This window comes from Bacillus sp. GBSW19 (assembly GCF_002998655.1).
GTDB lineage: Bacteria > Bacillota > Bacilli > Bacillales > Bacillaceae > Bacillus.
In genome coordinates, this window is the sequence record NZ_PVRF01000003.1 from 230687 (window position 1) to 288357 (window position 57671).

At 43.2% G+C, this 57671-nt stretch carries 55 protein-coding genes (1 of these 55 cut by a window edge); 31 read left to right on the forward strand and 24 right to left on the reverse strand.

What is annotated here, in order from left to right:
• Together C6344_RS15525 and C6344_RS15530 are read left to right on the forward strand one after the other, a co-directional pair.
• Positions 1 to 3205, forward strand: the final stretch of a protein-coding gene (locus C6344_RS15525) for a non-ribosomal peptide synthetase (protein ID WP_106073074.1). 4991 nt of this gene lie to the left of the window's left edge; only the last 3205 of its 8196 coding nucleotides appear in the window; its start codon lies beyond the left edge, outside the window; its stop codon occupies positions 3203 to 3205.
• Between the two features lie 6 nt (positions 3206 to 3211).
• Positions 3212 to 3952, forward strand: a complete 741-nt coding sequence (locus tag C6344_RS15530; protein WP_066031336.1) for a thioesterase II family protein — start codon at positions 3212 to 3214, stop codon at positions 3950 to 3952.
• A gap of 28 nt (positions 3953 to 3980) precedes the next feature.
• Here the strand turns inward: C6344_RS15530 and C6344_RS15535 are convergent, their stop codons facing one another.
• From C6344_RS15535 to C6344_RS15560, 6 genes are all read right to left on the reverse strand, one after another.
• On the reverse strand, positions 3981 to 4520 hold the full coding sequence (locus C6344_RS15535; protein ID WP_060595521.1) for a hypothetical protein: 540 nt from the start codon (positions 4518 to 4520) through the stop codon (positions 3981 to 3983).
• 20 nt (positions 4521 to 4540) lie between these two features.
• Entirely contained in the window at positions 4541 to 5074 is a 534-nt protein-coding gene (locus tag C6344_RS15540) for a stage II sporulation protein M (RefSeq protein WP_060595522.1), read from the reverse strand.
• A complete protein-coding gene (locus C6344_RS15545; RefSeq protein ID WP_034664125.1) occupies positions 5031 to 5720 on the reverse strand; it encodes an ABC transporter ATP-binding protein in 690 nt (229 codons plus the stop codon). Before C6344_RS15545 ends, C6344_RS15540 begins: the two co-directional genes overlap by 44 nt.
• Positions 5721 to 5728: 8 nt before the next feature.
• Complete coding sequence (locus C6344_RS15550; protein ID WP_106037087.1) at positions 5729 to 7150, reverse strand: hypothetical protein; 1422 nt, start codon at positions 7148 to 7150, stop codon at positions 5729 to 5731.
• A gap of 67 nt (positions 7151 to 7217) precedes the next feature.
• Positions 7218 to 7517, reverse strand: coding sequence for a hypothetical protein (locus C6344_RS15555; RefSeq protein WP_034664121.1), 300 nt, complete (start codon positions 7515 to 7517; stop codon positions 7218 to 7220).
• A gap of 371 nt (positions 7518 to 7888) precedes the next feature.
• Positions 7889 to 8803, reverse strand: coding sequence for a DMT family transporter (locus C6344_RS15560; RefSeq protein WP_106073075.1), 915 nt, complete (start codon positions 8801 to 8803; stop codon positions 7889 to 7891).
• A gap of 130 nt (positions 8804 to 8933) precedes the next feature.
• Here C6344_RS15560 and C6344_RS15565 point away from each other — a divergent pair, with 130 nt between their 5' ends.
• Positions 8934 to 10271, forward strand: coding sequence for an aminotransferase-like domain-containing protein (locus C6344_RS15565; protein WP_066031334.1), 1338 nt, complete (start codon positions 8934 to 8936; stop codon positions 10269 to 10271).
• On the opposite strand, the gene C6344_RS15570 is transcribed toward C6344_RS15565, so the two are convergent.
• The 5 genes from C6344_RS15570 to tcyA form a co-directional block, all read right to left on the reverse strand.
• Positions 10268 to 10960 carry a 4'-phosphopantetheinyl transferase family protein gene (locus C6344_RS15570; RefSeq protein ID WP_106073076.1) on the reverse strand — a complete coding sequence of 231 codons (693 nt, stop codon included), beginning with the start codon at positions 10958 to 10960 and terminating at the stop codon, positions 10268 to 10270. The two genes, C6344_RS15565 and C6344_RS15570, sit on opposite strands and share 4 nt — an antisense overlap.
• Positions 10961 to 11145: 185 nt before the next feature.
• Positions 11146 to 11790 carry a YczE/YyaS/YitT family protein gene (locus C6344_RS15575; RefSeq protein ID WP_034664112.1) on the reverse strand — a complete coding sequence of 215 codons (645 nt, stop codon included), beginning with the start codon at positions 11788 to 11790 and terminating at the stop codon, positions 11146 to 11148.
• 144 nt (positions 11791 to 11934) lie between these two features.
• Complete coding sequence (locus tag C6344_RS15580) at positions 11935 to 12678, reverse strand: amino acid ABC transporter ATP-binding protein (protein WP_003214030.1); 744 nt, start codon at positions 12676 to 12678, stop codon at positions 11935 to 11937.
• A 12-nt stretch (positions 12679 to 12690) separates the two neighbouring features.
• Complete coding sequence (locus C6344_RS15585; RefSeq protein WP_106073077.1) at positions 12691 to 13383, reverse strand: amino acid ABC transporter permease; 693 nt, start codon at positions 13381 to 13383, stop codon at positions 12691 to 12693.
• A complete protein-coding gene (gene tcyA, locus C6344_RS15590) occupies positions 13370 to 14185 on the reverse strand; it encodes a cystine ABC transporter substrate-binding lipoprotein TcyA (protein WP_106073078.1) in 816 nt (271 codons plus the stop codon). The genes C6344_RS15585 and tcyA overlap by 14 nt, the downstream gene beginning before the upstream one ends.
• A 325-nt stretch (positions 14186 to 14510) precedes the next feature.
• Between tcyA and C6344_RS15595 the strand changes: the two genes are divergently transcribed.
• Positions 14511 to 15944: an amino acid permease gene (locus tag C6344_RS15595; RefSeq protein WP_081311447.1), complete on the forward strand. Its 1434-nt coding sequence runs from the start codon at positions 14511 to 14513 to the stop codon at positions 15942 to 15944.
• Between the two features lie 44 nt (positions 15945 to 15988).
• On the opposite strand, the gene C6344_RS15600 is transcribed toward C6344_RS15595, so the two are convergent.
• Entirely contained in the window at positions 15989 to 17482 is a 1494-nt protein-coding gene (locus C6344_RS15600) for a peptide MFS transporter (protein ID WP_060595527.1), read from the reverse strand.
• Positions 17483 to 17745: 263 nt separating this feature from the next.
• Between C6344_RS15600 and C6344_RS15605 the strand changes: the two genes are divergently transcribed.
• From C6344_RS15605 to C6344_RS15640, 8 genes are all read left to right on the forward strand, one after another.
• The gene (locus C6344_RS15605; RefSeq protein WP_066031332.1) at positions 17746 to 19530 is read left to right on the forward strand and encodes a right-handed parallel beta-helix repeat-containing protein; all 1785 of its coding nucleotides are present in this window, start codon (positions 17746 to 17748) and stop codon (positions 19528 to 19530) included.
• A gap of 200 nt (positions 19531 to 19730) precedes the next feature.
• Positions 19731 to 21056 (forward strand): LLM class flavin-dependent oxidoreductase, encoded by a 1326-nt coding sequence (locus C6344_RS15610; RefSeq protein ID WP_060595529.1) that lies wholly within the window; start codon positions 19731 to 19733, stop codon positions 21054 to 21056.
• A 17-nt stretch (positions 21057 to 21073) separates the two neighbouring features.
• Complete coding sequence (locus C6344_RS15615) at positions 21074 to 21577, forward strand: GNAT family N-acetyltransferase (RefSeq protein ID WP_106073079.1); 504 nt, start codon at positions 21074 to 21076, stop codon at positions 21575 to 21577.
• Between the two features lie 22 nt (positions 21578 to 21599).
• Entirely contained in the window at positions 21600 to 22394 is a 795-nt protein-coding gene (locus tag C6344_RS15620; RefSeq protein WP_060595531.1) for an amino acid ABC transporter substrate-binding protein, read from the forward strand.
• A gap of 24 nt (positions 22395 to 22418) precedes the next feature.
• The gene (locus C6344_RS15625; RefSeq protein WP_060595532.1) at positions 22419 to 23093 is read left to right on the forward strand and encodes an amino acid ABC transporter permease; all 675 of its coding nucleotides are present in this window, start codon (positions 22419 to 22421) and stop codon (positions 23091 to 23093) included.
• 12 nt (positions 23094 to 23105) lie between these two features.
• Entirely contained in the window at positions 23106 to 23852 is a 747-nt protein-coding gene (locus C6344_RS15630) for an amino acid ABC transporter ATP-binding protein (RefSeq protein WP_060595533.1), read from the forward strand.
• A gap of 42 nt (positions 23853 to 23894) precedes the next feature.
• Entirely contained in the window at positions 23895 to 25043 is a 1149-nt protein-coding gene (locus tag C6344_RS15635; protein ID WP_189313040.1) for an amidohydrolase, read from the forward strand.
• Positions 25034 to 26368 (forward strand): MmgE/PrpD family protein, encoded by a 1335-nt coding sequence (locus C6344_RS15640; RefSeq protein WP_106073080.1) that lies wholly within the window; start codon positions 25034 to 25036, stop codon positions 26366 to 26368. Before C6344_RS15635 ends, C6344_RS15640 begins: the two co-directional genes overlap by 10 nt.
• 54 nt (positions 26369 to 26422) lie before the next feature.
• On the opposite strand, the gene C6344_RS15645 is transcribed toward C6344_RS15640, so the two are convergent.
• The 4 genes from C6344_RS15645 to C6344_RS15660 all read right to left on the reverse strand — a co-directional run bounded on the left by C6344_RS15645 (position 26423) and on the right by C6344_RS15660 (position 31300).
• The gene (locus tag C6344_RS15645) at positions 26423 to 27268 is read right to left on the reverse strand and encodes a GAF domain-containing protein (RefSeq protein ID WP_044140502.1); all 846 of its coding nucleotides are present in this window, start codon (positions 27266 to 27268) and stop codon (positions 26423 to 26425) included.
• A 164-nt stretch (positions 27269 to 27432) separates the two neighbouring features.
• A complete protein-coding gene (locus C6344_RS15650; protein ID WP_066031327.1) occupies positions 27433 to 28809 on the reverse strand; it encodes an aspartate kinase in 1377 nt (458 codons plus the stop codon).
• Positions 28810 to 28983: 174 nt separating this feature from the next.
• On the reverse strand, positions 28984 to 30417 hold the full coding sequence (locus C6344_RS15655; protein ID WP_060595544.1) for an MDR family MFS transporter: 1434 nt from the start codon (positions 30415 to 30417) through the stop codon (positions 28984 to 28986).
• Positions 30418 to 30433: 16 nt separating this feature from the next.
• Positions 30434 to 31300, reverse strand: a complete 867-nt coding sequence (locus C6344_RS15660) for a TetR/AcrR family transcriptional regulator (RefSeq protein WP_066031326.1) — start codon at positions 31298 to 31300, stop codon at positions 30434 to 30436.
• A 476-nt stretch (positions 31301 to 31776) separates the two neighbouring features.
• On the opposite strand from C6344_RS15660, the gene C6344_RS15670 reads away from it, so the two are divergent.
• On the forward strand, positions 31777 to 32088 hold the full coding sequence (locus tag C6344_RS15670) for an ArsR/SmtB family transcription factor (RefSeq protein ID WP_034664461.1): 312 nt from the start codon (positions 31777 to 31779) through the stop codon (positions 32086 to 32088).
• A 30-nt stretch (positions 32089 to 32118) separates the two neighbouring features.
• Here the strand turns inward: C6344_RS15670 and gabR are convergent, their stop codons facing one another.
• Positions 32119 to 33543: a MocR-like transcriptional regulator GabR gene (gene gabR / locus C6344_RS15675; RefSeq protein WP_066031325.1), complete on the reverse strand. Its 1425-nt coding sequence runs from the start codon at positions 33541 to 33543 to the stop codon at positions 32119 to 32121.
• A 108-nt stretch (positions 33544 to 33651) separates the two neighbouring features.
• Here gabR and gabT point away from each other — a divergent pair, with 108 nt between their 5' ends.
• From gabT to C6344_RS15690, 3 genes are read left to right on the forward strand one after another with little or no spacing between them, the layout of a single operon-like run.
• On the forward strand, positions 33652 to 34968 hold the full coding sequence (gabT, locus tag C6344_RS15680) for a 4-aminobutyrate--2-oxoglutarate transaminase (RefSeq protein WP_066031324.1): 1317 nt from the start codon (positions 33652 to 33654) through the stop codon (positions 34966 to 34968).
• 21 nt (positions 34969 to 34989) lie between these two features.
• Positions 34990 to 36378: an APC family permease gene (locus tag C6344_RS15685; protein WP_060595547.1), complete on the forward strand. Its 1389-nt coding sequence runs from the start codon at positions 34990 to 34992 to the stop codon at positions 36376 to 36378.
• Positions 36353 to 37747, forward strand: a complete 1395-nt coding sequence (locus tag C6344_RS15690; protein ID WP_106073081.1) for an NAD-dependent succinate-semialdehyde dehydrogenase — start codon at positions 36353 to 36355, stop codon at positions 37745 to 37747. Before C6344_RS15685 ends, C6344_RS15690 begins: the two co-directional genes overlap by 26 nt.
• 44 nt (positions 37748 to 37791) lie before the next feature.
• Here the strand turns inward: C6344_RS15690 and C6344_RS15695 are convergent, their stop codons facing one another.
• From C6344_RS15695 to C6344_RS15705, 3 genes are all read right to left on the reverse strand, one after another.
• A complete protein-coding gene (locus tag C6344_RS15695) occupies positions 37792 to 38388 on the reverse strand; it encodes an NAD(P)H-dependent oxidoreductase (RefSeq protein WP_060595549.1) in 597 nt (198 codons plus the stop codon).
• Between the two features lie 198 nt (positions 38389 to 38586).
• Entirely contained in the window at positions 38587 to 39201 is a 615-nt protein-coding gene (locus tag C6344_RS15700; protein WP_034664065.1) for a YcnI family copper-binding membrane protein, read from the reverse strand.
• 16 nt (positions 39202 to 39217) lie between these two features.
• Entirely contained in the window at positions 39218 to 40852 is a 1635-nt protein-coding gene (locus C6344_RS15705; RefSeq protein WP_106037097.1) for a copper resistance CopC/CopD family protein, read from the reverse strand.
• Positions 40853 to 41359: 507 nt separating this feature from the next.
• On the opposite strand from C6344_RS15705, the gene C6344_RS15710 reads away from it, so the two are divergent.
• From C6344_RS15710 to C6344_RS15730, 5 genes are all read left to right on the forward strand, one after another.
• Positions 41360 to 42802 (forward strand): PTS mannitol transporter subunit IIBC, encoded by a 1443-nt coding sequence (locus C6344_RS15710; RefSeq protein ID WP_106031597.1) that lies wholly within the window; start codon positions 41360 to 41362, stop codon positions 42800 to 42802.
• A 96-nt stretch (positions 42803 to 42898) separates the two neighbouring features.
• Positions 42899 to 43333, forward strand: a complete 435-nt coding sequence (locus tag C6344_RS15715) for a PTS mannitol transporter subunit IIA (protein WP_034664060.1) — start codon at positions 42899 to 42901, stop codon at positions 43331 to 43333.
• Between the two features lies 1 nt (position 43334).
• The gene (locus C6344_RS15720; RefSeq protein WP_106073082.1) at positions 43335 to 44456 is read left to right on the forward strand and encodes a mannitol-1-phosphate 5-dehydrogenase; all 1122 of its coding nucleotides are present in this window, start codon (positions 43335 to 43337) and stop codon (positions 44454 to 44456) included.
• Between the two features lie 98 nt (positions 44457 to 44554).
• Positions 44555 to 46303: a methyl-accepting chemotaxis protein gene (locus C6344_RS15725; RefSeq protein ID WP_060595554.1), complete on the forward strand. Its 1749-nt coding sequence runs from the start codon at positions 44555 to 44557 to the stop codon at positions 46301 to 46303.
• Positions 46304 to 46531: 228 nt separating this feature from the next.
• Positions 46532 to 46924, forward strand: coding sequence for a RidA family protein (locus C6344_RS15730; RefSeq protein ID WP_106073083.1), 393 nt, complete (start codon positions 46532 to 46534; stop codon positions 46922 to 46924).
• Between the two features lie 32 nt (positions 46925 to 46956).
• On the opposite strand, the gene C6344_RS15735 is transcribed toward C6344_RS15730, so the two are convergent.
• From C6344_RS15735 to C6344_RS15745, 3 genes are read right to left on the reverse strand one after another with little or no spacing between them, the layout of a single operon-like run.
• On the reverse strand, positions 46957 to 47196 hold the full coding sequence (locus tag C6344_RS15735) for a DUF2651 family protein (protein ID WP_060595556.1): 240 nt from the start codon (positions 47194 to 47196) through the stop codon (positions 46957 to 46959).
• A gap of 24 nt (positions 47197 to 47220) precedes the next feature.
• Complete coding sequence (locus C6344_RS15740; RefSeq protein WP_060595557.1) at positions 47221 to 47514, reverse strand: DUF5316 domain-containing protein; 294 nt, start codon at positions 47512 to 47514, stop codon at positions 47221 to 47223.
• Between the two features lie 25 nt (positions 47515 to 47539).
• Positions 47540 to 47917 carry a VOC family protein gene (locus C6344_RS15745; protein WP_060595558.1) on the reverse strand — a complete coding sequence of 126 codons (378 nt, stop codon included), beginning with the start codon at positions 47915 to 47917 and terminating at the stop codon, positions 47540 to 47542.
• A 184-nt stretch (positions 47918 to 48101) separates the two neighbouring features.
• Between C6344_RS15745 and C6344_RS15750 the strand changes: the two genes are divergently transcribed.
• The 8 genes from C6344_RS15750 to C6344_RS15785 all read left to right on the forward strand — a co-directional run bounded on the left by C6344_RS15750 (position 48102) and on the right by C6344_RS15785 (position 54780).
• Complete coding sequence (locus C6344_RS15750) at positions 48102 to 48371, forward strand: excalibur calcium-binding domain-containing protein (protein WP_080769491.1); 270 nt, start codon at positions 48102 to 48104, stop codon at positions 48369 to 48371.
• Positions 48372 to 48474: 103 nt separating this feature from the next.
• On the forward strand, positions 48475 to 49254 hold the full coding sequence (locus C6344_RS15755) for a Cof-type HAD-IIB family hydrolase (protein ID WP_370876201.1): 780 nt from the start codon (positions 48475 to 48477) through the stop codon (positions 49252 to 49254).
• A gap of 175 nt (positions 49255 to 49429) precedes the next feature.
• A complete protein-coding gene (locus tag C6344_RS15760; RefSeq protein ID WP_106073084.1) occupies positions 49430 to 50188 on the forward strand; it encodes a LamB/YcsF family protein in 759 nt (252 codons plus the stop codon).
• Positions 50189 to 50214: 26 nt separating this feature from the next.
• Positions 50215 to 51432: an NRAMP family divalent metal transporter gene (locus C6344_RS15765; RefSeq protein WP_060595560.1), complete on the forward strand. Its 1218-nt coding sequence runs from the start codon at positions 50215 to 50217 to the stop codon at positions 51430 to 51432.
• 5 nt (positions 51433 to 51437) lie between these two features.
• A complete protein-coding gene (locus C6344_RS15770) occupies positions 51438 to 52229 on the forward strand; it encodes a putative hydro-lyase (RefSeq protein ID WP_106073085.1) in 792 nt (263 codons plus the stop codon).
• An 18-nt stretch (positions 52230 to 52247) separates the two neighbouring features.
• On the forward strand, positions 52248 to 52994 hold the full coding sequence (gene pxpB / locus C6344_RS15775; RefSeq protein ID WP_106073086.1) for a 5-oxoprolinase subunit PxpB: 747 nt from the start codon (positions 52248 to 52250) through the stop codon (positions 52992 to 52994).
• Complete coding sequence (locus C6344_RS15780; protein ID WP_060595563.1) at positions 52991 to 54004, forward strand: 5-oxoprolinase subunit C family protein; 1014 nt, start codon at positions 52991 to 52993, stop codon at positions 54002 to 54004. Before pxpB ends, C6344_RS15780 begins: the two co-directional genes overlap by 4 nt.
• A 14-nt stretch (positions 54005 to 54018) precedes the next feature.
• On the forward strand, positions 54019 to 54780 hold the full coding sequence (locus C6344_RS15785) for an IclR family transcriptional regulator (RefSeq protein WP_106061860.1): 762 nt from the start codon (positions 54019 to 54021) through the stop codon (positions 54778 to 54780).
• A gap of 45 nt (positions 54781 to 54825) precedes the next feature.
• Here the strand turns inward: C6344_RS15785 and C6344_RS15790 are convergent, their stop codons facing one another.
• Positions 54826 to 55461, reverse strand: coding sequence for an FMN-dependent NADH-azoreductase (locus tag C6344_RS15790; RefSeq protein WP_034283819.1), 636 nt, complete (start codon positions 55459 to 55461; stop codon positions 54826 to 54828).
• A gap of 403 nt (positions 55462 to 55864) precedes the next feature.
• On the opposite strand from C6344_RS15790, the gene C6344_RS15795 reads away from it, so the two are divergent.
• Entirely contained in the window at positions 55865 to 56497 is a 633-nt protein-coding gene (locus C6344_RS15795; RefSeq protein ID WP_066031309.1) for a GDSL-type esterase/lipase family protein, read from the forward strand.
• Between the two features lie 89 nt (positions 56498 to 56586).
• Positions 56587 to 57669: a C45 family autoproteolytic acyltransferase/hydrolase gene (locus C6344_RS15800; RefSeq protein WP_106073087.1), complete on the forward strand. Its 1083-nt coding sequence runs from the start codon at positions 56587 to 56589 to the stop codon at positions 57667 to 57669.
• Positions 57670 to 57671 lie beyond the last annotated feature (2 nt).

Consider the following 57671-nt stretch of genomic DNA (forward strand, 5'->3'; position numbering starts at 1 on the left):
GTCAGCTTATTACGTCTTGCTTCACAAGCTGTCCGGACAGACAGATATCATCATTGGCTCGCCGATCGCAGGGCGAGATGCCAAACAATCAGAGAAGCTTGTTGGAATGTTTGTGAATACACTTGCGCTGAGGCAGGATATTTCCACAGCAGATACGTTTGCTGATGTCATGGAAAACGTGAAAGAGCTGACGTTAAAAGCATTTGAGCATCAGCGTTATCCATTTGACAAGCTTGTCGATGATCTTTCGTTGGATAGAGATTTAAGTCGATCGCCTATTTTCCAAGTGGCCATGGGGTATGTAACAGATTCGCTCAATGTAAACCTCAAAGGGCTGACAAGTGAACATGTGATGGTCCATCATACAGTGTCTAAATTTGATCTCACCCTGCATGTATTTGAACAGGGAGATCAGCTGTCGATCCATGTGGAATACAATACAGATTTATTTGATCAAGAGACCATCCATCGTTATATGAATTATTATCTTCATCTGCTAGATGGTATGACGGCTCAGCCTGAACGTACATTTTCTGACTATTGCTTAATGGACAAAGCGGAACAGGCCGCCATGATCATAGGAAAAAACCAAACGGCTACATCATATCCAAAACGGACCCTTCAAGAGCTGTTTGAAGAACAGGTGCAGCGTGATCCGCACCGTATTGCCTTGTCCTATTTGGAAGAGCACATGACGTATCAAGAGTTGGATGAGAAGGCGACACAGCTTGCTGCTTACTTGCAGTCTAAAGGAGTTGGACCAGGTTCACTGGTACCGATGCTTTTTGATCGTTCCTTTGACATGATTGTCTCGGTGCTAGGTATCGTCAAGTCTGGTGCTGCGTATGTTCCGATGTCGCCTGAATATCCAGATGCACGCATCCGCCTCATCGTTCGCGATACGCAAAGTGATGTGATCATCACTCAGTCTCATTTTGCGAGTCGTCTAGTAGGCTTTACAGGTACAAAGATTAACATGGACAAGCCGTTATCAGAAACAGATGCAGTGTATCAAAGAGAACAATCGATCATAGGGGAAGCCCAGCTGGCCTATGTCAACTACACATCAGGCTCAACAGGTACACCAAAAGGCGTGATGCTCCCTCATGCAGGAGTTGTCCGCCTGGTTAGAGAAACAAACTATATTGAACTAGGTCCAGATGACAAGATGCTTCAGCTCTCAAACTATGCTTTTGATGCCTTTACATTTGAATTATGGGGAATGCTGCTGAATGGCGGTCAGCTGATTCTGATCCCAAAATATGCCGCACTGAATATGGATGAATTATCACGGTTGATCAAAACGCATCAAGTGACAGCCAACTGTCTGCCAACCGCATTATTCAATCGGCTGGTGGAGCACGATCCAAAAAGTGTAGCAGGCTACCGCACATTACTTGTTGGCGGAGAAGCGATGTCTAGTGAGCATGCACGAAAGGTACTCCCACATATGGAGGGTGTGCTCATCAATGCTTACGGTCCAACAGAAAACACGACCTTAGCAGCAACACATCAAGTCACGCACATGCCAGAGGGTGCAAGATCAGTTCCAATTGGTGTCCCGGTATCGAACTCAACTGTCGTCATACTAGATGAAGCGCTCAACCCAGTGCCAGCAGGCGTCAAAGGAGAAATCTATATCGGCGGCACAGGGCTGGCAAAAGGATACCTTCATGATCCAGAGCGAACGCAGGAGCGTTTTATTGACAATCCATTTCCTGAACTAGAGGGAGACAAGCTGTATCGTTCAGGTGATCTTGGTACATGGCGTTCAGATGGCACCATTGAATATCTCGGCCGAAAAGACAACCTCGTAAAAATTAGAGGCTACCGGATTGAATGTGGGGAAATTGAAACAGCTCTCCTCAAGCATCCGCAAGTAAAGGAATGTACAGTCATCGCCAAAACGTATGGCAGCTCTAAACGGCTGGCAGCCTACCTTGTCACAGACGGGGAGAATCCTGTTCCGGGCTGGAAAGCATTTTTGCAGGAAAGCCTGCCAGGCTACATGATTCCAAGTTACTTTATTGTAATGGACGAAATGCCAGTCACAACGAACGGAAAGGTTGATCAAAAAGCACTGCCAGAGCCGACAGAAACGATCTCTCTTTCCCAGGGTGATGACAAACCAATCACCGAAACGCAGCAGCGGATTGTCACAGCTTTCAAGGAAGTGCTTGGTGTCAAACAAGTAGGCATGCATGACTCCTTCTTTGATTTAGGCGGCGATTCGATTATGAGTATCCAGGCTGTTGCCAAATTAAAAGAAAAGGGGATTCGTGTTGATCCAAAATGGATTTTCATGCATCCAGCACCGGCTCAGCTAGCCGCACATGTAGACGCAATGCCAGAGGCCGGGGAGCATGTCGAAAGGTCTCCGAAGGACTATGTGATTGAGCTGAAAAAAGGCGATCCAGCTGAACCGAGAATATTCTTTGCACCGCCTGCCGGTGGAACGGTCATGGGCTATATCGATGTTGCTAAGCTGATGACACATCAAGGCGCTGTTTATGCCATGCAGTCTCCTGGCTTATATGAGGATGAAGAACCGCAATTCCTTCATTACACAGAGCTTGTCACCATTTTTATTGAAGCCATTGAGACCTTCTATCGACCAGGCATTGACTATCTAGCAGGGCATTCAATGGGCGGGCATCTTGCCTACGGAATGAATCAGCGGCTCTGCCATGCAGGAAAAGCGCCGAAAGGATTGATCATTTTAGATACGGTGCCCGTGCTAAGAGATGAGGCAGATCAGGCGCTCCATGCCGATATGAACGAAGAAGAAGTGAAAATGCTTGCGCTTGTCCTTGGAATGGGAAATCTCGTCGGCATCCAGCCAGAAGCATTACAAGGGCTGAGCTTCCAAGAAGTGAAACAGACAATACTCAAAGAGGCAGAAAAGGATGAAGTGGTTCATCAATTTATGAATGATCAATATTTAGATAAATATTTGCAAATGCAAACGCATAATACGATCATGTCACAAGCCATTGAATTAGAAAAAGAACCATTCCCTGTGCCGTTTTATATTGTACAAAGCAGTGATCACGCCATCGATTTCCAGAAGAAGTTCTCAGACTGGGAGGCTTATACGAAAGGAACGTGCTCGTATTATCACATCAAAGGAGACCATGTCACCATGATGAAAAGGCCGCAGGCAGATGAACTGGCACGGATTCTTCAAACGATTATAAAGGGGTAAGGACGTATGAATCAGTTATTTAAAACCTTTGAAAAAAAATCAGACCTTATTCAGCTTATTTGTTTTCCTTTTGCAGGCGGTTATTCCGCCTCGTACCGTCCACTTTTTGAACAGCTAAAAGGCTCTGCCGAAGTAACAGCAGCAGAGCCCCCAGGACATGGAACCAATCTCATGCCGCTCGAAACGAGCATTGACCAATTGGCTGAGCTGTACAAAGAAGGGCTTACAGGCAACCTGAACCGCCCATTTATCCTGTTCGGACATTCCATGGGAGGACTTGTCGTGTATAGACTGACGCAGCTGCTAGAAAAGGAAGGGGTCTATCCGGCAGCAGTTGTGATCTCGGCCATTCAGCCGCCGCAAACAAAACGGCAGATCCTGACCCATTTATCCAATGAAGCATTTGTTCAGCATATTGCCGAAATGGGCGGGATTCCAAAGGAATTATTAGAGAACAAACCAATGATGGATTACTTTACGCCGTCCTTACGTGCAGACTATCAGGCGCTGGAAACCTTCCAGCACAAAGATCAATCCGTCATCGAAACACCGGTTTATTTATTCAATGGAACACAAGATGAAAAATGCATGCAAGATGCAAATGGCTGGCTGCCATGGGCAAAGACCATCAAACGCACCAATTTCGATGGAGGCCACATGTACATCAACACACACCTCGAGCACTTCGCAGAACAGATGAGACATGTGATTGACCTTGCAGCCAAACACCAATTGATAAAGAAATAAGAAAAAACGGCCCATATTGGGTCGTTTTTTACTGAGGAATAATACTTGAAAACGCTGATATGGCCAAAGAAAATAAGAATAATAATACGAATGGGATGTAAAATTTATAACTTCTATTTTCTTGATTTTTCACGTAGGAATAGCACCATACACTAAATGAGACTATAACAAAAATATTAATATTCCACAAAAATGGAATTGTGATCGTGTGTTCAGCATTAGGTACATTAAAGAGGTATAAAATAATGACAATCAAGTTACCTATTAAGATGAAATAGTAAGATAATACCCCTCTTTTAAATATACTTTTATAGGAATCTTTTATTCCAAAAATTATAAAGCTTAGAAAAATGATTAATGAAAAAAATAAAACTTCTACTATAGGCTTGAATACTTCTCCAATAACAGCAAGAGAAATACCTATCCACTTACTAAATTCAATTATATCTTGATTTCCTTCAAGTTGCAGCTCAAGTAGATTTTTATTTATTTCATCCATTTTTAATATAGAAAGGATAAAAGCTATAATACCAGAGAGCATACATACTAATAAAATGTGTTTTTTCATAATAACACCCTTTAACAATATCAAATTTTTATGAAATAAAATTCAATAATAGAAGCAATAAATAAAAAGAAAACCCCGGTTATGAGCTGACTGAAATAGATTTTCCCTTTTGTTTTAAAAGAGATTTTGTCTTTAGATAGTATATACCGCATAATTTGCCTTGATATATCAAATGAGACAAAATAAAAAAGAAACAACCCGACAATTTCCACCGGAGAGTGGAAAATAATATAGTATAGTGCTATGTCAATTCCGTATATATACGTATACGATATGAAAAATGCACCTAGGAAAAACCCATTTAAAAAAATAATAATACTAGATAACAAGCCTAAACTAACTATTCCAGAAACTAATATAAGAATTGACACAAAAAGGTTATTAAAGAAAATTTCTTGATAGCTGTCAATATTTATGTTGTTTTTAAAATCAATACTATCTATAAATGTTGAAGCAAAAACACTTAAACTAAAACCTCCTAAAAAAAATATAATAAAAACCAAAAAAATTTTAAGATAATTTTTCAAAAAATTTCTTTTCGAGTTGATCTTCATGAAAAGTCACTCCTGAAGATTTTTTTTCTGAGTGAATAATAGTACCATTATCAATAAAAAGGATTTCATCGCATAAGTCTGCTGCAAATTGAATGATATGAGTGGAGAGCAAAATGATTTTGTTGGCTTCTTTGAAATTTCTTAAATGTTTCTTCATGTCAGCCATGTTTGTAGGATCCAAACCTGTAAATGGCTCATCTAATAAAATAATGTTTGGATTATGTAATATTGTTAGAATAAAGGACATTCTTTGTCTCATTCCTCTTGAAAGAGAAGAGGAACGCCGATGTGTTTGCTCTTCTAATCCATAGTTACGCAACATCTCATTGATCTGGTCATTTTCTAAAGGTTGTTCTACAAGCATAGATTGATATTTTACCAATTCAAAACAAGTTAAGTTTTCAAATAGAGTTGGATCGTCTTCCATATATCCTATAGATGAGAAATTTTGCTTGCTATGATTTATCAATATTTGGCCTTCATCAGGTTGTATTAATCCAGCTATCATTTCTAGAATAGTAGTTTTTCCAGCACCGTTTTTACCTAATAAGCCAATTATTGAACCTTCTTTGAAATGCATCTCAGAAATCATAACTTTAAAGTTAGAATCTTTATATTCTTTAGTTAGATTATGAAGTGATAACATACAATCCCTCACTCAAATAATGTTTTAAATGATTTGTAGTTTTTATTTATTGTTCTATCCCAAAATCTAATTATTAAAAATATAATAATAAGTGAACTAGTGACCATAACGATATTTGTTACAATAAAATATACTGTGCTATAGGATGAAATTACTGATAAAGCTAAAATGAAACCATAACAAATATTTAAAGTCAATTTACTAAGGGAACTAGGAACTTGATAAACAAATTCCCACTTGAAGTATGGAAATACGACAGTAGAACCTACAGTGCAAATAGCTACAAGTATACAGGTGTTTACTAAAGTGATTATCACGTATACAGGCTCATCTAGTTTTATTGTGAAACTTGAAAAAATGGTGTATAAAATACAAAACAACAAATGTAGTATGATAGATAAAATAACCTTATTTTTGATTTTATTTTTAACTAAGTTAGGTAATTTTCGTTTTAAAGGGAGAATGGGACCGTCAATATCAAAAGAAACATACGGTTGTATTGCATTTGATATAAAAATCATAGGAAAAATAACACTAAAAATAAATAAAAAATCATTTTCTATATTTAATGTTTCAAGTTGGTTCGTATTAACACCATAAAGAATTAAACCAAACAGTCCCCCGGATATTGTTAATATAAATAATAATACTGACCATTGAATAGGGGGATTTCTCATGAGGAGTGTAATTTCATAAAACAATATATGATTAAATTTTCTAGATGTCCCTTTTTGTTCTTTCGCTTTTTTCTGGAAATGGAAAATTGGCACATTACGAACGTTTCTTCTCCAATAAATTACTAAAAGTATACTAATGAATGTGAAGCCTAAAATAATATATATTGAATAGCTAGATAAAGAACTTTTTAATAAATTGAATTTGAATACAGTGAATACCCAAAGTGCAATGAGACCTGTAGTTATATATCCAATAGTTGATGAAATTGCGAAAAATTTGGGGTTTGAAAGTAGTAACAATACATGCAATCTAAGTAGGTAACCTAAGATGAAAGAAGTGATGGCCAGAGCTGCTAGTGTTAAAGATCCTTGAAACCCATGTATACTTAAATTTGTTAAGTAAGAACCTAGAATGAAGAATAATAATCCAACCATAATACTAAAAAACTTACTCATATCTTTACCGAAAATATATTGATCTAGCTGGAGTTTTAAAATAGCCATCTGTTTTTTATCTGAAGAGAAAAGTATCCTCATTAAACTCTTATCAATATTTACTGTGAACATTAATATAAACAACGATAGATAGATTATTGATAAATTTTTAACTAAGTAAGTAGTTAATACACCTAGTAATAGGGGAGTAATTATGTATAAGAAAGAAAAAAATACAAAAATGAGAGCATTATTACGTTGATGTCTTCTTAAATCATTGATTAACAAGATTTTTGTGTATGTTAAATATTTATGCATTTACAACACTTCCATTTTAAAGGTGTAAAGAGAAGGCGTTTACACCTTCTCTATAAAAATTCATTTTTTAGAAAGCAATAGCGTATTTAACCCCATATTTCCTAGCATAACTAATTACTAGAGAGGCAATAGCACCAAGTCCAAAAGTACCTAGGACAGCAGCAATAGCACCAACTGTACCAGCAGCATTTAGAATTGCACTAATAGAAGTTAATGCCCAAGTAGGTATTTGAGGATAGTTTGCTGCTAGATTTGCAAAAGGTGTGACTGGTTCAAGAGTCAATAAAATCATAGTTGTTAAAGTTAAAGTGAAAATAAGACTCAAGCCTAGGATTGCGAACAATCTATTTTTTAAACCCATTTCCATATTTAACACCTCCCCCCTTGCTTATATACCCATATTATACATAAAAAGGATTTTAGATAAATGGGTTTTTTGTACTGTATTTTCCAATATAATGGAATATTCAGATTTATTTTGATGAAATAACAGGACTGATGGCGAATTTATTCAGAAAATAACACCTCATAAACTTGTATTTTATTAATTTGATAATGATAATACTTCAGTAACTATCTATGAAGTGCGAAGTAAATAGAACCATTATGTAATTCTAACTATTTTGTTACAATATTTCTCGCTTGGATAAATAGAGGAAGGTGCATTGACCTGACAAGCAATCAACACTTCATCAGACATTAAAAAAAAGCGGTCCTCGTTTGAGAGACCGCTTTTTCTTATGAATTCCGCTTCTTCACTACATTCCCGCCAATCACTCCGCCAATAACCAGCACACCTCCGATGAGATGATACCAATCGATTGTTTCATGTAAAATGAGAACCCCAGCGGCGACCGTAATAAACGCAGATAAATTGTTAAAGATGCTGACCTTTGCCGCTTCAAGCTGAGAGAGGGCATAGTTTGATAAATATGCCGTGAGAAGTGAAGAAAGAATGCCTAAAAAGAGCATCGACCATACAAAGGATGCTTGTGTAAATGGGCTGAAAAATTGCGGCATTGTCCCGTTAACCGAATGCCGAATGAGCGCAGCGGCATTGAAGAAGACAAACCCAAAGAATGTCATCACGAAGGTGAGTTCAATCACATGGAAGCGCCGTGTAATCACCCGGGCAAATACACTATATGCACTGGAGGATAAGGCTGAAAGCAATATCAGCACATAGCCGATCATGTGTGAATGCTTTACATCAATTCCCTTCATGACAAAGAGAAGCATCACCCCGCACACAGAAAGAAAGGTAAACAGTACTTGTATCCATGTCGCGCGTTCCTTTAAAAACCACGCGGCCAGCACCATCGTCAGAATGGGAATCGTTGCCTGAATAATACCAGCCTCTGACGAAGAAGTATACATCAGCCCCCATACTTGAAAAGCAAAAAACAACACAGGGTAAAGCAAGGAAAACGGTACGATGTAGAGAAGGTCACGCCATTGAATGGAGAAGCGGTTCTTCTTTCGTAAAAATGGATACAGCAATAGTGCGGCTGCAAAAGAAATCGTAAAGCGGTGTGCCAATAAATCGATCGGGTTTGCTGATTCTAATGCAATTTTGACAAACAAAAATGAAAAACCAATAATCGTGGCGTAGCCTATCGCGGCAGCATACGCTTTCTGTTTTGAAATGTTCACAAGTTGACTCCTTACACGAGCATGCATGCTTCAGTTGAATTGACCGGTTCTGTTCTTCTATCGTAATCGGATCATCTAAGGTGTACAATAAGAGAACATGATATCTGTACCGGTACAAGGAGGAAGCGGTGTGAGGAAATATGATCAGCTTATTCTCAGCTTAAAAGAGAAAATGGCGTCTGGTGAATACAGTGCTGGCATGAAGATCCCTTCCATTCGTCATTTAGTGGCTCAATATGGAGTGAGTAAAAGCACTGTCATCAAAGCACTGGACACATTAGAACGTGAACATCTGCTGTATTCTGTAGAAAGAAGCGGCTATTATGTCGTGAAAACGAAGCAGTCAGCGGGTAAACAGGATAGCACATGGATTGATTTTGCTTCATCTGCACCTGATCCCGTTGTGTTTCCATATGTCGATTTTCAGCACTGCATCAACCAAGCGATTGATTTGTATCAAAATGACTTGTTTATTTATGGCACAGCCAACGGCTTACCATCGCTGCTGCCAGTCATTTCTAAGCGATTAATGGATTATCAAGTATTTGCAAATCCAGAACAGATCGTCATGACCTCTGGTATTCAGCTGGCGTTATCCATTTTAAGCACCATCCCTTTTCCGAATGGAAAACAGACCATACTAGTCGAACAGCCTGGCTATCACCTATATCTCCAATATTTAGAGAAAAATCAACTGCCTGTGCGGGGGATTCAGCGGACGGAAAAGGGAATTGATCTTCAGGAATTGGAGCGTATCTTTCGAGAAGAGGAGATTCGTTTTTTCTATACGATGCCAAGGTTTCAAAACCCGCTTGGAACGAGCTTGTCAAAACAGGAGAAAAGAGCGATTGCAGCCCTTGCTGAGAAATATGATGTCTATATCGTTGAAGATGATTATATAGCCGATTTAGAATTCGACGCAAAAAGAGACCCGATCTATTCGTATGATCAGGCGGGTAAGGTCATTTATTTAAAAAGCTTCTCCAAAATCATCTTTCCAGGACTTCGAACAGGAGCAGTCGTTTTACCTGAGGAACTGATTGGACCTTTTAGTGAACACAAACGGCTCATTGACATCGACAGCTCCATGCTGTCACAGGCAGCCTTAGAAATATATTTAAAAAGCGGGATGTTTGAACGGCATCGAGACAGAATGCAGACAACCTATCGCAACCGATCCAAACAGCTGGTGACTTGTCTGAAAAATGATCAAATCGCTTATCAACTGGGAGAAGAGGAGCCAGCTACCCATACACATCTTCGTGTCGATCGATCAATTCCGATGAATCAGCTCATTCAGCAGCTGAAAAAGGCATCTGTTTCCATTCAGTCAATCGGCCGCCACTACCTGTCGACCCATCAAAAAGACCCCATTCTTCAGCTGAACATCTGGCATGTGAAAGAAGACCAAATCACACGTGGAGTCGAATTGCTAAAGACAGCACTTCAGCAAATTGGGCGATATTAAAGACGGGACAGTACATCTTTGCAAGAGAGTATCTCAACACGTTCAGCCGCAGAAGGTTTTCGTGTGCACACCGCCATTTGGTAGGCAGGATCGAGTGAGTATGTTTGAACAAAGCAGGGCGCTTCATGATCAGGTAATGTCAACGTCGCCTGTCCATCCTCTGACAGACGGGCTGTAAAGGACGAAAGACCATAAGATAATCCCTTTCCAGTCAGCTTGATAAAGGCCTCCTTCATTGACCATAGATGAAAGAAGTAGGCTTCCTGCCGTTCTGCCGGTTGTGAAAGTAAATCCTCATACTCATCTGCTGAAAAAAATCGTTTAGCAATCGCTAGATCAATCGGTTTGATCTCCTCAATATCAATACCTACAGGTGCATCATCTATTGCGCATACGACCCAATCACCAGAGTGAGAAAGATTAAAGTGAAAAGAAGGAATGCGCCGGACGACAGGCTTGCCATTGCCCTCTGTTGCAAAAACGATTTGATCAATAGGCAGATCGTACATATCATGGATCATTTGACGAACCAGCACCTCACCTAACAGGGTCCTTCTTGCATCGACAAAAAAACGAAAGCGCTCAGCCGCAGCACGCTTTGCAGGTGATACAAAGGGTTTCAGGCAATCGATTTGTTGTCGTGCACCTATTTCATCTAAGTGTAGTAATTGGATAGCAAATATCTTCATAACGAACCTCAATTTTTTACATTGATTGTAACATTGGTGAGCGCCGTACAAAAGGGAAACAGCCTCCTTTTCACTGAAAGCCTAAAATGACAGATGTAGGCTTATTTCATCTTATGAATATAAGAAAAATCTGTTTATTTATTTCAGCACAAGAAAAGCCATTCTTTTTGTAGAATGGCTTGTTCTTATCTGATAAGCGTTTGAACAGGTTTCTCTGCTGTTTTAGTAATAAGCAGCTGCAGGAGCCGTGTAGACTGCGGCAAGGAGAAACGAAGGACGATACCTGTAAAAATAGCAGTCAGAATCGTGCCAATGCCAATCGGTCCGCCGAGCATCCATGCAAATAAAAGCACTGTTAACTCAATGCCATTTCGAACCCACTGCACGTTCAATCCTGTTTTCGCTGAGATGAGCAGCATTAATGAATCTCTTGGCCCGGCGCCAAGATTGGCTGAGACATAAATGCCAACACCATACCCTGATACCACAACGCCTGTAATAAACACATATAAAGCGGGTAAATACCCATGTGGTGCAGGCAATACCGCATTAAAGAAATCTATAAACACGCCAATCAGCACCATGTTCAATAATGCGCCGATCTTTGGAAATGATTTCGTAAAAACAGAAGTCAGTGTCACGATCAGTGCACCAATAATGATGGACCACTGTCCAATCGTGAGTCCAAAGTGCTGAAACAGTCCGTAGTGGAAAGCGTCCCAAGGACCAATCCCAAGAATCTTTCCTTTCACTGTCAGCGATAATCCAAAAGCTAGTACGATCAATCCAACAAAATAAAAAAACCAACGTAAAAGATGTTCCCGCTTCAAAAGCATTCCCTTCTTTCTTAAACACTCGAATTCAATCGTAACATACTCCCACGCCCCTTTAAATGGCTTTGCTCAATTGTAATCGCTTACTTTTAAAAATATGAAAAAAGGCTGCTCTCATCACGTGAGAACAGCCTTTTTTCATCATACTGGATTCAAAATCCGGTTTAAGAATTGTTTTGTTCGTTCTTCCTTCGGTCGTTTGAAGATTTCTTCCGGAGGGCCTTGTTCGACGATGACGCCGCCATCAATAAAAATCACTTCGTCTGCCACTTCTTGGGCAAACTTGATTTCATGTGTGACAACTGCCATGGTCCAGCCTTCTTTCGCTAGATCCTTCATGACCTTTAAGACTTCCCCGACAAGCTCAGGGTCAAGTGCAGAGGTTGGTTCATCAAAAAGCATGAGCTCTGGCTGAATGGCAAGTGCACGGGCGATCCCGACACGCTGCTTTTGACCGCCTGAGAGCTGGAATGGATACAGATCCTTTTTATCTTCAAGACCGACCTTTTGCAAGAGCTGGATGGCTTCTTTTCGAACCGTTTCCTTTGGACGGCGCTGTACTTGAACAGGACCTTCCATCACATTTTCAAGCACTGTGCGGTGTGGAAACAGGTGATAATCCTGAAACACCATTCCTGATTTTCGGCGAAGCTTCAGCAGGTCAGCTGATTTATTTTTTTTCGAAAAATCTATCGAGAAATCATCGAAGGTAAAGGAGCCGCCATTTGGTGTTTCAAGTGCATTTAAACAGCGAAGCATCGTTGTTTTTCCTGAACCTGATGGGCCAAGAATGGCTACAACCTGCCCTTTGTTGATCGTAAAATCTATTGACTTTAAAATCTCATTTTCACCAAAGGATTTCTTAAGACCTTTGACTGTTAGCATGTCGTTCCCTCCTTACCTTGCGACATATCGATCAAGTCGTTTTTCAATTTGATGCTGAATGAGCGATAGAATGAAGCAGAATACCCAATAGATCAGGGCTGCTTCCATATAAATGAACAATATCTGATCCAAGTTCGCTGCAGCAATTTCCTGAGACTTACGGAAAAGCTCTGCCACGAGGATTTGAGAGGCAAGAGATGTATCCTTCACCAAACTAATGAATGAATTAGACAGCGGCGGAATCGATACACGCACAGCCTGCGGTAAAATGACGCGGACGAGTGTTTTACGATGCGTCATCCCGATCGAATAACCAGCTTCCCATTGTCCTTTTGGAACAGACAGGACGGATGCACGAATAATTTCCGATGCATACGCACCTACGTTTAATGAAAAAGCAATAATGGCACTTGGATATGGATCCAGTGTGATATTAAATGTCGGAAAGAAATAGAAAATAATAAACAATTGCACAAAAAGCGGCGTTCCGCGAACGGCCGACACATAGATGGAGAAAATCCATCTGAGGGCTTTGATTTTAGACATTCTAGCAAGAGCTGTCACAAGCGCGATAAAAATACCAATGATAAAGGCAATGATGGCGAGGGGAATTGTATAATAAATCCCCTGCATCACCATTGGCCAAAAAGATTGCTGAAGAAGATCCCAAGGAATGACGACTCCCAGGGTATTACTTTGTAACATCTTCACCAAACCATTTCTTAGAAATCTTAGCAAGTGTACCGTCTTTTTTCATTTCTTTTAATGCGCCATTCACTTTGTCAACGACTTCGCCGCTGCCTTTTCTGAATGCAAAGTAAGTTTCTTGAGGATCTCCTGTTTCAAATGCAACTTTTAGGTTTTTGTTCCCGCTTGTTTTCAAGTAATTCAATACAGCCAGCTTGTCATTGAACGTCAGATCAGCACGTCCTTGCTGAATCAATTGAATCGATTGTGCAAGGCCTTCAACGCCTTCAATTTTAGCACCAGCATCTGTAGCTAGTTTATTGTAATTACTTGTTAAAGATTGTGCTGCTTTTTTGCCTTTTACATCAGATAGTTTCTTGATGTCGTTGTTATCTGATTTTGTCACAACAATGGCTTGAGACGTTGTGTATTTATCAGAGAACTCATATTGATTTTCACGTCCAGTTTTACCAACTTGGTTCGCTACCACGTCAAAACGTTTTGAATTCAGTCCAGCAAACATGCTGTCCCATTGTGTTTCTTTGAATTCAGGTTTTAAGTCAAGACGTTTTGCTACTTCTGTGATGACTTCTACATCGTAGCCAGTTAATTTATCTGTCTTTTTGTCATGGAATGTGAAAGGAGCATAAGTACCCTCTGTTCCGATCGTCAGAACACCTTTATCCTGAATGGATTTCCAAAGGTCACCTGATTCCTTAGACCCAGATTGTTTATTCCCGTTGTCGCTTGCACCAGATCCACATGCCGTGATCAATGCAACACAAGCGCCTAACATAATGGCAAAGAACATTTTTTTCATTTTATTCCCCACTTTTCTTGTTGGTATTTACAACATATGATCTTACAGAGAAGCAACCTAAAAGTAAAGCATTTGAAACTAGCTTGAGCGAATCTCACCAACTTTATGCCCGCAACCCATTTCTTTCAAACCTCTAACGTCTATAAAGCCTATCATCTTTTATTTGTGCGAACATTACTAAAATAAAGACTTTGAGACAGTGACCATAGAAGGAAGAATATTTATTATAAAAGATGTATAATTAGTAGGTTGTTTTGAAAATGGAATGAATCACATGGAGACATGTTTTGATAACTGAGCATCTTAGAAGAAGGAGGGCATCATTGTGGATGTTGGACAAAATCAGCCCGAACAACTGAAAAGGGCGATGACCTCCCGCCATTTATTTATGATTTCACTTGGCGGTGTCATTGGGACAGGCTTTTTCTTAGGAACGGGCTATACGATTGGACAAGCAGGACCAGTTGGAGCCGTTCTTTCTTATATTGTGGGCGGATTGATTATGTATTTAACCATGCTGTGTCTTGGAGAGTTGTCGGTCGCACTTCCTGTGTCGGGGTCGTTTCATACGTATGCGACGAAATTTGTCAGCCCTGCAGCGGGTTTTGCTGTCGGCTGGATTTATTGGCTTGGCTGGGCGGCAACGGTCGCCCTAGAATTCTTATCAGCAGGACAGCTGATGAGGCGCTGGCTCCCGCAAGTGGATGTGTGGATTTGGTGTCTCATATTTGGAATGTGTCTTTTCTTATTAAATGCCCGGTCGGCGAAAGCGTTCGGGGAGTCGGAGTTTTTCTTTTCAACCATTAAGATTATTGCGATTTTACTCTTTATAGGTGTAGGCGGAGCGGCGATGTTTGGTTTTATTGAAACAACGAGCGGTGAACCTGCCCCTTACTTCAGTCATTTTGTGAGTGATGGTTTGTTTCCAAATGGATTGCTCGCCGTTGTGGTCACGATGATCACCGTGAACTTTTCATTCCAAGGAACAGAGCTGATCGGGATTGCGGCAGGGGAAAGTGAAAACCCTGAAAAAACCGTTCCTCGTTCGATTCATCAGACGGTTTGGCGTACACTCGTCTTTTTCGTCTTATCCATCTTTGTCTTAGCGGGTATGGTGCCTTGGAAGGAAGCGAGTGTGCTGCAAAGTCCATTTGTTACTGTATTTGAGAGAACGGGAATTCCTTTTGCGGCAGACATCATGAACTTTGTCATTATCATCGCTTTATTATCTGTTGCCAACTCTGGCTTGTATGCATCGACGAGAATGCTGTATTCCTTATCGAAGGAAGGAATGGCAGGAAAAGCATTTAGACGCGTGAATCAGCGCGGTATTCCGATGAATGCCTTACTGCTCACGTTCCTGTTTACAGGGATTTCGCTATTATCCGGGTTCTTTGCAGAGAAAACAGTATTTGCTTGGATCGTGTCCATTGCCGGCATGAGTGCCCAGACTGGCTGGATCACCATTACATTATCACAGATGCTTTTCCGCAGAAGATATCTTAAAGCAGGCGGAAAGCTGGAAAACTTAAAATTTAAAACCCCTCTCTATCCGGTTCTGCCAATTATTGCGATTACACTCAACACAATCGTTTTAATCAGCCTTGCCTTTGATAAGGAACAGCGCATTGGGTTATATGTCGGCGTCCCTCTCATGATCATTGGGTATGTCGTCTATCACCGCTATGTGAAAAAGCATCAGGCGAAAAGTGAACCGCTTAAGCTGCAAATCCATGGAGATGATGAGATCCGGTTTTAAACCAGAAAAAGAAGCCAACCCAATCGGGAGGCTTCTTTTTTCATTTAATGAATGCCTTTCATTGCTTTCTTGATCACTGGTGTTAAGAGCAGCATCACACCGCATAAAACGATGGCAAGCATTCCGATGATACCGAAATAGACGGTTTCTGGCACTTTATCAAACAGTTTGACCACTTGCGCATTGATCGCCTGTGCCATCGCATTTGAAAGGAACCAAAGGCTCATCGTTTGCGCTGAGAAGGCAGCAGGTGCAAGCTTTGTTGTTGCTGACAGCCCAACTGGTGATAAGCAGAGCTCTCCGATCACGACAAGGAAGAAGCTCAGAACGAGCCATAATGGGCTCACAAGTGTATTCGGACCAGACATGTAGGCAGGAATGATCATGATGATGAAGGATAATCCTGCAAATAGAAGGCCAAGTGAGAACTTAATCGGGGTAGACGGCTGTTTCTTTCCAAGTCTAATCCACAACCAAGCAAATACAGGAGACAGCAGCACAATAAAGATTGGGTTCAATGATTGGAACCACGAAGAGGCAAGTGTCATCCCTAGGAAATTCAAGTTTGTTCGTTGATCTGCATATGTGGCTAAAATGTTTGAGCCTTGTTCTTGAATTGCCCAGAACATCACCGCAGCAAGGAACAATGGAATATAAGCGAGAACCCTGGATTGCTCCACTGAGCTCGTCTTTTTACTGAAATACATGACGATGAAATACACAATCGGAATGAGCACACCAAGCACACTGACAAACCAAGTGAATAGATTAATCGTGAGTGCGCCTGTTTGAATGCCAATGACAACAAAAACAGCGAGCACAATGATGATCAATGTTCCGAAAATTTTGAAGTTCTTGCGTTCAGCAGCTGATAACGGATTTGTCACATAAGTGCCGGCAAGACCAAGGTTCGGTTTTTTCGTGATCACAAATGTAATAAGTCCAACAAGCATCCCAACGGCAGCAAGTGAGAATCCGAGGTGGAAGTTCACTTTTTGACCGAGTGTTCCGACAATTAATGGGGAAATAAATCCACCCATGTTGATGCCCATGTAGAAAATACTAAAGCCAGAATCCCTGCGAGGGTCCGTTTTGGTATACAGGTCGCCAACAATGTTTGAAACGTTCGGCTTCAAAAGGCCCGTCCCAATAATAATCAGTCCCATACTAATAAAGAGCGCTGTTGCTCCGCTTGGCAAAGCTAAAATGACATGTCCAAGCATAATGAAAACCCCGCCATAAAAGACCGTACTGGACGAACCGAATACTCGATCGGCGAGCCATCCTCCAATAATGCCTGACATATAGACAAGCGCACCGTAGACAGACATGATCGAATTGGCTGTCGTCTGATCAAAACCAAGACCGCCTTTTGTCACCTCTGTGTACATATAATAAATAAGCAGTGCACGCATGCCGTAATAAGAGAAACGCTCCCAAAATTCAGTGAAAAACAGTGTGTAAAGTCCTTTAGGATGTCCAAAAAACCCTTTTTGAGGAACACTTTTAACAATTTTATCGTGGTCAATTGTAGACATGGCATAGATCCTTTCTTAAAAAAAGAGATATGAGAAAAATGATATTCTTGTATAGTTCTTGTGTCAATATAAAACTATTCTAAAACAGGAAAATGTTAGTTCAATAGGCGTAAAGACTCAAAAAAATGAAACATTCTTTCAAGTGAGAATGGTCAGAAAGTTATATCGGAAGAATTTACTTAAAATTTGAAGAATTGTACAAGCAAACCTTTTACACATGCATAGGATGACAAGAGGACTTGTGTGAAAAGGAGGGATTTAGGTTGGGGGAATTGAATGAATCTGATCTAAAAAAACCTGTTGTCAATGTACAAGATTTTGGTGTGATTGCGGATGGGGAAACGGACTGTACAGCGAGGCTCAATGAATGCTTAGAATGGACGAAAGCACAGGGGTATTCCCACGTCTGGCTGCCGAGCGGCACGTATGTAATCGATGCAGTGTACAGAGGTGATCGATTTTTTCCTTTCCGAGGTGCAGGCATACGGGTGCCAAGTCATATGTACATTGAGATGGCGCCGGATGCCGTGATTAAGGTAAAACCAAATGATTCGTGGGGGTATGCGGCCTTTTATATAGGAAAGGTTCAGCATGTGACCATCAGGGGCGGGCGAATCGAAGGGGATCGTCATGAGCATGTGTACAAGTCGCTTCCCCCTGAACGAAAAACCCATGAGTGGGGCTTTGGGATATGTATTGAAGGGGCCTCCCATGTGGAAGTGAATCGTGTGCAAATCAAGAATTGTACGGGAGACGGCATCATTGTCAGTCCCCACGGTTTATTATCACAAGCTGAATCGTACTCGCCTGCTTCATCTATTCATATTTCTGGCTGCCACATCACAGATTCAAGACGAAACAATATCTCGATTACAGGCTGTGATGGGGTCATTGTGGAGGACTGTCTGCTGGAGAGAGCAGGAGTAAACGGAGTCGAGCCGAGAATGGGTATTGATATTGAAGGCTACGGAGAAAAAGCAGTTAATATGGAAGAACCGCTGAATATTCAAATTCGAAACAACATTGTAAGAGGTGGTGCTGCAAGTTCCATTTATAATTTCAACGGCTATGGTGTCATCATTGAAGGCAATCATACAGACAGCAGTATCTCCTATGGCTTTGCCACCGAAACAATCATTGCCAACAATTTGATCCGTGCAGTGGGAGGAGGCGTTACAAAAGCAGGAATTACGAGCTTAGGTGTCTCTCTTGGTCAAACGGAAAACAATGTGATCATTATTGGCAATATGATTGAGGGATTTGAAAAAGGGATTGATGTGAGGGGCGACAGCGTTCACATTACAGGAAATAAGATCAGTCTATTTGAAGATGCGGCTGTGTCCGTTTATATGGCGAATCGTATTCTAATAGAAGGAAATCATATTGAATCGGGGACGAATACAGGGCAAAGAAGCGCAGCGCTGCGTATCTATCAATCGGATAGCGTCGTCTTTTCAAACAATACAATCTACTCGGTGATCGATGGGGCGATGGTGAGAGGAACGAATATCCTGATCCAGCACAATCAATTCAAAGATTTCAGCAGAGGGATATGGGTGCAGGAAGGGGAAACTGGAATCAACGGCAACCACTTTATTCAAGAAGGACACCCAGAGCTTGCGTCTTCGTATACGATCAGTATCACTGGGAGTGCAAAGGCTTTCATCTGGCAGAATCGCTTTAAGCACTACCAAAATTACGCCTTATACAGCAGCACGACGGGTCCATTAGAAATTAAAGATAATTCCTTTGAAGAAACATCTTTATATGTGGTGATGTATATTAAAAATGGTTCACCGCAAATTGGAGATAACCGCTTTTATTTAAATCGTTCGTTCGGACAGCCGACGGCGATCTTTATCGATCAAGCCGCCTCAGCCCGTGTGCTGCGGAATAACATCATTAATTTATCTCCTCAAAAAGCGATTGCCGTCCGCACTATATCTTCCACTCATTCCGTGATCGCCCATAACATGCTGGAACGCAGTCAATTGGTGACACATACCACAGACCGGCTCATCGGAAATATTGAAATCGACACACCATGATGAACGGGTGAAATCCCTAATTTTGGAGGTTCAGAAGGCGGTTGACAATCCTGTAAAAAGGGCATATAGTAATAATTATTTTTCATTTTTCGCAACATTTGCCCTTTTTTTATTGATAAAACCGATTAATTCAATCAGAAAAATGTATCTTCTGAGGACTTCAGTTTGATACAGCAGGATATAGAAAGGATGAAGAACAAGTGTCACAGCCGAAAAGGAAGCTCAAGCTAGGCGTATTCATCGCAGGAACTGGACATCATGTTGCCTCTTGGAGACATCCGAACGCCGTATCAGATGCAGCCATGAACCTGGATTATTTTAAACAATTAGCGAAAAAAGCAGAGGAAGGAAAGTTGGATTTGCTCTTTTTAGCCGACAGCTTATCCATTAACCAAACCTCTCATCCGAATGTACTCACGAGATTTGAACCGCTCACCCTGCTTTCGTCCATTGCTGAGTCTACTTCATCAATTGGTTTAGCAGCAACAGCATCCACTACATACAGTGAGCCTTTCCATATTGCAAGACAGTTTGCCTCCCTTGACCATTTATCAGGCGGAAGAGCGGCATGGAATGTGGTCACATCTTCTATTGAAGAAACAGCGAAAAACTTTAGCGGAGAAGAGCATTTAGCACACCATAAACGGTATGAGCGAGCAGAAGAATTTGTCGAGGTCGTGAAAGGTCTTTGGGATTCTTGGGAGGAAGACGCCCTTGTCAGAAACAAGGCAACGGGAGAATTCTTTGAATCTAGTAAGCTTCATGAGCTCCAGCATAAAGGTGAGTTCTTCTCAGTACGGGGTCCTCTCAACGTATCACGCACGCCTCAAGGGCAGCCAGTGATCATTCAAGCAGGATCATCCGAAGATGGTCAAAAGCTTGCAGCGAAAACAGCTGAGCTCATTTTCACTGCACAAAACGATCTCGAAAAAGCGAAGGAATTTTATCAAAGCTTGAAGGAGAAAGTTGAGGCTGCTGGTCGTGCTAGAGAGGACGTCAGCATCATGCCGGGTATCTTCCCGATCATTGCTGATACAGAGGAAGAAGCCAAAGCAAAATATGAAGAATTACAGGAGCTGATTGTTCCTGAGATTGGGCTGAGCATTCTGCAAAACTACTTAGGTGGGATTGATCTGTCTCAGTATCCTTTAGACGGACCGCTTCCAGAGATTGATCCAAGCACGTCAAATGCGGTGAAAAGCCGCTTTGATCTTGTGATGAATATGGCGAGAAAGGATAACCTGACCATTCGCCAGCTCTATCAATCGGTTGCCGGCTCTCGTGGTCATAATATTTTCATTGGAACACCAGAGCAGCTAGCAGATGTGATGGAAACATGGATCAATGAAGAAGCAGCAGACGGCTTTAACGTCATGCCGCCGCTCTTGCCAGAAGGGCTGGATGTGTTCGTAGACCGCGTCGTCCCGATTCTTCAGGAACGTGGCTTATTCAAAACAGATTACACAGGACAAACCTTACGAGAAAATCTTGGGTTAAAACAGCCAAAAAATCGCTACACGACATAAGGGTGAGGTGACTAACGTTGGGATACACGTTTCGTCTGGCAACAGAAGCAGATATAGAGGCGCTGCTTGAACTGACAACAAGAGCCTATGAGCCAATTCGTGAGCTCGGCATCCAGTTTCAAGCAGCACATGCCGATTTCGCTCTCGTTCAGAAAAATGTACAAAAGAATCTTTGCTATGTGATGGAAGAAAACGGAGAACTTCTATCTACCTTGTCGCTTCGTATGCCTTGGGGAGAGCAGCCAGGACCGTTCGGCGTCCCTCACATTTGGTGGTTTGCTTCAGAGCCTTCCGCCAAAAAAGGGACAGGCTCTGTCTTGCTGGAATGGGTGGAAACTGAAGTGCTAAGGGATACCCTGAAGGTGCCATACGTATCTCTAGGTACAGCTGATAAGCATCCGTGGCTCTTGGACATGTATGAGCGCAAAGGCTACGTCAGAGCAGGAGAAAAGGATTTAGGCAAGGGTCACATCACGGTTTATTTTAAAAAACAACTAAGGTCAGATATGACACAATTATAAGAAGAAAGAAGGGTTTACGAACATGAAAAACAAAAAGTGGTTAGTCGTTCTATTTGCAGCAATGCTGGCAGTTTTAGCAGCTTGCGGCGGCAACAATCAGAGTGAAGGCAAAGACGAAAAAGTGTTAAAAGTAGGCGCCACAGGGCAAAGCTATCCGTTTGCTTATAAAGACAATGGCAAGCTTGTTGGCTTCGATGTCGAAGTAACTGAAGCCATCGCAAAAAAACTCGGCTACAAACTAGACTGGCAGCTGAGTGAATTCAGCGGACTGATGGGACAGCTGACATCTGGTAAGCTGGATACAGTGTCAAACCAAGTCGCAGTCACAAATGAGCGTAAACAAACGTTTAACTTTACAGATACGTACGCTTACGCAGGAACACAAATCATCGTGAAAAAGGACAACAACGACATCAAAGGTCTTGATGATTTAAAAGGAAAAACAGTGGCGGCGGTTCTTGGCTCTAACCACGCCAAAAACCTAGAGAGCAAAGACCCGGACAAAAAAATCAATATTAAAACATATGAAACGCAAGACGGTGTATTAAATGAAGTGGCAAATGGCCGAGTAGATGCTTATGTCAACGGACGCAGTGTATTACTTGCTCAAATTGAAAAAACAGGTCTGCCGCTCAAAATCGTTGGCAACCCAATTGTGTATGAAGAAGTAGGCTACCCATTTGCCAAAGATAAAAAGCATGACAAGCTAAGAGAAGAATTTAACAAAGCGATTAAAGAATTAAGAGAAGACGGGACACTGAAGAAATTGTCTGAGAAGTATTTCAAAGACGATGTCACGGTGCCAATTAAAAAATAACGACAGCGGCGGTGAAGAGCAGACATGAACAAAATTGATTGGCAGTATATGGTGACGGTTTTTCCGACATTGATTCAATACTTGCCGATAACGATCTTCATGGCGATTGTCTCCATGGTATTTGCCATTATCATTGGTGTGGTATTCGCTCTCATTACGAAAAACCGGATACCTGTTTTATACCAATTTGCCAAGCTGTATATTTCTTTTTTCAGAGCGGTTCCAACCTTGGTTCAGCTCTTTCTCATTTATTTTGGTCTTCCGCAGCTATTCCCTGCGATGACCTCAATGGATGCCCTAACAGCGGTCATTATCGGATTAAGTATTAAAAACTCAGCATACTTAGCAGAAATTTTCAGAGCGGCCCTCAATTCTGTAGATGAAGGGCAGCTAGAGGCATGTCTATCTGTCGGCATGACAAGATGGCAGTCTTACGTCAGAATTATTTTCCCGCAGGCAGTCAGAAATGCGATTCCAGCGACGGGGAATACCTTTATCGGTCTTTTAAAAGAAACATCTCTTGCCTTTACCATTGGGGTGGCAGAAATGTTTGCACAAGGGAAGATGATTGCGTCCGCGAACTATAAATACTTTGAAACCTATTTAGCCGTAGGGATTGTGTACTGGGTTATGACCATCATTTATAGCTTCCTTCAAGACCTATTTGAACGAAAAATCAGCAAACCTTACCGGAATTAAGGAGGTGTGGACATGATCAAGCTCACCAATTTGAAGAAATCATTCGGCGATCTTGTCGTCTTAGACGGAATCAATCTCGATGTGCAAAAAGGGCAGGTTGTGGCCATTATCGGACCTTCTGGCTCCGGTAAATCCACCTTGCTGCGCTGCTTAAATTTATTAGAAATACCAGATGAAGGCATGATTGAAATTGGCGATGCGAAGCTCGATGCGTCCAAGTATACACGTAAAGAAGCCCATCATCTGCGTCAACAAACGGCCATGGTGTTTCAAAACTATAATCTATTTAAAAACAAGACAGCACTGCAAAACATCACAGAATCACTGCTTGTGACGAAAAAAATGACGAAGCAGCAGGCAAATGAGATTGGGATGAAGCTGCTGAAGCAGGTAGGATTAGAGCAAAAGGCTGACAGCTATCCAGTCACGTTATCTGGCGGACAGCAGCAGCGAATCGGGATTGCCCGCGCATTAGCGGTTGATCCACATGCGATTTTACTCGATGAACCAACGTCAGCTCTTGATCCAGAGCTTGTCTCAGGTGTGCTTCAAGTGATTAAATCCATTGCAATCCAAGAAACAACGATGATCATCGTCACACATGAAATGGCGTTTGCAAGAGAAGTGGCAGACCATGTGATTTTCATGGCGGATGGTCATATTATTGAACAGGGCACACCAACTGAGCTATTTGATGAAACGAAGAATGAACGGACAAAACGATTTATCCAAAAAGAAGCAGCGGCTGAAGAAGCATAAGCTGCTTTTTAGTCTTTAGAGGGGTGAGTATTAGTGAAAACAATAGGAAAAGAAGCTTTAAACAAACGTTTAATTAACATTCGCCGAGCGCTTCATGAGCATCCAGAGCTGGCGTTTGAAGAATATGAAACGACAAAGAAACTGCGCGGCTGGTTAGAAGAAGAAGGGATCACCGTACTCGATTTTCCAGCTCTTCAAACAGGTGTTGTCTGTGAAATCAAAGGAGAACAAGAGGGACCAACGATTGCCCTGAGGGCTGATATTGATGCACTTCCAATTGAAGAAGCATCAGGCGAACCATTTTCCTCAAAGATACCGGGGAAAATGCATGCTTGCGGTCATGATTTCCATACAGCTTCTATCTTTGGAGCGGCTCTTTTATTAAAAGAGCGGAAACACGAGATGAAAGGAACGGTCCGCATTTTGTTCCAGCCGGCTGAGGAAGTCGCCCAAGGAGCGAAACATGTCATAGAGGCAGGCGTATTAGATGGAGTGGATGCGATTTTTGGTATGCACAACAAACCTGATCTGCCAGTAGGCACCATTGGTATTAGAGAAAAAGCATTAATGGCAAGTGTTGACCGGTTTGAAATCGATATTAAAGGGACGGGTGGCCATGCAGGTATTCCGAATCACACGGTGGACCCGATTGCCATCAGCGGGCAGATCACAAGTGCTCTTCAGCAAATCGTCAGCCGCCGCATCAGCTCCTTACATCATGCAGTAGTCAGTATCACACGCATTCAAGGCGGTACATCATGGAATGTGATTCCTGATCGTGTTGAGATGGAAGGAACCGTTCGGACGTTTGAGCCTGAAGTGAGAGCGATGATTCCAGAGCTTATGAAACAAATCGTGAGTGGGATTGCCGAAGGATTTGGGGCAAAAGGCGAAGTGAAATGGCATCCGTATTTGCCTTCTGTGTTGAATGACGAGCGTTTGACAAAGGTGGTCGAAGAAACGGCAGATGCGCTGGATCTCACAGTAGTTCAGGCAGAGCAGTCACCGGGCGGAGAAGATTTTGCCCTTTATCAAGAACGCATTCCAGGCTTTTTCGTATGGATGGGGACAAGCGGTACCGAGGAATGGCATCACCCTGCCTTTACATTAAATGAAAAAGCACTCCCTGTTGCCGCTGCCTTCTTTTCCGAGCTTGCCGTTCGGGCATTGGAGTCACGATCATGGAACTAACAAAACAATTGGCAGAGGCTGTACTGTCTGCTAATCCACTTCAAGATAAGCGGGCGGTAGAAATGGCTCGAAATGGTCTGTTAGATGCTGCTGCGGCGGCGCTTGCTGCGAAAGAGGATGAAGGAATTCAAAAGCTCATGGCGCTTGTGGAACAAGAAGGCGGAGCCGCTCAAATTCCTGTCATTGGACAAGGGAAGAAGGTCAGCCGTCAATCAGCAGCGATGCTGAACGGCTACCTGATCCATGCCCTTGATTATGATGATGTGCATTCAGACGTGAGAGGACACCCAAGTGCGGTTATCATTCCAGCATTGCTATCACAGCTATCAGACGGCAAAGGGTTTGGCGATCGATTTTTAGCTGCCTACATCACAGGTGTTGAAGTGATGGCAAGGCTTGGCGAATCCATCGGCAAGGCGCATTATGAGCGGGGCTGGCATAATACCGGAACCCTCGGAGCCATTGCAGCAGTATGTGCCATTGGGTATTTAAAACAAGTCTCACAGGAAGAGCTGGCGAAGGCAATCGGCTTTGCCGGAGCGCAATCAGCCGGAATGAGAAAGCAGTTTGGCTCTGATATGAAACCATTACAAGCCGGCTTAGCGGCTAAAACAGCCGTCTGGTCTATGGACTTAGCTTGTTCAGGTTTTGGCGGGAATGAATCGGTTCTTGATGGTACGCTTGGTTTCTTTTCTCTCTATGGAGATCAGGAGCGCGCGGAAAGTCGTTTACTAGAGGGATATGGTACAACGTGGCGTATTGTCTCGCCGGGGCTGTGGTTCAAAGTATACCCGTTCTGCTCAGCAGCGCATCATGCAGCAGATGCGATTCTGTCCTTAATGGAAGAGCATACTTTCTTTTCGGATCAGGTGAAACAAGTAGAGGTCATATTCCCGCCTGGCGGAGATGCAGCGCTTATTGAGCGGACACCTTTGACGGGCGAAGAAGGACGATTCAGTGTCGAATACGTCATCGCACTTGCCGTATTTGGACAGACGCTTACGCTGGATGCCTTTACGAAAAAAAACATTCCATCAGACATGCGCACATGGATGAAGCGGGTGAGCAGAGAATATGATCAAACGACAGAACCCCATCCAGAGGCTGTCCCAAAAGGTCGCTTTACGATTGTGAAGCTTACCTTATCTGATGGTACCATCATTAGCAAACGAGTCGATCTTCCGCGGGGCGCACCAGGCCATGCACTATCGAAAGAAGACATCATGCAAAAATTAAACAGTATCACAGACACATCGCATGCACAGCAGATTTTACAAGTTATTGAAGACGGAAACGATTCTTCTTATTTGCAGCTGCTGGCATGATTTAAAAAGAAGAAAAGGGCTAAAATTTATTTAGCCCTTTTTGTGTCTCATTCCTTATTCCATTTTAGTAAACGTCAAACCAATATGAGCAAGTGCCTGCGGCAAGTCTTTCCGGATGGTGATGTCTTTAAATGAAATATTCGATTGAATCGCACTTAGAGCAAGATCTTGTTTAATCCCTGTTAAAACAGCCGAAATCCCTAAAAGTCTCAGCGTTTGTGCATAGCTGACCAGATATTGAATGCTCTGTTCATTCAGGCGTTTTGTTCCCGATACATCAATGACCAAATGAGAGAGCGACAGTCTGTAACTTTCCTGTAAAATGGTTTCTAAAATATGCTGAGCACGTGTCTCTTCGATATCACCTAGGAGAGGAAGCACGGCGACACCGTCAACAACTGGGACGATCGGTACAGATAATTGCTGAATCTGCCGGTTGGCACGGTCTAGTTCCAGGACGTAGCTTAATAGAGAAGCCATCGTTTCAAACATATGCACATGCTCTTCTGTGAATTGCTGTGGTCTTAGATCAAGCCCGCAAATCGTTCCGTAGTTTGTGCCATCTGTAAAATTAATCGGCACTCCGATGAATGATCCGCCTTGAAGACGTTTCGTGACTTCTAAGTATTTAGAACGATCATCCAATGATATATCAGGAATCACAAGCGTATCCTGATGATCGACCGCCAGTTTGCAAAATGTCTTCTCGTAAGGAATTTCTTCTCCTTCTTCAAGAAGCTGCTCATCATGATTCAGCACCTTTACAATCTGATTGGTGGTTTGATCGTTTTTAGCAATAAACAGTGTATTTACATCAGTGAATTGACTCATCATATTTAAAATACTCGTAGAAGCATCATGAAAATTGCGAAACTGTTTTAATAGTTGTTGACGAGGCATTGTTTTAGGACTCCTTGTAGCTCCGATCATAGGCCGGAACAATAGTTGGTTTGTCTCTATCATACAAAATCAAACGAGAAATAGATATATTTTAATGCGCAAATCCATGTGAATCTGGCGAGAACAAAAAGGACTGCCGATCCTGAGATCTGGCAGTCTGCTGGTTAAAGGGAGACAGGGACGGTAGACATAGAGAAAAATTCTTCATACAACGCTTGAACGGCTTCTTTTTCTTGAGCCGCTTTGACGCCAAACATCATGCTGACCTCTGAAGAGCCTTGATTGATCATTTCAATATTGACCTTCGCTTTTGACAGCGCCTCTGCTGCTCTTGCTGTGGTGCCAACATTGTGACGCATCGCTTCTCCTACAACCATAATGAGTGAGAGATTCGGCTCTAAAACGACCTCATCTGCATCAAGCACAAGCTTCAAGCGGTCGAGCAGCTCTTGTTCAATATGCTGCTCCTCCAGCTGATCCTGTCTTAAAATAATGTTCATATCGTCAATGCCAGAAGGAACGTGCTCATACGTAAGCCCATATTCCTCTAACGTTTGCAGCACCTTACGTCCAAAACCGACTTCTCTGTTCATCAAATACTTGCTAATATAAATGCTGCAAAAACCGCTGTCTGAGGCGATTCCGACAACTGGTCCATTTGTATGATCTCGCTGGTTCACAATTTTTGTGCCTTTTGCTGAGGGATTATTGGTGTTTTTAATTTGCACAGGAATGCCTGCACGGAAGGCTGGAATGAGTGCTTCATCGTGGAACACAGAAAAACCAGCATAGGATAGCTCGCGCATTTCCCGATAAGTCAGCTCTGTAATTTCCTTCGGCTCATGAACGATCGTCGGATTGACAGCGTAGACAGCATCCACATCTGTAAAGTTTTCATACACATCTGCTTTCAAACCGTTTGCCAAAATGGAACCGGTAATATCGGAGCCGCTGCGAGAAAAGGTGACGATGTCCCCCGATAGACTAAAGCCAAAAAAGCCAGGGAAGATGATGATGCCAGAGCGCTCTCTTAATTTGTACAAATGATCATATGACTCTGGAAGGACTTGCGCTTGACCAGGCTCATCGCTCACAAATAAACCAGCTTCCTTTGGGTTCACATAGTGAGCTTCGACACCTTGATAGCGGAAATAGGCGGCAATGAGTTTTGCGTTATTGTCTTCACCGCTTGCTTTGATGGCATCAAGATATCGCTCAGGGTGAGACGTATCTGCCTGTAAGAGGGCATCTAGATCTTGCCGAATGGTGTCAATCACGTCATGACTTAACCCGAGTTCATCCGCAATCGAGGCATACCGTTCGATGACGGCTTTCTGTAAATCCTCTGCTTCCCCTAAACGTAAATATTGCTTACCACAGCTAATTAATAGATCGGTGACCTTCGTATCCGTTGAATGCCGTTTTCCTGGTGCGGAAACAACGACTGCTTTTCGAGCTGGATCTGCTGTTACAATGTCAAATACCTTTTGCAGCTGCTTGCCAGATGCAAGTGAACTGCCACCAAATTTAACGACCTTCAATGCATACATCTCCTATAGTAAAAATTTTCTCACAAATTGAATAGTTCCTATTATCAACTCTTTTCTTCAAATTATCAAGGTTTTTCTTCACTGTAAATACAAATGTCCTTTTGGAGAGGACGATATAATGTGAATATATGAAAAAAGAGCCGGCCATATGCCGAGCTCTTTTTCTTATGAAGAAGATGAGGAGGAAGATAGCTCCTGCTTCATCACTTTATTATCGCGTTTTTCCTTTAAGAAAAAGGAGAGGACGAGTCCAAGGACCGCAATCAAACCAGACACGATAAACGACGTGTTCATGCCGTGAACGGCTGATTTTAATGGGCTGGCTAATTCTGCATTTGCAGCAGAGCTGCTCATGATGGAGACAAGCACAGCCGTCCCAATGGAGCCGCCCATTTGTCTCATCGTGTTATTCATCGCTGTCCCATGCGGGATCAAATGAGGCGGTAAAGAGTTAATACCTGCGGTTGTCAGCGGCATCATGATCATCCCAACCCCGATTAAGCGAAGCGTGTAGGCGACCGTAATGAGGGCGATGGATGAATCAAGGGTGAGCAGCATAAATGGCAAGGTCGTAACGGTAAGTATCGTAAACCCGCCTAATGCCAGCCCTTTTCCACCGACTTTATCAAAAATTCGTCCAATAATTGGTGAGAGGAGCCCCATAAAGAGAGCACCAGGCAATAAGATCAGTCCTGTATCAAGAGCAGACAATCCTCTGACATTTTGCGTATAGAGCGGCAGAATCGTCTCTGTCCCAATCAATAAAGCAAAGACAAGCATCCCAAGAAAGGTCGTTAAGCTAAAGATTGCAAACTTAAAGACACCAAATTCAAGCATCGGTCTTGTCAAATTCGACTGGCGCAGAATAAAGAAGAACAAGCTCACAGCGCCGACAATCAGCGAAATGAGGACAGTCGCACTCGTCCAGCCATATGTTCCGACACTAGAAAATCCGTAAAGCAGTCCGCCGAAACCGAAGGACGACAAGATGACAGATAAAACATCAATTCGTGTCTCTCTTTGTTGCGTTACATTTTTCATTAAGAAGAAAGCAAGAATGAGATCAATGATACCGATTGGCAGTACAATATAGAACAAGAACTTCCAGCTGAAGGAATCGACAATCCAGCCGCCAAGTGTCGGTCCAAGAGCTGGTGCAAACGAAATGACAAGTCCGACCATACCCATTGCCTGACCACGTTTTTCTTTCGGGAAAATGGTTAAAAAGATCGTTTGCATCAGCGGCATTAAAATTCCTGCGCCGGCTGCCTGCACAATACGCGCTGCAAGTAATACAGGGAAATTCGTTGCAAACGCGGCAAGAATTGTACCGGCTGTAAAGATGCTAAGCGCCGTTAAAACTAAAGAACGGCTTGAAAATTTCTCGATTAAGAAAGCCGTGATCGGGATGAGAATCCCGTTTGTCAGCATAAAGGCTGTGGTGAGCCACTGTCCCTTGCTGACATCAATATTGAATTCCTCCATGATATGTGGGATCGCTGGAATGAGCAGTGTTTGGTTTAAAATTGCGACGAATGCCCCAACGAGGAAAATCCCCACAATCACAGATCGATTATACGATGTTGTTGATTGGTTCATGTTATCCCTTCTTTATCTATAGAATGATGCTTTTCAGCTGTGACACGTTTTGTGATAAAACGCTGTTTTTACCTAAATAATCGAGCAATGAGCTGATTAAAAAGGTTCTCGGTTGGTCCTTTGATAATTCTTGACTCAGCAGCTCAAACGCAGAGAGGAGATCGTCCTTTTCTTCTCCGTTTGGCAGTGCGTGAAGCTCTTGTTTGATCTTCGTTAAGGACGAGATGACAAGCTTTTCTTCATCATATTCGTCCTGTGAAGAAAGCAAATAAGAGTCCATCAGCTGATCTGTTAACACAGGCTCAATGGAACAAGGCTTTTTCGACACACGGTCCATCACGCCAATAATCATTTCGGCGGCATTTTCTAATTGGATGTTCTTATGCTCAATCGCCAGCATTAAGATGAATTCTCTCATTAATCCGTTGAGGACGATCACAAGATCCCAGACATAAGGAGCGACAGATTCACCATATGTGCTTAAAATAATGTCTCTGTGCCGCTGCATGATAATGGAGCGTGTCTCGCGTAAATGTTTAATGACAATGGGCGAATGCTGCGAAAAAGCTTCAAAGGACAGCATATTCAAAAATTTATGATTCTCTTTAAACTCTTCAAGCTCAAGTTTGATCTTCTTTGTGAATTTTTCCTTTTTGGACAGCGTCGTTTCTGAATGAATGATCTGAGAAATCTCTCTCATTTTGCACTGATTGTATTTAATCAGTTCTAATAGAAGAGCTTCCTTTGAATCAAACAGTTTATAAATAGACGCTTTTGATATTTTACAGGCATCGGCAATTGACTGCATGGAGACACTCATATAGCCTTTTTGAGAAAACAATTTCTTTGAAACCCGCAAAATCTCTTCTTGCTTTTCGTTCATCTACATAAGTCCTTTCCGAATCGGCAAAACCATATGGTCACAATGGAAACCGAGTGGTCACTTTTGCAATGATAACAAAACCAATGACCTATGACAAGAAAAGAAACTTAAAAAACACCTATCTTATGACAGGTATTTTATCCTTCCGCATGTGCGGCATATATGATGATCTGTCCGTTAAATTCGGCGATCAAAAGGTCTTTTCGCTCCTTTACAGAGTAAATCGCTGTCCCTTTTTCAACTGGGAAGCTGTGCCGTGATCAAAATGTTCGGCAGCTGTTTTCTGAATGATACCTACTTGCTGATGTTTTGTGACGGTTAGTTGATGGGTCAAATCTACATTTGTTTGATAGACAGTTCCTTCCCTTCAAGACAGCTTTTATATAGTCATAGTCGTTTCCAAAGGATGTATCGTTACTTTGTATGAGGCGAGTCATGAGATTGTATGTTGGCACAAAATACGATACATTTATCGTATGAATAATCCAATCCATCCAACTCAAGAAGACATAAGACTGATTTCTGTGCTGCACGCATTGGCTGATCCAATCCGGTTAGAAATTGTCCGCTGCTTAGCAGAAGCGGGCGAGAGGACATGCGGTACGTATGAGATGAATATTGCCAAATCTACGCTTTCTCATCACTTCAAAGTGCTGAGGGAGGCAGGCGTCGTGAAAGTGAGAATTGACGGTAAACACCGCTACTATTCTTTAAGAAAAGAAGACATCGAGACCGCTTTTCCTGGACTCGTGTCATCCATTTTAGCCGTAGATAAAGAGCGGTGGTAAGCCAGCTGTCTAGTAAAGCAGCTGGCTGTTTTATTTCCCATAAATCGACTCATACAGTCTTTTCACTGCCGGCTCAATATCCTCTGGCCGCATATGAGAGAAGCCGAGGACGAGTGGAACAAAGCCTTCCTGATGCCCCGGCAATTGCTCATCAAGGGTAAAACGGTCCATCCCGTACATTTTAAGCTTTCTTTCTTTGGCTCGCTGTAAAATCTCATGCTGCGTGCGGTTTGAGCGGAACTCTGCGATAAAATGAAGTCCAGCATTTTCCCCAATAATCCGTACATTGTCAGTAAAAACCGTGTCGAGCTCTTCAATGAGCTGCTTCCGCTTTTCCTCATATAAACCATTCATTCTTTTAATATGCCGCTGATACGCCCCATCTTTTATAAAATGAAGAAGGGTGTATTGTGTAAAAAGGCTGGCTGTTTGAATGAAGAAGTGCTGTTCTTCCTTATAGCGTCTCAATAAATGCTGCGGGAGCACCATGTAGCTTAGTCTTAAGCCTGGCAGCAATGACTTTGAAAAGGTCCCCATATAAATGACTTTGTCATATCGATCCAAACTTTGCAGCGCTGGAATGCTGTCTGTACCATACTTGAATTCACTGTCATAATCATCCTCGATAATATAACGGCCGGGCTGATCGGCTGCCCAGTTTAAGAGTTGAATCCGCCGGGAAATCGGCATAATCACCCCTGTTGGGAATTGATGTGAAGGGGTAATGATTAAGACATTCGGCTGTTTTTTGTGAATGTCACTCATCCGCACCCCTTTTTGATCAATGCCAATCGTTTCAATTCGGTGATGATTGTTTTTCAGCATTTGATAGAGCCGGCGATAGCCAGGGTTTTCTAATCCGTATACTTGATCGGCTGGAAGAATGCTTGATAAAGAATGGATAAGTGATTGCGTGCCTGCGCTTAAAATGAGCTGTTCTGGGTAGCATTTGACCCCTCGCGCAAGCCCGATCAACCGGGCAATCGTTTCCCGAAGCTCGTACACACCTTGTGGATGCGGAAGCTCACCAAACGCTTCTTGATGGAGGCTGATCGCCTTTTGTTCACTTTTCAGCCAGCTTTTAAATGGAAAATTGGCTGTATCAACAGAGATATGTGAAAAGGAATACCAGTCGTCCCGTGCAATCGACTCCTCTTTTAAATCGGCTGGAAGGGACGAGGGTTTCAGCTGACCTGACTCATGAAACGTTTCTAATGACTCCACAAAAAAACCTTTGCGTTCGACCGAATATAAATATCCCTCAGCAAGCAGCTGCTGATACGCGCCATTCACTGAATTCACGCTGACGTTTAATGTATCTGCTAACTCTCGTTTAGAGGGTAATTGATCGTGCGGCTGAAGGTTTCGATTTAAAATTTCACCTTTAATTTTCGTATAAATTTGATGATAAATAAATCCGTTTGCCCCTGTTTGATCTAGTTGAATTGTCAGCATCTCGTCATTCCATCCTCTCTGGTACCATGAAAAAAATGATATTGGTACTTTCTATCATACCAAAAAATATTCAGAATAATAAAAAAGACATAAAGGGGATGGATGACAATGAGTCAAACGACAACAAACCGTTTTTCAACAGAAGAATGGCAGGGGAAAAGAGATCAATACGTCGCAAGAGGCGTGAGTAATGGCAACCGTCATCTTGCAGCGAAGGGGAAGGGTGCCGAGCTGTTCGATATCGATGGGAAACGTTTTATCGATTTTGCTGGCGCTATCGGTACTTTAAATGTAGGTCATTCACATCCAAAGGTTGTGGAGGCCGTCAAAGCACAGGCAGACAGTCTGATTCACCCAGGATTCAACGTCATGATGTACGAATCGTATATCGAATTGGCAGAAAAGCTATGCCGCCTCACACCAGGCGACCATGACAAGAAAGCCATTTTTCTCAATTCAGGTGCAGAAGCTGTTGAAAATGCGGTGAAAATTGCACGTAAATATACGAAAAGACAGGCCGTTGTGTCGTTTACAAGAGGCTTCCACGGCAGAACGAATATGACGATGAGCATGACGAGCAAGGTCAAGCCATATAAATTTGGGTTCGGACCATTTGCGTCAGAGGTGTATCAAGCACCATACCCTTATTACTATCAAAAGCCAGAAGGATTAAGCGATGCAGCCTACGATGAGTACATCATTGATCAATTCAATCAATTCTTTGTCGCAGCCGTTGCACCAGAAACCGTTGCATGTGTGGTCATGGAACCAGTCCAAGGGGAGGGCGGATTCATTGTACCATCGAAGCGTTTTGTTCAGCATGTTGCTTCATTCTGTCAGCAGCACGGGATTGTCTTTGTTGCAGATGAGATCCAAACAGGCTTTGCGAGAACGGGGAAATACTTTGCGATTGAGCACTTTGATGTGGTGCCGGACTTAATCACGGTGTCAAAATCTCTTGCTGCTGGATTACCACTGAGCGGTGTTATTGGCAGAAAAGAACTGCTTGATGCGGCAGATCCAGGTGAGCTCGGGGGGACATATGCAGGAAGTCCATTAGGCTGTGTGGCAGCACTAGCAGTTCTTGATATTATTGAAACGGAACAATTGAATCAACGATCTGAACACATTGGACAAGTCATTGAGGACAAAGCAAATGATTGGAGAACAACGTATCCATTCATTGGGGAAGTCCGCCGATTAGGGGCAATGGCGGCGATTGAAATTGTGGAAGATCAAAAAACGCGTACACCAGATAAGAAAACAGCCGCAGCGATTGCAGCATATGCAAATGAGCACGGGCTGCTCTTATTAACGGCAGGGATTAATGGGAATATTATTCGCTTCTTAACACCACTTGTCATCACAGATGAGCTGCTGAATGAAGGACTGGGGATCATCGAGGACGCCTTCAAAGCACGCTAAACAACAAAGGGGGATGGTTGTATGCAAAAACAACAAATGGCAAAAACCATGTCGCAGTCTGACGTACTGTTTTTATCCATTGGTGCAATGCTTGGATGGGGCTGGGTTGTACTTTCGGGAGATTGGATTTTAACAGCAGGATTTTTAGGCAGTGTCATCGCCTTTGTCATCGGCGGTATTCTCGTCATCTTTATTGGACTCACGTATGCTGAGCTTTCGTCTGCCATTCCAGAGACGGGAGGAGGGCTCGTCTTTGTCCAGCGGGCATTTGGGATGAAATCAGCGTTCGTCTCAGCATGGGGCGTATTGTTTGGTTATGTGTCCGTCATTACGTTTGAAGCTGTTGCCTTGCCAACTGTCATTGATTATGTCATTCCAACACAGCATGTTGGCTTCCTATGGAATATAGGGGGATGGGACGTTTATTTCACATGGGTGTTGATTGGATCTGGTGGTGCTTTATTTTTAACAGCGCTGAACTACATTGGCGCCAAGCCAGCTGCTATTTTTCAATCTGTTTTTACAGTGGCCATTATCCTGACAGGTTTTCTTCTTTTAGGCGGCGCAACATTTAACGGAAATGTAGCAAACCTTGAGCCGATGTTTCAAGGCGGAGTTGGCGGTCTCATGGCGGTTTTAGTGATGATTCCCTTTTTATTCGTTGGTTTTGATGTCATCCCGCAAGTGGCGGCGGAGATCAATGCGCCGAAGAGAATTATCGGGAGAATTTTGATTATCTCCATCGTGAGTGCCGTTGTGTTTTATCTGCTCATTGTCTTTGGGGTAGCTGCTGGGCTGTCAAAAGGACAGCTTGAAGCCTCTTCATTGGCGACAGCAGATGCGATGGTGCAGCTGCTCGGTCATCAGGCGTTTGGAACAGTGCTTGTCATTGGCGGTGTAGCAGGAATTGTGACGAGCTGGAATGCTTTTATCATCGGTGCAAGCCGCATCTTATACGCTATGGCGGAAAGAGGCATGATTTCCAAATGGTTTGCGTATATTCATCCAAAGTATAAAACACCGACACATGCGATTTTATTTCTTGGTGCATTGGCCTTTTTCGCTCCATTATTAGGGCGTCCTGCCCTCGTGTGGATTGTCAATGCGGGCGGTGTCGGAATTATCGTAGGGTACTTAATAGTGTCCATTGCCTTTATGAGACTTCGCAAAGCAGAACCAGAGCTTGAGCGTCCATACCGCATTAAGTATTGGCGGACGACAGGCGTTTTAGCTATCGGGCTGAGTCTCCTTTTTCTTTCATTTTATTTTCCAGGAATGCCGGCCTCCTTATCATGGCCAGCTGAATGGATATTGCTTTTAGGTTGGGCACTCATTGGGTATATACTATATGTAATGAATCCAAGAACGAAGGAGACGGTAGAGCATGACAAACGAACTCAAAGTGTATAATCCTGCAACAGGAGAAGAAATTGCTTCAGTTGCTCAGCATACAAAAGAACAGATCGAAGACGCCATTACCCGCTCACATAAAGCATTCAAAGCATGGGCAAAAACGTCTGCGCATGAACGTGCCAATATCATTCGCAAGTGGTTTGATCTCATGATTGAACATAAAGAAAGGCTCGCGAAAATCATCACGGAAGAAAACGGGAAGCCGTATCAAGAAGCATTAGGCGAAATCGTCTATGCGGCTGGATACATTGAATGGTACGCAGAGGAAGCCAAACGGATATACGGCAGAACCATTCCGTCACATACGACGAACAAACGCCTTTTTGTCACAAAGCAGCCAGTGGGCCCTGTTGCAGCCATTACTCCTTGGAATTTCCCTGCAGCCATGATCACGAGAAAGGCTGCACCAGCACTTGCAGCGGGCTGTACGTTTATTGTGAAGCCTGCTGAAGACACGCCGCTGACGGCTATTGAACTTGTGAAATTAGGTCACGAAGCTGGAATTCCAGAGGATGCCATGCAATGGGTGGTTGGAGATGGAAAAGAAGTCGGTGAAATATTCACAGATAGTCCATTGATTCGCAAAATCACGTTCACAGGCTCAACGCCAGTCGGAAAGCATCTGATCAAAAACAGTGCGAGTACAGTCAAGCACGTATCAATGGAGCTTGGCGGTCATGCTCCGCTCATCGTAGACAAAGATGCCAATCTTGAACTAGCTGTCAAACAAGCAGTGGCGTCTAAGTTCCGTAATGCAGGACAAACCTGTGTCTGTGCCAACCGCTTAATTGTGCATGAAGACATTCATGAAGCATTTGCTCAAGGCTTCAGCAAAGAAGTAGAAAAGCTAAAAGTGGGAAATGGCTTTGAAGAAGGCACATCCATCGGCCCAATTATCAACAAGCGCGGCTTTGATAAAATTGTCGGCCAAATTCAAGATGCAGTCGATAAAGGGGCGAAAATCCTTGTCGGCGGAGATACGCATTTCGATGATGACAAGTCGTATTATTTTGTCCAGCCAACGGTTCTCACACATGTAGACCCTTCCATGAACATCATGCATGAAGAAACCTTTGGGCCAGTGGCGCCGATTACGACGTTCAAAACGCTAGATGAAGCGATTGAATTAGCCAACGATACACCTTTTGGTCTTGCAGCTTATTTCTTTACAGAGAATTATCGAAACGGACTTTACATGTCAGAGAATCTTGATTATGGGATAATCGGCTGGAATGATGGCGGTCCATCGGCTGTTCAAGCACCATTCGGAGGAATGAAAGAAAGCGGAATTGGCCGTGAAGGCGGCATCGAAGGGATCGAACCGTATTTAGAAACCAAATATGTATCCATTGGTTTAGACGAATAAACGTGAAAAAGACTGCCTGAGGAATCTCGGCAGTCTTTTTTATGTTAAACAGCCGGCGGAAAAAGCTGCTCCACCGTTTCTTTCGTTTCTTTCAGAATTTCGTGGATGTAATCTGCTGGTGCCTGCTCCATGCTGCTGAACAAAAGTCGTTCAACAGGCTCAACACCAATAAAATTGAAGACTTCTGTATCTGTTGTCATGCGATGGGAGGCGGAAATGATCCGCTTAGAGTCAAGAAAGGTCCTTGGAGCATCGTGCGTGTTGATAATGACACCTTTTTTGTGCCGAAGCAGGTTTTCAATAGCCCCCTGCTCATTGATTTGATAAGCGAAGCCCTCAGAAAAAACGCGTTCTACATAGCCCTTTAGCATAGCGGGTAAGCCTGTCCACCAAATGGGAAAAATAAACGTTAGGACATCTGCTTGCTGAATCAGCTTCTGCTCTGTTTGAATGGCAATTGGGACATTACCCCGTTTGATCGCAGCCTTTTCCAACATGCTTAGCTCTGGCGAAAAACCAAGAGCATAGACATCACGAACAGTCACTTCATGACCATTGTTCAAAAGAGTGCTGACAACAAGATCTAATAAGGTTTGATTTAAGCTTTGCTGGGGATGAGCAAATATAATTAGATGGTTCATCTTATAGCCTCCTAGGTGGTCATGTGTCTCATTATGGCATGCACCATTACCCTATTCAATCCTATGTTGGTAATAATAGGTTGGGAAAATGGAAGTTGATCGTCCTAGTTTGCAGGCAAAGCCTTGCATCTCGTGTTCAAATAAGGTGGATAGAAATGAAAGCGATCGTTTCCGTGAAAACGATCGCTTACGAATCAATTATTTCTTTCTAAAAGCAAGTCCCAGTGCAATCAGTGCTACGACTAGAGCAGCAATGGACAACCCTAGCACAAGTGGTGAGGAAGAGTTGGAGGCTGTTTCAGATGCCTTTTCTTCTTTTGGTTTTTCTTGTCCATGTGAATCCGTTACCGTATTAGATGCCACAATGTTTGTGATGGAATGCGGCTTATCAGCATCTTTATCGCCTGTCCATTCAACGACCGTTCCATCTTTATAATATTGATATGCATCCCATGCAGCTTCACCTGCTTTTTCAGGGTTTTTCGCTACAAAAACGAATTGCTGGAACTGTCCGGCAAGCACGCCTTTACCCGTTGCTTCCCAAGTCACTCTTGTCACCTTGCCATCTTTTTCTTCAGTTGACGTTTTCCATCCAGGGACTGGCTCATATTGCTGGAATTCTACACCTTTAGGTATTGTCACGACAACCTTAGTGGTTGGACTGTCACTCTCAGAAGGAACTTTTAACGTATAGGTTTCCCACGCATTTGTCGCAGACGTATCAGGCTTGACTGTGACATGAGCACTCACAGGAATCGCCAATAAAAATGAAGCGAGAAGCATTGGTAATAAAGCTTTAACGTATTTTTTCATATGGTATGAACTCCTTTTAGTTTCTTCTAATAAATGTGGTATCGATATTTTCAAAAGAACCAGTTAATGCATGGATTTCAATTTTCCAAGTACCTTTTTCATTTAACAAGAGGTTTTCAGCAGAGAAATGACCATTTTTTAATCGTTTCAGCTGAAATTCACTCGGTTTCTCTTCCCCGAATAAGGCGACTTTATGGATCTTGGCTGACACAGATTGAATATCTGTAATCGTTTGTCCATCCTTCTTCGTAAATGCGACCTCGAATGTGTTTTTCCCCGGAGCATTCGGGGTAATGCTCATGGACACAATGTCACGATGCTCCACTTGGTTTGCGCCGAAGAATGGCTCAGGTGCAGGCGGAGGAGGGCTCGGAATATTGGTAAACACAGCCGTTAATAACAAAATGGCGATTCCGATAATCCACTCAGCTCGTAACGAAACGTTTTGTTTCTGTTTCTTTTCCCATCTCAGCATCAAGTAATGGACAAGTCCTAGAAGGCCCATCAAGATAAATAAACCAAGCTTGATTAAAAAGGTTCGTCCATACGCTGATTCGAAAAGAGCATCAAACGATTGCAAAATGAAGATGGCATTCACAAATCCTGAAAACACAATGAGTCCAACAGAGAGCAGCGCCCAAGGGTGAAACGCTGTTAACGTACTCCGTATGAGCGGCTGATCTTCATTTGGCAGCTTCTTCAACAATAAAAGCACAATGGCTGTTAAACCACCGACCCAGATCGATGCAGAAACGAGATGGATGAAATCAAGTGACGTTGTCAGTATTTTATTATCGGTTGCTGCTGGATGTCCGATTTGTGCCTTCAGCCAGAGAAGCACTGCGAATAAGAGCAGTGGAAACAACCAGACCCGAAAAGATGTGAAATCCCCTTTTTTCATCGCGACTATGCTCCAAATGGTCAGAAGAACAAATGACACCATGAGCATCATCCACAAACTACCGCCAGAAGTCGACGCAATGGTTTCTTGTAAGAGGGATGGTTGAAATGCCCCCAAAAAGGACACGTCTGCCGCTGATTTTGTTTGAATTGGCAGCTGGAACACGAGTGCTCCGCCCATCATGATCAGTGACAAAGTCAAAAGCCGTTTCATTCGTTTCACTAATACAGGAGAAATGGCTGTTTTAAACCAAAACAGTCCAAACAAAATGGTCCCGAGAAATAAGCTAAACGACGTATAAAGTAAGGCTTTATCAATGGTCGAGGCTACATCGATGGATTCATTCGTTTGACCTTGATCTAATTGGTCAAAACCGCCACCCGCTTTGCCAATACTAAACGGGATCATGCCAGAGACAGAGTGTCCGTCTGCTGATACCGCATTCCACTGAATGGTATAAATCCCCTTTGGTAAATCCTTTTTTAAAGCAGCTTCCATGATTTTTTGATCTTTAATGACCGTATCTCCTTTATCCACACGATCACCTTTTGCATTTAGCACCTTAATAGCATGAAATCCACTTTCGATTCCTTCACTAAATGTGATAGAGACTGAAGGAGGCTGCTTCTCCAGCTCTTCATTTGCCGCTGGATTTGAGCTGACGACGTATGCATGAGCAACTGCTTCCTTTGGAATGAAAAAAGCGAACGTGACGATAAGGAGCAGAATCCACTTACTATGTTTCAACAAGATAAATAACCGCCTTTCTACCTATGAAAATGTCTCATGTATCAGAAAGAAAGCGGCAGGAAACTGTGAGTCACAGAAAAAACCGCTCCTCCTATTGTGCCGCTCACTCTAAAAGGTAAACGAAACAAACAGCAAGATGGTTCACTTTTTCTGTGTCATGTCTGCGCAGACATTTCTTGATTGAATAGGTTTGATCATGTATAAGCCTAGTCGATTTAAGAAGAGGAAACAAGAAGTGACTATTTGAAAGTTGTGAAATTCCAATGAATTTTGCATCAAAACCACGGCACATCAACCTTTTTACTCCATTTGTCCTATGCTCTGACAGAGAATTCACATCATATTTCAATTTTGTCACACACTAAGTGACAAAGTGACATTTAGTTTCAATTGAAGGGAAAGTGAAAGCGTTTTACGATAAGGTTAAGGGCTTCACTGACACTTGTTCTTATATCTTTTGACCTATAAAGCCCTGAATAAAGGGAGAGAAGAAAGGAGTTTTCATAGATGCAGGAAAAAAGCGGATTCCGCGTAAAAGTACAGCGCTTTGGAAGCTATTTAAGCGGCATGATTATGCCGAATATTGGAGCATTTATCGCTTGGGGACTCATTACGGCATTGTTCATTCCGAGTGGCTATTTGCCAAATGAACAATTAGCTTCACTTGTTGGTCCAATGATCAACTACTTACTGCCGCTCTTAATCGGTTACACAGGCGGTAAGCTCGTATACGACCATCGAGGCGGGGTACTCGGTGCAACCGCGACGATTGGGGTCATTGTCGGTTCGGACATTCCAATGTTTTTAGGTGCCATGATCATGGGACCACTTGGCGGTTACTTGATTAAGAAAATTGATCAGCTGTTCAAAGATCGAATCAAATCGGGCTTTGAGATGCTTGTGAATAACTTTACGGCAGGGATTCTAGGTGCCATTCTTGTCGCGATTGCCTTCTACGCCATCGGCCCAGTGGTACTTGGTCTAAATAAAGCCCTTGCAGCAGGTGTAGATATCATTGTGAATGCACATTTGCTTCCGCTGGCAAGTATTTTCATTGAACCAGCGAAAGTCTTGTTCTTAAACAATGCGATTAACCAAGGAATTTTAGGTCCTTTAGGGGTGGAGCAAGCGGCAAAGACAGGGCAGTCCGTTCTGTTCTTGCTTGAAACAAACCCAGGACCAGGGTTAGGTGTTCTACTTGCGTACATGTTCTTTGGTAGAGGAAATGCGAAACAGTCTGCACCGGGTGCGATTGTCATTCAATTCTTAGGAGGAATTCATGAGATTTACTTCCCGTACATCTTAATGAAACCAAAGCTCATTTTGGCGGTGATTGCAGGGGGAGCAAGCGGCGTTCTGACCTTTTCCCTGTTAAATGCAGGCTTAAAGGCTGTGCCGTCACCAGGAAGTATTATCGCCCTCATGCTGATGTCACCAAAAGGCGGACACCTTGCTGTTCTTGCAGGTGTTGTCGTGGCAGCCGTCGTATCATTCCTTGTCGCTTCTGTGATTTTGAAGGCTTCAAAAGCTGTTGATGAGGATCTAACAGCAGCAACAGAAAAGATGCAGGACATGAAAGGGAAGAAAAGCGCTGCAGCCGCCGCTCTTACAGCTCAAAAAGAAGATGCTGAAGCAAATGAGCAAGCAGCATCTCCAAGTGATGTCAATCCAGATGACGTGAACAAAATCATCTTTGCCTGCGATGCAGGAATGGGCTCAAGTGCGATGGGCGCATCCATCTTAAAGAATAAAGTCAAAAAGGCAGAGCTTGATATTGATGTGACAAACACATCCATCAGCAACATCCCAGATGACGCCGATGTGGTCTTTACTCATAAAGATTTAACAGACAGAGCCAAGGCGAAACTGCCGGGCGCTGTGCATATCTCAGTTGATAATTTCTTAAACAGCCCGAAATACGATGAGCTGATTGAGAAATTGAAAAAATAACATGACGAAACGGGTTGAGTTCAATTTTTCTTTATTGAACTCCCCGTTTTGGTTGTTTTTCTGATTTTCCATTCTAAAAAAGGTGTGTGATCATTCATGAAACAAGTACTTTCAAAAGACAATATTTTTCTAAACGAACAAGCAGGCTCAAAAGAAGAAGCCATTAAAAAAGCGGGCGAGGTCCTAGTGGCAAACGGCTATGTCACAAGTGATTATGTTGACAAAATGTTTGAAAGAGAAAATATCTCATCTACATTTATGGGCAACGGGATTGCGATTCCTCATGGAACAGAGGATGCGAAAGCGGCTGTCCTTCATTCTGGGATTTCCATCATTCAAATTCCAGAAGGTGTTGAATACGGAGAAGGAAATATCGCCAAAGTTGTCTTTGGCATCGCTGGTAAAAACAACGAACACCTCGATATTCTTTCTCAAATTGCGATTGTCTGTTCAGAAGAAGAAAATGTAGAACGCATCATCCATGCAAAGGATCAGGATGAACTGATCGCCATCTTTAACGAGGTGAACTAACATGAAGGCACTTCATTTTGGAGCAGGAAATATCGGCAGAGGGTTTATCGGATCTTTGTTAAAAACATCAGGCTTTGAGCTTGTCTTTACCGATGTAAATGAAGCGGTCATCAACGAGCTGAATGAAAGAGGAGAATACACGGTTGAACTCGCAGCGCCGGGTCAAAAACAAGAAGTGGTCGGCCCTGTGACAGCGATCAATTCTGCACAAGACACAGCGGCATTAACAGAGGCCGTCGCATCAGCCGATTTAATTACAACAGCTGTTGGACCAGCCGTTTTGAAGATCATAGCTTCATCGATTGCTGAAGGATTAAAAGAGAAAAAGCCTGACCATATCATCAACATCGTGGCATGTGAAAATATGATTGGAGGCAGCTCTCATTTAAAAGAAGCCGTTTTCTCTCATTTAACAGAAGAGGAACAAGAAGCGTTGTCACAAACAGTTGGTTTTCCAAACGCTGCTGTGGACCGCATTGTTCCGATTCAGCACCATGAGGACATTCTGAAAGTATCAGTCGAGCCTTTTTTCGAGTGGGTCATTGATGAGACTGGCTTTATTGGTGACGTTCCTCAGATTGAAGGAGCAACCTTTGTAAAAGATTTGACGCCGTATATTGAGCGCAAACTCTTTACTGTCAACACAGGGCATGCACTAGCTGCTTATGTCGGGTATCAGCAAGGCGTTCAAACGATTAAAGAAGCCGTCGATACACCAGAGATTCGCCGAGTTATTGAAGGAGCACTTCATGAAACAGGCAGTTATTTAATCGACACATATGGCTTTCAAAAAGAAGAACATGATGCGTATATTCAAAAAATCATCAAACGATTCGAAAATGCTTTTATCTCCGACGAAGTCACTCGTGTCGCACGATCTCCTCTTAGAAAGCTGGGAGCAGACGACCGTTTAATCGGTCCAGCGAAAAAGATCAAACAGCCAGTGTACTTAATCAAAGGCATCGCTGCAGCTCTCGCTTATGACTTTGCCGAAGACGAAGAAGCGGTTCGTTTGCAGGCATTAAGAAAAGAAAAAGGCATTGAAGGTGTGCTGGAAGAAGTATGTGGCCTCACATCAACAGACGATCTCTATCAAGCCATTCTGAAAGAAACAGCTCGATAATCAGAAAATCCCTTTCCAACGAGTGAAAGGGATTTTTTTATGACTTTTTTAATAGTTTTCCCCGCTTGACGATATATGATGTAAGGGGGAATTTGTATATGAAAAAGAAAACGTTTGCGTCAAGAAGTGTCTTTTTTCAATTAATGTCTGCCATTATCGTGATCACGATCTTAACCGGCGGACTTGTAGGCACAACGGGGTATTTGTTAGCGAAACATGTCTTAATTGATGCCGGGAAAGCAGATTTAAAGCACATCGTCAGCGGAGCAATGGCTACACTTGCACAGTTGAATGATCGTGTAGAGAAAAAAGAACTGACGCTTGAACAGGCACAGGAACAAGCCCGTATTTACTTGAGCGGGCCTAAAAATGACAACAGGAAAGGGTACCAATTTCAAAAATCAGATTTTATTTATAAAAATAAAGGCTATCTCGTCGCATATGGAGCAGATTATTCCTCTCAAGTCCATCCTGTCAATGACATTGGCGTCATTCCAGATAATACGACCAATCGTGAAAAAATGGTCGCTGGAGCCAAATCAGAAGGCGAGGATGCACACTATGTGACCTATTTAGATAAGGACGATGCCACCGGGGAAGAAAAACAAAAGCTTGCCTATATGAGTCAGTTCACGCCCTGGAATTGGAGTATCGGTATCGCCGTCTTTCAGGATGAATTTTATAAAGAATTAGAGCAGATGAAGCTCTATATCATGCTCATTACAGCAGGTGTTGCTCTTCTCAGTCTTGGCGTCTTTTATTTAGCTGCTCGAGGAAAAGTCAGGCTGCTCAAGCAAGTCACTGCTGCTTCAAAAGAAATTGCGGCGGGGAATCTTGAACGCACGAGTTTAAAAGAAACAACAGATGAAATTGGACAGCTGGCAAAAGGCTTTAATCATATGTCAGGAGAACTCAGGACACTTGTGAGCGGTCTACAGGAAACGAGCAGCCAGCTTGTTGAATCAGCGACAGATTTATCGGCGATATCTGAAGAAACCTCAGCCAGCAGTGAAGAAATTGGCCGAGCCATTGGCGACATATCGACCGGAACGCTTCATCAGGCATCTGACCTTGATGCAGCCAATCAACAAATGACCCAGTTCAATCAATCCATCGAAAATGTCAAAGAACAAAGCGATCAAATTAAACGAATCTCTGACCAATCGAGTCAATCATCGCAGCAGGGCCAGCAAATTGTTCAGCAATTAAAACAATCAAATGAACAATCCATACAAGCGTCTCAAGGCATTAGAGCAGGCATTGAGCAGCTAAGTACAAAAGTACAGGATATCTCTAAAATTACAGATACGATTGAAAGCATTTCAAATGAGACAAATTTACTAGCGCTGAATGCAAGCATTGAAGCAGCACGTGCAGGAGAGCACGGCAAAGGCTTCTCGGTTGTGGCGAGTGAAGTGCGGAATTTAGCTGAGCAGACAAAGCAATCAGCCGTTCAAATTCAGCAAATGGTACAAGGCATTAAAGAAGAAACGACGGCAACAGCCGGTATGATGTCCAAGACAATGGATCGTTTTGCTGAGTTAGATAAAGCGGTACATGCCACAGAACATGAATTCAATGCCATCTCTACGTCGATTTCACAAACCATCGTTGAAACAGACGCAATGGCAAAAGAGCTGAATGCATTGCTGGAGCAAAACGACCTCATCACAAAAGCCATGCAAGGCGCAGCCCATATTTCTCAAGAAAATGCCGCTGCGACCGAAGAGATCACCGCATCCACAGACGAACAAGTGACAGCCATCTCCAATGTGGCAAAAGCAGCAGAAAGACTCAATGAACTAAGCATACGATTGAATCAGGACATTGCACGTTATCGTCTATAAATCATTTTGACTGTGTGTCACTTGTCAGGTACTATGTAGTTAATCTAAAAACCTTGCTCACGCAATCAAAAGGAGTGTACCGGTCATGAAAAAGAAAATATTGATGTTCTTACCTTGTGGCTATGGATACTCCACTGCTGTTTTCTTTTAGAATAGATAGAAATTGGTGAAGTCTGTCTACATGAGGAAGAATCTAGCAGAAAAATCAAAGTGAGTGAGGGATATAACATGGAAAAAATCACGAGAAAAAACCCAGAAAGTATGCCGAAGCCCGTTGGCAGCTATAGTCATATCACAAGAGTACCAAAGGGCTCGGGATTATTTGTTACATCGGGTCAAGTCGGAACAGATATGGATGGACAGGTACCATCAAGTTTAAACGACCAGGTAACCAATACGTTTGAAAATATCAAAAAAATCCTTGAATCAGAAGGATTGAACGAAGAGCATGTCATCAAGGTCAATATATGGGCAACGGAAGAAATCGACTGGGACCATCTATATCCTCAGTGGGATACGATCTTTAAAACAGCTTACCCATCAATGACGGTTGCTTATGTATCAGCTTTAGGATGGCCCGAGCTGAAAATTGAAATTGAGCTATGGTGCGCCGATATATGATCAAAAAAAAGAACAGTGCAAACTGTTCTTTTTTACTTGAATCGAAACCGCTTTGTCATCCATGCAGCGATCAACGTAAAGACGGTGTAGATGACGACCCAAATGAGAAAGGATTCATCCCCGCCAATGTATGTGTACATAAGAATGACGCTGGCTAACAGGACAATCAAAGTTGGCATCCAAACATTCTTCAAAAGCATTGTGCCAAAAATGCCAATCAGCACGGAAATAATGGGAAAGCCGAACACAATGAATAAGACAAAAACAGCCATATTGCTAACTCCTTTAACAAGTGATTACATCAAAACATATAAGACCGATGCAGCCATGTGCGGAACTGCAAAGATCATCAAAAGAAAAGCCGTATCAAGACGCCACATGCGGTGTTCTTTTGATTCAGAATGATAGGCTGCCCGCGTTTCTTCCCCGCTTGTCCAAGCCCCCATTAGAAGTCCAGACATCATGACGCCAATAATAGAGATTCCACCACTGATCCACCCTATCCACTCATGGTGCTGCAAAATAATAGCGGCACTGCAAATCACAATCATTGAGCAAACTCCGGCGATAAAGGCATGTTTTTTTCTCATACTGATTCACTTCCTTTAAAGAAGATTAGGAGGTGGCATCACATATTTCAATGAAATGCCCATCAGGATCAGCGACATAAGCGACGGTTTGACCCCATGGTTTCTTTGCGGGTTCTTTGATGATCGGAACCCCTTTTTCCTTCATTGATGCAATGGTTTGATCCACGTCATCCACAACAAACCCTATCTCAAACGTTTGAGAGGATTGATTTGCTTCAGGGACAGGCAATCCAAGTGCATCTTTGACATCCTGACGTGAGTTAATTGACAATGTCACATCTCCAGTATCAAACTCAACATAGGATTCAACCCTGAGTTTCATAGGAAAGCCAAGTACATGTTGATAGAAATGAATACTTGCCTCAACATCGTTTACATATAGAATGGTATATTTCATTTTCATGTGAAAAACTCCTCTCTTCATATACGTGTAAAAAACGGAAAGGTTTCCCACTCATTGTACCATATAGGATATAAAGCATGTTTTATGCCAAAAAAATGAATTTTTTTAGCGCGATAGTCTTGAAAAACAAAAAGTGGTGACATATGATAAAAATGTAAAAATAGAAAAAATAGGGGGATCATACATGTTGAAAAAAATCATGGTGGCTGTCTTGTCATTAGGTCTTTTACTAAGCTTTACACAAGTCGACACCCACACTGCAGATGCAAAAACGGTCAAGTCCTACAAAAACTGCAAAGCACTGAACAAAGTCTATAAAGGCGGCGTGGCAAAAAGCAAAAACACGAAAAACAAAGGCGGCAAAACAAAGTACAAGCCGTATGTGTCAAAAGCACTTTACCAAAAAAATATGCGACTTGACCGTGATAAAGACGGCATTGCGTGTGAACGCTAAGCCAATGCAAAGAGACCTGTAACAAGGTCTTTTTTCTATGGGATCAAACTCGTCCCTTTGTGCCAGCTTCCTCTTTATATTAAAATAAAGATAGTTACAAAAAATGATACAAAGTGGGGTACTCAATTTGTCCATACAAGCTGATAAGAAAGACATCCGATTGATTGCCATTGATATGGATGGCACGCTGTTAAACAGTGAACACGTCATTCCAGAGGAAAATAAACAAGCCATTAAAGATGCTGAAGCAAAAGGGGTCCATGTGGTCATTAGCACAGGGCGGACGCTGATGACATGCCGAGAGCTGGTTGAGCCGCTTAAGCTGTCTTCTTACCTTGTGACAGCAAATGGAAGTGAAATCTGGGATTCAAACTTCCAACTGATCGAACGAGATCTGCTGCATCCTGATCACGTCCAAATGATGTGGGATCTAAAAAATAGGTTCGAAACCGATTACTGGGCTTCCACTGTGGAGAAAGTGTGGAGAGGTGAATTCCCAGAACGAATTCATGACCATGAATGGTTGAAATTTGGCTTTGATATTCATGATGATGACGTTCGTGAGGAAGTACTTAATACATTGAAAGCAAATGAGCATCTAGAGATCACAAATTCAAGTCCGACCAATATCGAAGTCAATGCGGCAGGGATTAACAAAGCTGCGGCTCTTGCAAAGGTAGCAGAACGCATTGGCTGTACGATGGACAATGTCATGTCACTTGGCGACAGCCTAAATGATATGGCCATGATTCAAGAAGCCGGATTAGGAATTGCGATGGGAAATGCGCAAGAAGTGGTGAAAGAAGCCGCTGATTGGATTACAGCTCCTAACACAGAACATGGTGTAGCAAAAGCCATCCAACATTGGGTGCTATCTAAATAAAGAACATGATGAAAAAGCGAGAGGCGATATCCTCTCGCTTTTTTAATTTCTCCTAGTTCTATTGTTATGTTTTCTGACAATGTCATGTGCAATCTATCCAAAATTGATATAATCAATATAAATTCGAATATTCGGACTTTATATTCCGTTATTCGGAACAACAAGGAGGGATCCTATGTATCAAGTGGATATCAACTGTGATTTGGGAGAAAGCTTTGGTCAATACACAATCGGTGCGGACGAACAAATTCTTGAATATGTCACGTCAGCCAACATTGCTTGCGGTTTTCATGCAGGAGATCCAACGGTCATGAGAAAAACGGTCAGAATGGCGCTGGATAAAGGGGTCCAAATTGGTGCGCATCCAGGTTTGCAAGATTTGGTCGGCTTTGGCAGACGTCCAATGGCGATCTCGGCAGAGGAAGCCTATGATCTCGTCGTCTATCAAATTGGCGCTCTATCAGCCTTTCTCAAGGCAGAAGGCGGCACGATGCAGCATGTCAAGCCGCACGGCGCCCTTTACAACATGGCGGCTAAAAATACTGAATTATCTGAATCAATTGCAAAGGCTGTGTATCATGTCGATCCAAGTCTTGTGTTATTCGGTCTCTCAGGCAGTGAACTTGCGTTAGCAGGTGAGAGAATTGGCCTTCAAGTGGCTCATGAAGTATTTTCTGATCGGACCTATCAAGCAGACGGGACGCTGACATCCCGCCGCGAACCACATGCACTCATTGAAGATGATGAACGGGCCGTTCAGCAGGTCGTTCGTATGGTGCGAGAAGGGAAGGTTCGTACCGTTCAAGGGGAAGATATTTCGCTTAAAGCAGATACGGTCTGTATTCACGGAGACGGCAGTCATGCGCTTCAATTTGCCAAAACCATTACATCAAAACTAAAAGAAGCGAGCATTCATCTCAAAGCCTTTCAATAAAAATCGTCATCAAAGGGGGAAACAGCATGAAAAAAGAGGAAGTCAAGCACACGAAGGCACCAAAGGGGAATCGTTCTATGCTGATGGGCGCAGCCTTTTTAATGGCGACGTCCGCAATAGGACCGGGATTTTTAACACAAACGACTGTCTTCACACAGCAGCTTGCGGCTAGCTTTGGGTTTGTCATTCTCATCTCTATTTTGTTGGATATTTTTGCACAAACGAATGTATGGCGCATCATCGCCGTGTCAGAAAAGCGAGGTCAGGATATTGCGAATATGGTTCTGCCGGGGCTCGGTTATGTGCTGGCCTTTTTGATTGTCATTGGGGGACTTGCCTTTAACATCGGAAATATCGCTGGTGCTGGTCTCGGTTTTCAGGTCATCTTCGGAGTCGATCCGCGAATCGGAGCAGGGGTCAGTGCTGTCATTGCCATTCTGATCTTTGTGATCAAAGAGGCTGGAAAAGCGATGGACCGTTTCACACAGGTAGCAGGCTTTGTCATGATCGGCCTGATGCTGTATGTGGCGATTTCAACAGCGCCGCCCGTTGGGGAAGCAGCACTCAGAACATTTGTCCCAGAAGAAATTGATATTCTATCGATTGTGACACTTGTCGGGGGGACAGTTGGCGGCTATATCGTTTTTGCTGGCGGACATCGTCTATTGGATGCTGGAATTAAAGGGAAGGATGCACTTCCTCAAGTGACAAAAAGCTCTGTTTTCGGCATCCTGATTACATCTGTGATGCGTGTCGCTTTATTTTTAGCCGTGCTAGGAGTGGTCTCAAAGGGTTTACAGATTGATCCAGCGAATCCGCCTGCTTCTGTATTCCAGTTAGCGTCTGGAAATGTTGGATATAAAATGTTCGGGATCATTATGTGGGCTGCGGCGATTACATCGGTTATTGGAGCGGCTTACACATCTGTTTCTTTCTTTAAAACCTTCTCGCCAAAAATTGAGCAAAATCAACGTGGCATTATCATCGGCTTTATTGCCCTCTCGACTATTTGTTTTATTACGATCGGACGACCTGTGAACATATTAGTTTTAGTTGGGGCGATCAATGCATTGATTTTACCTCTCGCACTTGGCACCTTGCTGGTTGCGGCCTATAAGAAAGAAATTGTCGGCGATTACCGTCATCCATTCTTTTTGACAGCGTCAGGTGCATTGGTTGTCGTCATCATGGCTTTGATGGGCGGATATACCATTATGAATGAAATCCCGAAACTATGGAGTTGATTTGAATGAGTATTGATCAAACATATGAGCCTTCACAGATCAGAGAGTTGATTCGTAAAAAAGAAATCACAGGACCAACGGCGGGTTTAGCAGAGGGATATGCTCAAGCCAATTTAATGATCGTTAAAAAGGAACTTGCCTTTGACTTTCTTTTGTTTTGTCAGCGCAATCCGGCTGCATGCCCCTTGCTTGATGTACTGGAGCCGGGTGATCCAGTGCCGAGACGGTCGGCACCCCAAGCGGATATTCGTACGGACTTTCCTAAATACCGTATTTACCGAAAAGGGATTCTTCAAGAAGAGGTTTCAGATATCTCTGCTTATTGGAAGGATGATATGGTTGCCTTTCTCATCGGTTGCAGTTTTACGTTTGAGCATGCGCTCATGCTGAATGATATCCCTGTTCGCCATATTGAAAACGGTCATAACGTTCCGATGTATCAAACGAATATCTCTTGTGAAAGAGCAGGGGTGTTTCATGGCCCGATGGTTGTCAGCATGAGGCCCATTCCGGCGCATCAGATTACAAGAAGTGTACAAGTGACGTCTAGATTCCCGTCAGTTCATGGCGGCCCCATCCATATAGGCGACCCAGCAATGATTGGAATTGCCAATGTGGATCAGCCGGACTTTGGAGAACCATCTGTGATCAAAGAAGGAGAAGTCCCGGTGTTTTGGGCATGTGGTGTGACGCCGCAAGCCATTGTCATGCATACAAAACCAGACATTGCGATTACCCATGCACCTGGGCATATGTTCATCACAGATCAAAGAGATCAACAGCTCGGTGTGCTTTAGAAAGAGAGGGATCCTCAAGTGGCATTTTCAACGATAAAAGAGTCTATCACCTTCCACCCGCTAGGAGATGCAGCGATCGTTATCCAAGCAGGAGCAGACATATGTGAGGAGATTCATGAGCGTGTTGTGCAGCTGTTTTCGTGTATTGAGCAGCATCCATTTGCCGGATATGTGGAAGCTGTTCAAGCCTTTACAAACGTGACTGTTTTTTACGAGCCTTATACTGTTCATCAATCTGCCCACCTTCAAAAAAAGGACTTGTCTCCGTATGAATGGGTGAAAAACTATATTGAAACACTTCTTGAAGAGAAATGGCAGGAGGGGGTTCAGTCGAAGCGCCGCATCGTCGATATTCCAGTCTGCTACGGGGGAGAGCTGGGACCTGATTTAGAAGAAGTCGCCCGGATCAATCGTTTAACACCTGAGGAAGTCGTGCGTATTCACACCGCAGGGACGTATCTTGTTTATATGATTGGATTTGCCCCGGGGTTTCCATTTTTAGGCGGGCTGTCTGAAAAGATCGCAGCCCCGCGCAGGGAAACACCGAGAATGTCCATTCCAAAAGGATCTGTCGGCATTGCGGGAAAGCAGACCGGCGTTTACCCCATTTCCACACCCGGCGGCTGGCAGCTCATTGGACAAACCCCGCTGCCACTCTTTTACCCGGACGAGAAAGTCCCAAGTCTATTGAGAGCAGGGGACGAGGTCAGATTTGTCCAAATGTCTGAAAAGGAATTTTTCAGCATGAAGGAGGCAGAACGTTGAGTATTCATGTCATCAAGTCAGGAATGTTCACAACCATTCAAGATAAAGGGCGGAAAGGCTATCAAAAGTATGGCGTCTTAACGAGCGGCGGCATGGACCCGCTCTCACTTAGAATTGCCAACATTCTCACAGGCAACGAGGTAAACGAAGCCGTGCTGGAAATGACATTAATGGGGCCGGGGCCTGTGTTGACGTGTCAAAAGGATGAGCTTATTGCAGTGACTGGCGCTGATGTGGAAATCGACATCGATGGAGAGCCAGCCCCTTTATGGAAGCCGCTCTTTGTTCGATCAGGAAGCACGATCACCTTTGGTCCTTGTAAGAGAGGCTGCCGCGCTTACCTTGCTGTGGCAGGTGGATTCGATGTGGAGCCGGTCATGCAGAGCAAAAGCACCTATGTGAGAGCAGGAATAGGTGGACTGAACGGACGTCCGCTTGAAAAAGGAGACGTCCTGTCCATTGGAAAGCCTTCAATCGTAGCGGATCGATTGTCTGATAGGCTCAAAAGCGAAGTGAAACAGGCGGCGTACAGCGCACCCGATTGGACTGTAAGTCATACGCATTTTTTGCCGCTGCGGAAATCGCCCGTGATTCGGGTGCTGCCAGGGAGACACCTTTCTTTTTTTCAAGAAATATCTCAACACACCTTTTTCGAACAGCCTTACCAAGTCACGCCTCAATCAGATCGCATGGGCTGCCGCTTGAAGGGGGAGCCGGTTCATTTAAAAGAAAAGCTTGAATTGATTTCAGAGGCGGTTGCCTTTGGTTCTATTCAAATTCCTCCTGACGGCCAGCCGATTATTCTGCTGGCAGATCGGCAAACAACAGGAGGATACCCGCGTATTGGAGAAGTAGCAACGGTCGATCTGCCGCTCATTGCACAAGCGATGCCTGGGGCGAATCTGTATTTTAAGCGAATCGATCATCAGGACGCAGAGCAGGCGCTATTTAAGCAAGAAGCAGAATTGAAGGAGCTGGCTGCCAGAATCAAGCTGGAAGCATTCGTTTAGAAAAGGGGATGGACATGCAAAATACAAATAAAACCGTGGTGAAATCAATGGAGATTTTGCGGCTGTTTATCGCTCGTGACCAATTAACGTTAAATGAAATGATCGAGCTCTCCGGCATGCCGAAAACGTCTGTGCACCGCATGGCGAGCTCGTTAGCCGATATGGGATTATTAGAAAAACATGATTCAGGTGTTTATCGTTTAGGCCTGATGTTTCTTGAATACGGTCAGCTTGTGGCGGACCGCCTTGATATTCGGAGAATTGCAAGACCATTTATGGAAGGCTTGCGGGATGAAGTGGGAGAAGCTGTACAGCTCATCGTTCGTGAAGGAGACGAAGCCATTTACGTGGATAAAATCGAAGGGACGCAGCCTGTTCGTCTCTACACCGCCGTCGGCAGGCGCTCTCCTTTATATGCGGGTGCTTGTGCAAGAAGTATTCTCTCCTTTTTGCCAGAGAACGAGAGACTCGCCTATATCGATTCGATTGAGCTAGGGAAAATCGGAATCGGGACCATTACAGATAAAGAGGTTCTTCGAAACATACTGGATGAATCAAATGAAAGGGGCTATACGTTAAGCTATTCGGAGCTTGAAAACTATACCGCTGCGGTTGGAGCCCCTATTTTCAATCACCTTGGAGAAGTCGCAGCAGGTATTAGCATTGCAGGGTTTGAAGCAGGCTATCAAAAGGAACGCCTTCCATATTTAATTGAGCAGGTCAAAAAAGCCGCGAGTGGTATCTCTAGAGAGTTAGGCTTTCATCTAAACAAATAAAAAGCCAATGACCGTTAAGATCATTGGCTTTTCGCGTTCAGTTTATTAGAAAGTTTTTCCTAAAGCTTTTGCACGTTCGATCGCATCTGCTTTAATTTGCTCTGCTTTCGCAGGTTCAGCATTGTGACCTTCAACGATAAGACCTTCGAAGGAAGGAATTCCGAAGAAGCTCGCAATTGTACCAAGGTAACGGTGGCCTGCTTCAAGTTCAGCAGCAGGACCTTCAGAGTAGTATCCGCCACGTGCTTGGATGTGTAGAGCTTTTTTGTCTGTTAATAATCCAACAGGACCTTGCTCAGTGTATTTGAATGTTTTACCAGCTACAGCAACAGAGTCGATGTATGCTTTAAGAACTGGTGGGAATGAGAAGTTCCAAAGTGGTGAAACAAATACATATTTGTCAGCAGAAACGAATTGATCGCTTAATTCGTTTAGGCGAGCAACTTTCGCTTGCTCTTCAGCTGAAAGTGTATCGAAGCCAGCACCTGATTGCAGCTTGCCCCAGCCAGCGAATACATCTGCATCAATGTGAGGGATGTTTTCTTTGTACAAATCGATATGTACAACCTCGTCACTTGGGTTTGCTTCCTTATAAGATTCGATAAATGCTTTAGCAGTAGCCATACTGTAAGAAACTGTTTCATCATGCGGATGTGCAGTGATGTATAAAACTTTTGCCATGTTCATTCAATCCTTTCTGTTTCAGTGTTTTTTTTAGTGTATCCCAAAGATACACTGAATATGTGGCATCTTTAATCATATTGGAATGCTATGAAAAAGATGTAACAAGCACAGTTACATAAAAACTGATATTTTCATTGTAATCACAATGTAGTTTGAAGTCAAGGTATAAAGTCTCGAAATCAAGATAAAAAGTTTGTAAATTTTTTTGAAACGCTTGGAGATACGGATTTCATCATAAAAACCTACTCCTATTGAACAAAAAAACAGTCGATCTCGCAAGTAAAGAGTTTGTAAAGACGTCTCACGAAAAAAAGATGAATGCCCCTAAGCCATCTGCTACAAGCATCTGTTCTCCGATTTCGTATATATAAGAGAAGGCAGGAGAGAGTGAGGGATAAGAGTGGGACGATCCTATGTTGCGACTGGAGATTCCTTAACAGTGGGAGTGGGGGCACGTTTATTTGGCGGAGGCTTCGCTGAGCGGTATCAATGGATGCTTGAAAAAAAGACACAGGCGTCAGTCGAGCTGTCCGTATTTGCAAAGTCAGGGTTAACGACGGATCAGATTTTACAGCTGTTCAAACGATCTGATGTGAGGCGTGCTATTGCACCAGCTGACATCATCACCATCACAGGCTGCGGGAATGACCTTGTTCAAGCTGTTCAGCAGTATGAAGAGGGTGAAGATGAAAAGAAATTGCTGCAAGCGACGCTGCATTGCCAAGCAAATTTCAGCAAAATGATTCAAGAAATCGCTCAGATCAAAAGAGGGCAGAAGCAGCCCTATTGCGTGTATCTCATGAATTTATATAATCCTTTTCCGCAAATACCAATAGCCGGGCGGTGGCTTCAGCAATACAATCATCAGCTTCGCTTGCTTGCTGCAAATCCGCATGTAGAGGTTGTGGATGTGTACCGGGCGTTTGAGGGACATGAAAGAGATTACTTATCGATTGATCAATTTCATCCGAACCATAAAGGATATGAAGCAATGGCAAAAGCATTGTTTCAACAATCCTGTAAACAACTGTAATCCGTTGGGGTTGCAGTTTTTTTCATCCTTTTCAATAAATGACGGTTTCGATATGATAAAAGAAACGAAGGCGAAAGAGGTGTGCAGGCATGGAGGAGATCAGTGCATATTTTCATGAAATGACAGGAACCGCTTATGAAGTAGGAAAGCAGCAGGCTGTCTGGCTTAAGGAGAACCCGTTGCTACAGACACAATATATTCGAACAGAACCGCTAGAAAAAGAGGCCGTGAAGGAAACGAAGCAGCTGATGCGCCCTTATCTTCCTCAGTTAGAAGAAGAGATTGCTGGATTTTGTGATGAACTGCAATTAGATGAGCGTTATTTGACCTTTTTCTATTCATCTCATCTTCAGCCAGGCTGTTCCCACTGCGTGAGGCAGGGGAATATGGCGGCCGGTCAACAAACGGTCATGCTGCGTAACTATGATTTCTCCCCGATATTTGATGATATGCGTCTTGTGACGACACATGTGAAGAGCTTGGCATGTCATACAGGCTCGTCGCTGCTCTTGTTTGGCAGATCTGATGGGATGAATGAGCATGGTCTTTCTGTCACATTCTCTGCTTGTGGTCCGCCGGTTGGAAATGAAGCCGGTTTAAAGGCTCCAGCAGTTGCCGGTTTGCAAGTGTATCATGTGATTCGATCTGTTCTGGAAAACTGTAGAACGGTTGAGGAAGCCATTCACTCTATTCAGGAAATGCCCGTTGCCTCAAATGTTCACCTCATGCTTGCCGATCGAAAAGGAGAAGCGGCTGTGATTGAAATCATTGATGGTCGCAAAATGGTCAGAAGACCGGAGGCAGGTTATATTGCAGCCACAAATCATCCGATTGCTGATCAAACAGCAAAAGGGATGACAAAACAGCATTCTGTTGTTAGATACGACATGTTAATAGAGGCTTTAGAACAACGACGATCAAGTGATGCTCTTGCTAAGCTGTTCCAGACAGAATACCCTGAAGGTCTGGCTGTGCATAATTATGAGGAGCTGTTTGGAACAATGCGAACCGTCATCTTCCGCCCGGAGGAAGGAACGATGGATTATTGCTTTGGCTCTCCAGTATACAACCCGACGTATTCTTTAAAAGCTGGGGGTTCACTGCCTTTTCATGAACAAAAGGTTCAATTTCATCAAAAGGATCATGGACCGTCATTTTGGAGAAACGTATGATC

Coding starts and splice junctions, on each gene's coding strand:
- C6344_RS15530 (WP_066031336.1), top strand. CDS start 3,212: ATGAATCAGTTATTTAAAACCTTTGAAAAAAAATCAGACCTTATTCAG.
- C6344_RS15535 (WP_060595521.1), bottom strand. CDS start 4,520: ATGAAAAAACACATTTTATTAGTATGTATGCTCTCTGGTATTATAGCT.
- C6344_RS15540 (WP_060595522.1), bottom strand. CDS start 5,074: ATGAAGATCAACTCGAAAAGAAATTTTTTGAAAAATTATCTTAAAATT.
- C6344_RS15545 (WP_034664125.1), bottom strand. CDS start 5,720: ATGTTATCACTTCATAATCTAACTAAAGAATATAAAGATTCTAACTTT.
- C6344_RS15550 (WP_106037087.1), bottom strand. CDS start 7,150: ATGCATAAATATTTAACATACACAAAAATCTTGTTAATCAATGATTTA.
- C6344_RS15555 (WP_034664121.1), bottom strand. CDS start 7,517: ATGGAAATGGGTTTAAAAAATAGATTGTTCGCAATCCTAGGCTTGAGT.
- C6344_RS15570 (WP_106073076.1), bottom strand. CDS start 10,960: ATGAAGATATTTGCTATCCAATTACTACACTTAGATGAAATAGGTGCA.
- C6344_RS15580 (WP_003214030.1), bottom strand. CDS start 12,678: ATGCTAACAGTCAAAGGTCTTAAGAAATCCTTTGGTGAAAATGAGATT.
- C6344_RS15585 (WP_106073077.1), bottom strand. CDS start 13,383: ATGTTACAAAGTAATACCCTGGGAGTCGTCATTCCTTGGGATCTTCTT.
- tcyA (WP_106073078.1), bottom strand. CDS start 14,185: ATGAAAAAAATGTTCTTTGCCATTATGTTAGGCGCTTGTGTTGCATTG.
- C6344_RS15600 (WP_060595527.1), bottom strand. CDS start 17,482: ATGTCTACAATTGACCACGATAAAATTGTTAAAAGTGTTCCTCAAAAA.
- C6344_RS15620 (WP_060595531.1), top strand. CDS start 21,600: ATGAAAAACAAAAAGTGGTTAGTCGTTCTATTTGCAGCAATGCTGGCA.
- C6344_RS15625 (WP_060595532.1), top strand. CDS start 22,419: ATGAACAAAATTGATTGGCAGTATATGGTGACGGTTTTTCCGACATTG.
- C6344_RS15630 (WP_060595533.1), top strand. CDS start 23,106: ATGATCAAGCTCACCAATTTGAAGAAATCATTCGGCGATCTTGTCGTC.
- C6344_RS15640 (WP_106073080.1), top strand. CDS start 25,034: ATGGAACTAACAAAACAATTGGCAGAGGCTGTACTGTCTGCTAATCCA.
- C6344_RS15645 (WP_044140502.1), bottom strand. CDS start 27,268: ATGCCTCGTCAACAACTATTAAAACAGTTTCGCAATTTTCATGATGCT.
- C6344_RS15655 (WP_060595544.1), bottom strand. CDS start 30,417: ATGAACCAATCAACAACATCGTATAATCGATCTGTGATTGTGGGGATT.
- C6344_RS15660 (WP_066031326.1), bottom strand. CDS start 31,300: ATGAACGAAAAGCAAGAAGAGATTTTGCGGGTTTCAAAGAAATTGTTT.
- C6344_RS15670 (WP_034664461.1), top strand. CDS start 31,777: ATGAATAATCCAATCCATCCAACTCAAGAAGACATAAGACTGATTTCT.
- gabR (WP_066031325.1), bottom strand. CDS start 33,543: ATGCTGACAATTCAACTAGATCAAACAGGGGCAAACGGATTTATTTAT.
- gabT (WP_066031324.1), top strand. CDS start 33,652: ATGAGTCAAACGACAACAAACCGTTTTTCAACAGAAGAATGGCAGGGG.
- C6344_RS15685 (WP_060595547.1), top strand. CDS start 34,990: ATGCAAAAACAACAAATGGCAAAAACCATGTCGCAGTCTGACGTACTG.
- C6344_RS15690 (WP_106073081.1), top strand. CDS start 36,353: ATGACAAACGAACTCAAAGTGTATAATCCTGCAACAGGAGAAGAAATT.
- C6344_RS15695 (WP_060595549.1), bottom strand. CDS start 38,388: ATGAACCATCTAATTATATTTGCTCATCCCCAGCAAAGCTTAAATCAA.
- C6344_RS15700 (WP_034664065.1), bottom strand. CDS start 39,201: ATGAAAAAATACGTTAAAGCTTTATTACCAATGCTTCTCGCTTCATTT.
- C6344_RS15710 (WP_106031597.1), top strand. CDS start 41,360: ATGCAGGAAAAAAGCGGATTCCGCGTAAAAGTACAGCGCTTTGGAAGC.
- C6344_RS15715 (WP_034664060.1), top strand. CDS start 42,899: ATGAAACAAGTACTTTCAAAAGACAATATTTTTCTAAACGAACAAGCA.
- C6344_RS15720 (WP_106073082.1), top strand. CDS start 43,335: ATGAAGGCACTTCATTTTGGAGCAGGAAATATCGGCAGAGGGTTTATC.
- C6344_RS15725 (WP_060595554.1), top strand. CDS start 44,555: ATGAAAAAGAAAACGTTTGCGTCAAGAAGTGTCTTTTTTCAATTAATG.
- C6344_RS15730 (WP_106073083.1), top strand. CDS start 46,532: ATGGAAAAAATCACGAGAAAAAACCCAGAAAGTATGCCGAAGCCCGTT.
- C6344_RS15735 (WP_060595556.1), bottom strand. CDS start 47,196: ATGGCTGTTTTTGTCTTATTCATTGTGTTCGGCTTTCCCATTATTTCC.
- C6344_RS15740 (WP_060595557.1), bottom strand. CDS start 47,514: ATGAGAAAAAAACATGCCTTTATCGCCGGAGTTTGCTCAATGATTGTG.
- C6344_RS15745 (WP_060595558.1), bottom strand. CDS start 47,917: ATGAAAATGAAATATACCATTCTATATGTAAACGATGTTGAGGCAAGT.
- C6344_RS15750 (WP_080769491.1), top strand. CDS start 48,102: ATGTTGAAAAAAATCATGGTGGCTGTCTTGTCATTAGGTCTTTTACTA.
- C6344_RS15755 (WP_370876201.1), top strand. CDS start 48,475: ATGATACAAAGTGGGGTACTCAATTTGTCCATACAAGCTGATAAGAAA.
- C6344_RS15760 (WP_106073084.1), top strand. CDS start 49,430: ATGTATCAAGTGGATATCAACTGTGATTTGGGAGAAAGCTTTGGTCAA.
- C6344_RS15765 (WP_060595560.1), top strand. CDS start 50,215: ATGAAAAAAGAGGAAGTCAAGCACACGAAGGCACCAAAGGGGAATCGT.
- C6344_RS15770 (WP_106073085.1), top strand. CDS start 51,438: ATGAGTATTGATCAAACATATGAGCCTTCACAGATCAGAGAGTTGATT.
- C6344_RS15785 (WP_106061860.1), top strand. CDS start 54,019: ATGCAAAATACAAATAAAACCGTGGTGAAATCAATGGAGATTTTGCGG.
- C6344_RS15790 (WP_034283819.1), bottom strand. CDS start 55,461: ATGGCAAAAGTTTTATACATCACTGCACATCCGCATGATGAAACAGTT.
- C6344_RS15800 (WP_106073087.1), top strand. CDS start 56,587: ATGGAGGAGATCAGTGCATATTTTCATGAAATGACAGGAACCGCTTAT.